This window comes from Streptomyces sp. NPDC059874, from assembly GCF_042731135.1.
GTDB lineage: Bacteria > Actinomycetota > Actinomycetes > Streptomycetales > Streptomycetaceae > Streptomyces.
Window position 1 is genome coordinate 111400 of sequence record NZ_JBHWJY010000002.1, and the last position, 47607, is coordinate 159006.

Below are 47607 nucleotides of genomic sequence, written 5' to 3' on the forward strand. Positions count from 1 at the left end.
CGTCAGTCGAAGTCGAAGCCCGCGACGACCGGGGCGTGGTCGGACTCGGGGTACTTGATGTCGGTGGCGAAGGCGATGGAGTCGTCGTGGAGGATCTCGTTGTGGATCTCCGAACCGCGGTAGTGGGCCAGGAGGTTGCGGGTGACGAGCATGTGGTCGATCATCTGGCCGCGGCCGTGGTGGAAGAGCGTGTAGCGGGCCTCTTTGGGGATGGTGTGCTCGATGGGGACCAGGACCCGGGTGGCCAGGTCCCCGTTGCTGGTGTCCTCGATGTTCCCGCAGATCGCCAGGACCGGGACTTCTTCGGGCTCGGCGTTGAAGTCGCCGGTGACGATGACGCGCGCGTCCGGATCGTCGTCGAGGATCTGGTCGATGAGGCGCCTGACTTCCAGTGCCTGACTCATGCGCTTCATGGACGACAGGAAGCTGCCTTCGGCCCAGCTGTCGGCGGTGAGCCAGATGTCGCCCTTCCGGGTGCTGATCACCTGGCCGGGGATGTCGCTGGGGATCTTGGATTTCAGGTGCACGTTGATGACGTGCAACAGGCGGCCGGGCGCCGCGTGGTCGATGTCGATCTGCGCGTGCAGGATCGGCCGCTCGATCCCGATCGGGACCGGCCCCGGGTCGGGAGGCTGGGCCGTGAGGCGCTGGTAGCGGGGCTCGGCGACCAGGTCGTTCTTCAGCTGCTGGTGCTTGAGGACCGGCAGGTGCGTGGCGATGACCAGGTTGCGGACGTCGAAGACCGCGTTGCCGGCGGGCTTGGTGCTGACCAGGGGCGCGCCGTCGAGGTTGGTGCCGGCGAGCAGCTCCTTGAGCGCGAGCAGGTCACGCGGCTGCCCGGGGCGCTCCTGTCCGTGGACTTCCTGGAAACAGGCGATGTCCGCCCGCAGCCGCGTGATCTGTGGCCTCATCAACGCGATGCGATCGCCCAGCGTCGGACGCTCGTTCGCGGCGGTCTCGTCGAAGTTCTCCAGGTTGAACGTGGCAATCCGGATCTGTGTCACAGGTGCCCCCAGGGCTCGCCAAGGCCGGGATGCCCGGCATGGCCGGAAGGTGCTGATCGTGGACCCGACCGAGCGCTCTACGAACCCTGAGGGTCGTTGCGGGGTCCCGTCGCGACCGCACCACTGATCTTCCACTCGCCCACGTCGTCGGCGTACCCGCTGTTCAGGGCGAACTGCACGGTGACCGGCTTGGAACGGTCCGGCAGTTGGAAGGTCAGGTAGCCCAGCGCGGTGTTGCCGGGCGTGATGGTCAGCGAAACGGGCAACCGCGGCCCGGCGGTGGTCTTCGCCACGACGTCGGCGTCGAACTGCTGCCCCTCGGTGTCGACGAGCGTGGCGCCGTTCACCGGGCTGTCCTTGTACGCGACCGTTCCGGTGTTCTTGAGCTGGAACTGGACCGAGATGTATCGGTTCCCCGGATCCGGCGTGAAGAACTCGTCGGCCGACGCCGCCGGGTCGACCACTTTCAGGGCGGTGACGTCGACCTTCTCACCGGATCTCTGACCCGTGAGGGTGACGGTCGTCCCCAGGGGGACAGCCACGGAGGGCGCGGCGGATGCCTGCGCGCCCAGTCCACCCGCGACAAGCGCGAGCGCTGCCAACAGCACGGCCGGTAGACGGCGCATGGCTCCTCCCGATGGGCTCGTCCCCGAGGGCGCGTGGCCGGAGCTGCCATCCACGATCCTCCCCGACGGCGCGCCCCGCCACCCGTGGGCCCCGGGGCCGCGGGCGGGTCGGGAGGGTTCATGCCCGGTGGACCGCGTACCCCAGATACGTCACCACCGGGCTGCCCTCCGGGGTGAGCACCATGTCGACCAGTTCCGGCAGCTGCTCGTCGGTCAACGTGCCTCGCCTGCGCCCGCGTGTCGCGCTCACCAGACTGCGTACGTCGCGCGGCTTGAACCCCGAGACGTCCCGCGTGGACAACCCGACCCGGTCCAAGGCCCGGGCGAGCTCGGCCGGGCGGCGCAGCCGGTGTGCGGCGTAGCGGCCGCGAGGCATGATCCGTGTGCCCGGGAAGGTCTGGAAGGCGCCCAGGTAGATGAGGCGGGACACGGGGGTGCGGTTCACGGTGTCGTAGACGAAGGCCCCGCCGGGGCGCAGCACGCGGGCCGCCTCCGCGAGGACCGCGTCCGGCCGTTCGGTGATCTCGAGGGTGTCGGCGCAGTACACCAGGTCGAATGAGCCGTCCGGCAGGTCGAGTTCCTCCGCGGGTGACGTCAGGTACGCGACGCCGAGACCGTCGTCCGCTTCCTGGGCGAGGGCCGTCGCCGCGGGGGACGGGTCGGCTGCGACGACCTCGAAACCGAGCCGGGCGAGCCCGCGGGCCAGGAGGCCGCGCCCGCTGCCGACGACGAGCGCCCGGCCGCCGGCTGCCGCGAGGCCCTGCTCCGAGAGCACCTGCCGCAGGTACTCCAGTCGTACGGATTGGAAGGTCAGGGCCCGGATGTGGCGGCCGTCGACGGCCGCGGGTCCGGTCGAGTCGAGTGCGATGCGCGGGACGGTGGTCATGGCAGGCTCCCTCGACGATGCGGGTCAGGTTCCCTTGGTAAACCTAGCATCGACAGGTTCCCTTAGGGAACCTGTCGGATAGGCTGGGAACGTGACCCGCACCCCGCTCTCCGACGTCGCGTGCTCGATCGCCCGGGCGACCGACCTGTTCGGCGACGCCTGGACGGCCCTGATCATGCGTGACGTCCTCGTCGGCATCCGACGCTTCGACGAGCTGGCGGAGGACCTCGGCCTGTCGCGCAAGACCCTTGCCGCGCGGCTGGCCCGGCTGGTCGAGGAGGGCGTGCTGACGCGCGAGCGGTACCAGGCCGCCCCGCCACGCGAGGAGTACGTGGCCACGGAGAAGGGGCGGGAGCTCTACCCCGTCCTGCTGGCGCTCATGGCCTGGGGTGACAAGTGGTACGCGGGACCCGCGGGGCCGCCCTCCCGGATCCGCCACGACGCCTGCGGGCACGTCGCCACGCCGGTCGTGGCGTGCGACGCCTGCCGGGAACCGCTCACAGTGGCCGACACCACGCAACTTCCCGGCCCCGGAGGACGGGTGGGGCCGGGCACGCGACTGCTGGGACCGCTGATCGCCGCGCGGGGAGAGGCGCCCCGGGACGCGGACTTCGAGGAGAGCGGAAAAGGTTCGGGCGGCGACGTCGAGAACCCGCGACCGGATCCGTCCCAGCGGTGAACGCGGCCGGAGCTGGACCAGGCGGGCTCGCCCACCCACCGTGTGGTGGAGCCGTACCGGGCGGTGAACTGGGGACAGCGCCGGTACTGCCTGGCGCTGTCACGCGCGGGTCGTCGTGCACGCCCCGGCGACGGCGGTGATCGAGCGGAGCCTCCGTCGCCTCGCCGACCGCTACGCCCGTTCCACACCGCCCACCGGCTGAGGCGGGACTCGAGCCGGCGTGTGCCCCGGGCCGGCGGCACGGCCATCCGGGTACGAGGCGGCCCCGGCGTCCGGTGCCGGAGCGGGATGGCTCTCTCGCCTGCCCACCATGAGCAGCATGCGTGCGAAACTCACGATCCCGTCCGGTCCGAGCCGCCTCCTGCGGGCCCTGCGCCGCACCCAGGGAGGTTTCGCCGCGCTGGCCGTGCTGGTGGGGGTGGGCGCGGGGCTGGGGGCGGTGGGGTTCCGGTTGCTCATCGAAGGCGTCACGCGGGTGCTGTCCGGCTATCCGGACTACTCGGACGTGGGACGTGAGCCCAACCCGCTGGTGCCCTGGCTGGGCCCGTACTTCGTGCTCCTCGCGCCCGTGGTGGCCGGCGCCCTGTACGGGCCCTGGTGTACCGGTACGCGCGGGAGGCGCGTGGTCACGGTGTCCCGGAGGTCATGTTCGCCGTCGCCCGGCAGGGCGGCCGGATCCCGCCGCGGGTCGCCGTGGTGAAGTCGATCGCGTCCGCGCTGTGCATCGGGGGCGGCGGTTCGGTGGGCCGGGAGGGGCCGATCGTCCAGATCGGATCGGCGCTCGGATCGAGCCTGGGCATGTGGGTACGGGTGGGCGAGGACCGCCTGCGGGTGCTGGTCGCCTGCGGCGCGGCGGGCGGCATCGCGGCGACGTTCAACGCACCGCTGGCAGGGGTCTTCTTCGCGATGGAGCTGATCCTGCGGGACTTCACCGCACCCCGCTTCGGCATGGTGGTGCTGTCGTCCGTGACCGCGAGCGTGATCGCGCGTTCCGTCATGGGCGACGAGACCTTCCTGCGGCTGCCGCAGATGGAGGTCGAACACCTCGCCTCGTACGTGCTCTTCGTCCTGCTGGGCGCGCTGGCAGGCGTGGTCGGGGTGGTGTTCACCAAGGTGCTGTATCTGGTGGAGGACGCGTGCGACGCGGTGTGGCGGGGCCCCGAGTGGCTGCGACCCGCGGTGGGCGGTGTGCTGCTCGGGGCGTTCCTGCTGGCTCTGCCGCAGATGTACGGGGTGGGCTATCCGGTCCTGGAGAAGGGCGTGGGCGGCGGATACGCGGTCGGTTTCCTGCTGGTGCTGTTGGTCGGGAAGATCCTGGCCTGCAGTCTCACGATCGGCATCGGCGGATCCGGTGGGGTGTTCGCGCCGAGCCTGTTCGTGGGCGCGATGCTGGGCAGTGCCGTCGGGCAGGGTCTCCACCACGTAGCACCGGGCGTGACCGGGTCGCCCACCGCGTACGCGATCATCGCCATGGGGTCCGTGTTCGCCGGCGCCGCGCGGGCCCCCATCACGGCGGTGCTCATCATGTACGAGCTCACCGGCGACTACGGGATCATCCTGCCGCTGATGGCGGCGATCGCCGTGGCCACCGGGGTCAGCCGGGCGCTGAGCGACGAGACGGTCTACACCGCCAAACTGCGGCGCAGAGGGGTGGACTTGGATGCCACCGGGCCGGCCGCGATCGCGGTCACGGCGGTGATGACGGCTCCCCCCGCCGTGCTGGCGCCCGGGACGGCGCTGCGGGAGGCGGCCGGTCTTCTGCTGCGGACGGGCAGCGGCTGCCTGCCGGTGGTGGACGCCACCGGCGGCTACCGGGGCACGGTGAGTTCGGTGGTGGCCACGGAGGCGCTCGGCGCGGGACTGCCCGCCGACGAGCGCGTGGCCATGGTGCTCGACATGCCGAAGGGGGTGCGCGAGGGGGAGAGCCTGCAGGAGGCGCTGGCCCAGTTCGCCGCTTCCGAGGGGGACGGAGTTCCCGTACTGGACGCGGAGGGGCGGCAGTTGGTCGGTTGGCTCTCGCACCGCACCGTACTCGCCGCGTTGAGCCCATCGGAGGGGTCCGGGCACGAGTCCGGCTCGTGACCCGTCCGGCGGCCGGCCGCCGCGTCGCCCAGGGCGGGTCGTCAGCCGACCCCGGGCGGGTCGTGAGCCGGCGGATCAGCCCAGGTGGTCGGCGACGAGTTCGGCGAACGCCTCCGGGGTGAGAACCGTGACGCCCAGCTCCTCCGCCTTGACGGCCTTGGAGCTCGGCTTGCCGCTCGCGGACGGCGCGCAGACCAGATAGGTGGTCTTGGAGTTGACGCTGCTGCCCGCCTTGCCGCCCGCCTTCTCGATCAGGGCGTTCATCTCGGAGCGCCCCAGGTTCTCCAGCGGGCCGCTCATCTTGCCGGTGACGACGACGATCGTGTCCGCCAGCGGGCCGCCGCCGGTCGTCTTCGGCTCCTGCGGCTCCTCCATGTTGACCCCGGCAGCGGCCAGCTTGTCGATGACCGGCGCCAGGAGGGCGACCTGCTCCACGATCACCGGGGCCTTCTCCTCGCCGATGCCTTCGACTTCCTTCATCGCCACGGCGTCGGCCCGTCGGATCGCGTCCATGGTCCCGAAGTGCGCGGCGATGCGACGGGACATGCTGCGCCCGGTGCCGAGGACGCCGAGGGCGCAGAACACGCGGCTGAGCGGGCGGGACTTGGCGGCCGCGATCTGCTCGGCCAGCTTCGCTCCCCGCTTGGCGCTGCCGGAGGCCGCGGTGAGCTGCTCCTCCGTGACGGTGAACAGGTCCGCGACGTCCGTGACCGCGCCGGCCGCGATGAGTGCGTTGACGTACGTCTTGCCCAGGCCGTCGATGTCGAGCATGTCGCGTCCGGCGGCGTACTCGATCAGTGCGGGCAGGGCGCAGGCGGTTCCCTTCGCGCAGCGCCACCGCTCCTGGCCCTTGTCGATCTCCCCTCCGCAGTTGGGGCAGGTCGTGGGCAGCGGCACTTCCCGCGCGGTGTCCGGGCGCAGTCCGACGACGGCGGCCTGGACGCGGGGAATGATGTCGCCCGCCTTGTAGACCGTCACCGTGTCCCCGAGGTGGAGGTCACGGCGGCGGATGTCGGCCGGGTTGTGGAGGGTGGCCCGGGTGACCGTGGAACCGTCGATGTCCACCGGTTCGAGGACGGCCGTCGGGGCGAGCACTCCGGTGCGCCCCACTTCCCAGATCACGTCCGTCAGAACGGTCTGGCGCTCTACGGCGGGGAGTTTGAAGGCGATCGCCCAGTACGGGAACCTGCTGCCGAACCCGACCGCGGTCTGCTCCCCCGCGTCGTTCGCCTTGATCACGACGCCGTCGATGCCGAAGGGCAGCTCGGGGCGGAGCGCGGCGATCTCGTCGACCTTGCGCTGCGCCTCGGCCAGGGTCGCGACCACGTGCAGTCCGGCGGGGGTGTCGGCCGTGGTCCGCACTCCCGCCTCGGCTATGGCGGAAAGGACCTCGGCGTGCGTGGCCCCGGAGGGCGCGAAGGCGACCCCGTCGAGCTCGACCGCTCCGTACGCCCAGAACGTCATCGCGAGCCGGTAGGGGCGGTCCTTCGCGCGCAGGGTGCCGGCCGTGCCGTTGCGCGGGTTGGCGAACACCTGCGCGCCGTGCGCGGCGCGGACCTCGTTCGCGGTCTCGAACTGCTGCCGGGTGAACAGGACCTCGCCGCGCACCTCGAACGTGGCCGGTACGGGCAGCTGCTCGGGCAGGCCCTCGATCGTGCCGATGACGTGGCTGACGTCCTCGCCGTGGGTGCCGTTGCCGCGGGTGACGATCTGCTCGAGCCGCCCGGCCCGGTAGCGGGCCGCGACGGCCGCGCCGTCCATCTTCGGCTCGACGGTGAAGCCGCCGACGGGTTCGTGTCCCAGACGGCGCTGGAGGGAGGCTCCCCAGGCGACGAGGCCCGCCGGGTCGAAGACGTTGTCGAGGCTGAGGAGTCGCGTGGTGTGCGCGACGTCCCCCACCGGGGCGGCTCCGTCCCCGACGAGCCCGGTGGGGGAATCCGCGGCGGCCTCGTCCGGGTGTGCCTGCTCCCAGGACAGCACGGCGAGCCGGAGCCGGTCGTACGTGGCGTCGTCGAGCGGGCTGTCACCATCGCCGTAGTACGCCAGGGAGACCTCGCGCAGGCGGGCGAGGGCGGCCTCGTAGTCGTCGCGGCCGGACATGACGGACAGCGCCTCATCGGCGTGGATGCTCTTCATGGGCACGATCCTTGCCCATGGGTCTGACAACGCGCCCCGGCAGGACGCCCGCGAGGGCTCAGCCGTGCCGGACGCGCACGAGCCGGAAGGCGGCGTAGAGGGCGATGGCGGCGAGCGCCAGCACGAGGGACGTTTCGATGAGCTGTGTCGGCCAGTAGTGCGAGACCGGGTGGAACTCCGTGTACCGGTCGGTGACGTTCATGTCGGCGGGGCAGACATCGAACTTCTCGGTCCGTTCGAAACAGGCGTCGCGGGGCAGGCGCTCGCCGGAGGCGGTGAGGAGTCCCGTGTCCATCCACAGGGCGGAGCGTGGCATCAGTTTCACCGGGTTCCCGGCGAGGGGCACGCTGTTGGTCTCCGTGGACAGGAGCGACCATCGCAGGGCTCCGAGGACCAGCAACGTCAGGCCGGTGAGGAGGCCGGTGACCGCCATGGCCACGAGGGTGCGCCGGACCAGCTGGCCGACGAGGGCGCCGAGGGCCACGCCGAGCAGGCAGTACGCGACGAGCACGGGGCCGGTGGCCTCGTACGTTCCGCGGTCGGCCCAGTGGAGCGCGTAGGTGCCGGTGACCCGGACCCAGCCGAGGCGGAAGACCCCGGCCAGGACGGCCGCGCCGGCCACTGACACGGCCGCGGCCACGAGGACCTTCGCGCCGAACCATGCCTTCGGGGTGGACGACTGGGTGAGGGCGAGCCGCCAGGTGCCGCTCTCCAGCTCACGGGCGATCATCGGGCCGGCCACGAAGGCTCCCACCAGGAGCGGAAGGAACAGCAGGCCCTTGCCCGCGTACTCCATGAAGAGGCGCAGCGCGCCGAACCCGTGGTCCGAGTACGGAATCCGGCCGGAGTGGGGATCGGCGGCCCACGAGCGCAGGGCGACCACCGCGACGAGGCCGGCGGCCGCGAGGGCGGGCACCGCCCACAGCGCGCGCCGGTGTTGGCGGACGGTGAGCCAGTACGGGCCCTTCAGCGTCAGCGTGCTCATGCCTGCACCCCCGAGGTGGCGAAGGAGCCCTCAGCGGCGAACGACGGGGCGTCGGGGGAACGCAGATGGGCGAGCAAGAGTTCCTCCAGCGACGGGTGTGTGGTCTGCCAGGTCCGGCTGTCGACGGAGTCCGAGCCCCGCAGCCGCACGAGTGCGGTGAGCTGGCGGCCCGTCGTACGGGTCTCGACGATGGTGTACGCGGCGAGTTCGGCGGAGGCCGTGACGGGGCCGGTGAGCAACAGGTGGGCCGCGCCGACCTCGTCAATGGGGCCGGAGAGGCGGATGCGGCCGCCGTCGACGAGCAGGAGGTGGTCGCAGGAGCCCTCCAGCTCGGTGAGGATGTGCGAGGACATCACCACGGAGGTGCCGTTCTCGGCCGCGTCGGCCATCAGCGTGCCCATGAGCTGGTGCCGGGCGAGCGGGTCGAGGTCGGCCATCGGCTCGTCGAGGAGGAGCAGGCCGGGGCGCTTGCCGAGGGCCAGGGCCAGGGCGACCCGGGTGCGCTGGCCGCCGGAGAGCGTACGGACCTTGGCGTGCGGGCCGAGTCCTCCGGCCTCCACGATCCGCTGCGCCGTCTTCGTGTCCCAGCGGGCCGGGTTGAGCTCGGCGCCCATGCGCAGGGTGTCGCCGACGGTGAGTTGCGGATAGAGGGGCTTGTCCTGGCCCACGTACGCCATGGTCTCGCGGGGCGCCGTGCGCAGGGTGCCCTCGGTGGGGCGTACGAGTCCGGCCGCGATGGCCAACAGGCTGGACTTTCCCGCCCCATTGGGGCCGACGAGTGCGCACACACGGCCTTCGGGCAGCCGGAAGGAGCAGTCGCGCAGCGCCCAGCCTCCCCGGCGTCCGTAGCGCAGGCCGAGGCCTTCCGCCTCGATCACGGTTTCCGTCATGCGTCGCCGTCCCCCTTGAAGTGTTGTTCCAGTACGGATGTGAAGAGCGCGGCCACGTCGTCCCGTTCCAGCCCGGCGGTACGGGCCCGCTGTGCCCAGTCGGCGAGTTCGTCGCGCAGTGGGGAGTCGACCGGGGCGCTGCCCAGGGACTTCCGGATGAAGGTGCCCAGCCCCCGCTTCGCCTCGACGAGCCCTTCGCGTTCCAGCTCGCGATAGGCCTTGAGGACGGTGTTCGGGTTGATGGCGGTGGCCTCCACGACCTCGCGCGCGGTGGGCAACTTGTCGCCGGGCTCCAACAACCCCAGGCGCAGGGCCTGTTTGGTCTGCTGGACGATCTGCAGATACGTGGCGATGCCGCTGCGCCGGTCGATGCGGTATTCCAGCACGCCAACACCACCCTTTCACTAGGTAAGTAGTGAAAGGGTGGTGCAGGGGTGGGGTTCCTGTCAACTGCCCCCGAACACAAGAAGCCTGGCGGTCACCCCCTGACCAGGCAGAAGGGATGCCCGGCCGGATCGGTGAAGACCCGCCAACCGCTGCCACCCGGCTGGTGATCCGGCTTGCCCGCGCCCAGTTCCAGAAGCCGGGCCTCGGCTTCGTCCAGGTCCTCGACCGCGAAACACAGGTGGAGCTGCTGGGGAACGGTCTGGTCCGGCCAGCTGGGGGGCCGGTGGTCATCGACCCGTTGGAAGCCGATGAAGAGTCCGTCCTCGCGGTTGAGACCCGCGAACTCCGCGTCGGACTTCGGGTGGGGTCCGAGGCCGGTGGCCTGCTGGTAGAAGGCCGCCAGGGCCTGCGGATCAGGGCAGTCGAGGGTGATCGCGGTCAACTTCATGTGCAGGGGCATGGCGCCTCCGGTGCGAGCGGTGGACTTCCGAACCGCGATTGTCAACCGGATCCGCTCCGGCCGGTCATCCGCCGGTTGCGCCGAGTACGTCCCGAGTGCTCCCGCTCGTGGCGATCAGGGCCTTACCATGCGCGTGCGAGGCGCGTGCAGCGCACAGCGGGGGCGTCAGGGGGAGGCGCGATGGCCGCACGACCGTACGACCGCACACCCGGACCGCGCGAGATACCCGAGGACCTGCCGGACCACGCCGGGCGCGGGCTGCCCGGCGGGGTGGAGCTCTACCGGCTCGGGCCGGACGGCGGCATCGTAGTGGCCGACCGGGAAGGGGCCCGGGAGCTCGGGCCGGAGCGGGACTTCCTGCGGTTCATCGACGACGGGCAGTTCGCGCACTATCTCGTGGGCGACGCCGGCACCTCGCCGGAGCGGCCCTCCAACGCCACCGTGAAGCTCGGGGTGGTGGGCCCGCGCAGTGCCTTCACCCCGCACGCCCACGGGGGCGAGCACTTCGTTCTCAGCCTCGGCCACGCCGCTTGTGGGCTCTACGACCCGGACCGCGGCCGCGTCGCCGAAGTCCGGCTCACGCCCGGCATGCTGATCCGCATCCCGGAGATGATGCCGCACTCCTTCGCGAACCGCGGTGACGTCCCGCTGACCATCCTCGCCGCCAACACGGGCTACGGGATCGACCACGAGGACTACGCGATCACGGCGGCGGAAGCCGAGCACCGGGCCTCCGCGAGCGCCGAGCGGTCCGGCGGCCCGGCCGGCCGCCCCACGCCGACGGTCGCCACCGCCCCCACCGCCACGACCGCCGCCGACTACCGGGTGCTGGCCGCCGCGCTGCGCGACATCGAGCGCGCCCAGCGGGTCCACGGCATCGCCGGCACCACCGTCCGCGAGCGGCTGGCCGCACGGCTGCGCCGGGTGGCGACGGCTCTGGAGGTCCGCCGGTGATCTGCCCGAACTGCGAACGCAGCCTGCTGCGCAAGGAACGCACCGGCAACATCTGCAGCCACTGCAAGCGCCGCTACGCGCTGGACCCCAAGACCAACTCCCTGCGCCTCAATGACCTCCGGGTGCGCCGGATCACGGCGACGCTGACGGACAACGGCCGGGTCCAAGTCGCCCCGGGCCAGCTGTGGTACGCGCTGTCGCGCAAGCGGATCAGGGAACACGAGTTCGCGCCGGGATGCGCGGGCGGGGCGTTCGCCGGCGCCGGGATCGTCAGCCTCTGGGCCATCTTCGGCGAGGCGTCGTTCATGCTGTACGTCTCCGGCATCCTGCTGGCCACCGCGATCGGCATCAGGATCGCCCGGCGGCTGGGAGCGGGCCGGGGCATCCCGCCCATGACCCGGGGCGATTTCCGTTCCTCGGCGCTCGCCGAGTGGCAGGAGGTGTACGGGAGCCTGCCGCCCGGCGTGATCGACGACAGCGGCCGCCCCTGGCCCCGGCGCCCGGCCGACGCGCCGCCGCCGAACGCCGTGCTGGTCTGCCCCGATCCTTCCATCGCCGCCTTCCTCGCAGCCGATGGACTGCCCGACCGGCACGGCATCGCCCTGGTCCAGGGCCCCGAGCACGTGCGGGCCCTGCTCCCCGCCCTGCCGCCGCGCGGCCCGGTCCTGGTGCTCCACGACGCGGACGCGCACGGTGAACTGCTCCTGCGGCAGCTCCGTGCGGACCTCTCCGGCCGCCCGGTGGTCGACGCGGGAGTGTCGCTGCGCACGATCCGCGGCCTGCCGAAGGCCGTTGCGTACCGGGACCCCACCCGCAAGCCCACGGCGGAGGAGATGGGCCGGCTCGCCGCGCTCGACGAGTTCACCGCGGAGGAACTGAAGTGGATCGGGCAGGGCTGGCGGTTCCCGCTCGTCGGCGTCCCTCCCGTCCGGCTGCTCGCCGTGCTCGACCGGCTCGCCAGGCAGATCGGCCGCAGGGTCGACGCCGAGCGGCGCCGCGCGGCGGAAGTCGGCTTCATGACCTGGCCCGGCGCGGCGAAGGACGGCCCGGATCCGGTGGGTGGACGGTGATCTGCCCGAACTGCTCGACCGAGCTGAAGCGCAGGGAGCGTACGGGCCAGGTGTGCTCGCACTGCCACCGGCGCTTCGCCCTGGATCCCTGGGTGCACGGCACCGGCATGCACGACGTGCGGATCCGCCGCTGCGTGGAGTCCCTCACCGACCACGGTCGGCTCAAGGTGACCGTCACGCAGCTCTGGTACCGCTCCCGTACGCACAGCAGCGCCTGGCGGGCGCGCGAGGCGCACGGGACCCGGCCCCTGGTCCGGCGGCTCGTCTCGCTGCCGCTCAGCGCCGGGTTCGTCGTGTGCTGGGCCCTCACCAGCGGATTGCCCGCCCTCCTGGCCGCGGCGGCCGCCGTCGCGGTCCTCGTCGCGGCGCCCAATCTCTTCCCGTACTACCCGGCTCGGCCCGCGGGTTCGTCCTTCAGCCCCAACGAGCGGCACTTCCGGCAGCTGATGACCGGCGAATGGCGAAGAACGTACGGTGAGTTGCCGCCCGGTGTGGTGGACGACGCGTGGCGCGCTCCGGGTCACTCCGCTCCCAAGCCGCGCCGGCCCAGGGCCGTGATCCTGTGCACCGACCACGCGGTCGCGGTGTTCCTCGAAGTCAACGACATGCCGGCGCGGCTGCGGGCGGTGCTGGTGGAGGCGGACCCGGCCGCCGCCCACGACGCCCTCGTGGACGTCCCGGGCCGGCTCCCGATCGTGGTGCTGCACGACGCGAGCGCACTGGGCGCGCTGTTGGCGCCGCTCCTGCGCATCGCCCATCCGGACCGGGCCGTGGTGGACGCCGGGCTGCCGGTGGCCGCGGTCAGGGGCCGGCGCGGCGCCGTCCACCGCGTCACGCCCGTCCCGGCCGGCTCACTCGCCCCGGCCGTCGACGCCGGGGAACTGCGAGCCGTGGCGGGGCTGTCCGAGGAGGACGCCGCCTGGGTGGCCGACGGGTTCTGGAGCCCGATCGCGGCCGTGTCGCCGACGCGGCTCGTCACCGTCGTCGAGGAGGCGGTCGAACGGGCCGTAGCCGCGTCCGCGACCGAGCCCGACTCCGGCCCGGCGTACGGCTTCCTGACCTGGCCGGACACCCCCGGGATGAAAGGCACGTCACCGCATGAGCACGAGTAGGAGTAGCAGTACGAGTACGCGTGTGCGTACAAGCCGGCCTCGCTCCCCGGCTGCCCGCAGCGCAATCCCCGCCCTCGGCGACCGCCTCCTCCACCTGGCGATCGGCGCGGCCGCCGCCCGCGCGGCCGACCCCGGCGGGCTCCGGTTCACGGAACGTCAGCTCTACTACGAGACCTGCCGCGTGCTCAGCCCGACCGCGCCGCTCCTGCGCCGCGTCCCCGGCACCCCGCCACCCGCGCTGCGCCTGCCCGCGTTCACCCGCGCTCTGGAAGTGCGCGGCCGGGAGACCGTACCCGGCCTGCTGCCGGCCGCGCCGGACCGGGCCGACACCACGGCCCCTCCGCGGTACCGGCCCGCCGAACGGGACCTGTACGACTACGGGCTCCCCCGCCTGCTGCTCTGCCAGGACCGCTCGATCGCCGCGATGCTGCTCGCCAACCACGTCCACCTGGAGGCGGCCTGCCCCGTCCTCGCGGCGCCCGACGCGCTGCCGCTGGACCCACGGCTCCTCGCGGCCCTGGAGCGGGCGGACGGCGCCACGGTGCACGTCCTGCACGACGCGAGCCCCGAGGGCGTGACGCTCCCGGCCCGGGTACGGGCGGCGCTCCGCCGCCCCCTTCCCGGGGTCCGGGTCAGCTCGCTGGGGCTCGTTCCGCGGCACGCCGCCGCCCTGCGGCTGCCTTCGGGACGCGGCCCGGCCACCGCCCCGGCGCCGGGCATCGACTGGCCGGCCGCGCTGCGGCCTCGCGAGGCAGCCTGGCTGGCACGGGGCCGGTTCGCCGAGGTGGCCGCCGTACCCCCGGCCAGGCTCGTACGGACCGTACTGCGTCTCGCTCGGGGTCCGCGGCCGCCCCGCGACTCCATGTGGGGCGAGCTGAGTGGTCTGCGCACCGCCGGATTCATGACCTGGCCCACCGCGTGAACGGCCCCCGCGACCCCTTCCAGACACCGGAGGTACGCACACGATGATCCGGCCCCGAGAGATCGGCTACGCGGACGAACTCCTCGCCGACGGCACCGTCCACCGCAGGTACGAGGGCGGCCTGGAGGAGTGGCGCAGCCGTACCCCCGGCCGCCCCCACGTGGTGAGCTGGCACGACAACCAGGGTGCTTCGGGGACCGATGAACTGCTCGGCAACCGCGTCATCAAACGCACCCTGGCCGACGGCACCGCCACCTACGCCCGGGACATCGGCTACGGCCGCACCGTGTGGCCGCGCGGCGAGCGGGTCACCGTCAACCGGAGCTCCTTCGGCGGCCGGATGGGGGTGCTGCTCGCCGGCCTGGGCGTGGCGACCCTCGCCATCACGGCCGCCCATCTGCCGCCGCTGAGCATGACCCTGGAGGAGGAAGAGGCCCTGCGCCGCCAACAGGAGCAGGCCCAGGCGTCGTCATCCTCCGGCGGCGACGGAGGCGGGGACGGCGGAGGCGGGGACTCCGGCGACGGGGATTCCGGCGACGGGGATTCCGGCGACGACAGTTGGGAAGCGGGCTGGGACAACGACGACGACGCTTGGAGCGACGACGACTTCGGCTGAGCACGAACGAACGGCACGGAGCAGCACGCGAGCGAGCGCTACACGAGCACGAAGGAAGGGATCCGTCCGTGGCACGCTTCTGCGCCTGCTTGGCCGACACCACCGGGCAGGCCCTTGCCCACCTGGACACGATGGGAGCCACGGGACCGGGCCGGGGCCCCGTGGACGTACCGGGCGCCGGGCTGAGCCTCATCGCCGGCGAACCCGGCTGCGCCACCGGCCCGTTCACCGCGCTCGGACGCACCGCGGTCGGGGAGGTCACCCTCCACAACCGCCCGGTGCTGCTCGCCGCGCTCAGGGCGCGGGCCGCCGCTGCGCCACCGCCGCCCGACTGCTCCGACGGCGAACTCCTCCTCCACTGCTGGGCACTGCTCGGTGACGCCGGAGTGGCGCTCGCCGAAGGGATGTTCGTGCTGGCCGTGCTCGACGGCCCCGACCTGGTCCTGATCCGCGACCACGTCGGCGCCCGCACCCTCTACTACGCGCGGGCCGGCGCCGCCTGGGCGGCCTCGACCTCACTTCGGGCGCTGCGTCGCTGGCCGGCGCTCGGCACGTCCATGAACCTGTCGGCGGTCCGCTCCTTCCTCACCTTCGCGTACCTGCCCGGGGAGGAGACCCTGCTCACCGGTGTCCACGAGGTGCTGCCGGGCCGTGTGCTGCGCCTCGCCCGGGACGGCCGAGTCACCGAGACGGTCCACTGGGAGCCCCACGAGTACGTCGAGGACCCCGTCCCCGCCGACCCGACCGGTCATGTCCTGGCCCTGCGCACCCTGTTGGAGCAGGCGACGGCGGCCCGGCTGCCCGTGGCGGAGCCCGCCGCGGTGCTCCTCTCGGGGGGCATCGACAGTTCCCTCGTCACGGCGCTGGCGGCGAAGCTGCACACCCACCCCGTCCACACGTACTCGATCAGCTTCGGCGACGACATGCCCAACGAGCTGGGCTACTCCGGCCTGGTGGCCTCCCACTGCCACACCCGGCACCGCGTCCTGAACGTGTCGGGGGCGGCCGTGGCGGCGCGGCTGGCCGAGGCCGCGGCGCTGCTGGACAGCCCGGTGGGTGATCCGCTGACGGTGCCGAACCTGATGCTGGCCGAGGCCGTGGCCGCGGACGGTGCCTCGGTGGTCCTCAACGGCGAGGGCGGCGACCCCGTCTTCGGCGGGCCCAAGAACCTTCCCATGCTGGTCCAGGAGATGCACCGGACGCCGGGCGCGCCGTGGGACGAGGACCGGGCGACCGCGTACCTGCGCTCGTACCGCAAGTGCTGGACGGACCTCCCGGTCCTGCTGACGGCGCCGGTCCTCGACGCCCTGCGGGACGCCCCGCGCCCGGAGCGGCACGTGGAGCCGTACCTGCTGGCCGAAGCCGGCGCCGCCGGTTCGTACGCGATGGAACACCTCCTCAACCGCCTCCTCCACTGCAATCTGCGGACCAAGGGGGCGCACCACATCCTGACGAAGGTGGAACGCCTGACCTCCTCCCAGGGTGTGGAGGGCCGCTCCCCGCTCTTCGACCGGTCGGTCATCGACCACGCCTTCGCCACTCCGCCCGGGTACAAACTCCGCGGCACGGCAGAGAAGTGGATCCTCAAGGAGGCCGTACGGGACCTGCTGCCGGGCACGGTGGTCGACCGCCCGAAGAGCGGGATGCGCGTCCCGGTCCAGCAGTGGCTGACCGGACCGCTGCGCGACCTCGGCCACGAACTCCTCCTCGGCCGCCGCTCCCGGCAGCGGGGCCTGTTCCGCCCGGAGACCATCCGCACCTGGCTGAAGGGCGAGGGCACGCTGCTGCCCCGCCAGGGCGGAAAGCTGTGGCTGGTGCTGACACTGGAGCTGTGGCTGAGGTCGTACGACGTATGAGTTCCACTCGAACCCGATGCGCGAAGGACGTCCCGAGGTGACCGAGTTGAGCGAGTTGATTGACCCCCGTACCGGGCGGGCGCGCGGTACGGCCCCGCTCTCGCGGGAGCGTGAGGTGACGGCCGCCGTGGCCGCGGCCCGCGCCGCCCTCCCCGGCTGGAGCGCCCTGACCCCGAAGGAGCGTGGCCGCCGGCTCGACCGCCTCGCCGCCCTGATCGAGGAGCACGCGGATCAGTACGCGTCCCGCGAGCAGGCCGGCACGGGCAAGCCCAGGGCGGAAACCGCGGGCGAGGTGGAGCAGGTGGTGGACCTGTTCCGGTTCTACGCGACGGCCGCGCGCACCCGGACCTCCCCCGCCTCGGGGCATCTGGTGGCGGGCCACGAGAGCTGGGTCCGCTGGGAGCCGATCGGCGCGGTCGGGGTGATCGTGCCGTGGAACTACCCGCTGCTGATGGCCGCTTGGCGCTGCGCGCCGGCTCTCGCGGCGGGCAACACGGTGGTGGCGAAGCCCGCCGAGACGACCCCGGACAGCCTGGAGTTGCTCGCCGAGCACGCGGAACGGGTGCTCGGCGAGGGCGTGTTCCGGTATCTGCCCGGCGACCGGCACACCGGCCGCTTGCTCGTGGAGTCCGCGGTGGACATGGTCGCGTTCACCGGCAGCGGGCGGGCCGGAGCCGATGTGACGGCGCGGGCGGGGACCCGCCGCGTCAGCCTGGAACTGGGCGGCAACGCACCGGCGATCGTCCTCCCGGACTCCCCCGCCGACACCTACGCCTGCCTCGCCGAGGCCGCCACGTACAACGCGGGCCAGAGCTGCGCCGCCCCGGCCCGGGTGATCACCCTCGCGGAGAACTACGAGGTCACCGTCGCCGGGCTGGCGGCGGCGCTGGGTTCGCGGCTGGCCGGCCGCGACTTCGGTCCGCTGAACAATGCGGACCAGGCCGCCCGTTACGACCGCCTGGTCGCCTCCTCCGCCGCCAAGCGGAACGTCGCGGCCGACATGGCCCCCGAAGCCGGCGGGGAACGGGGGCATTGGCGCCCGGCACGCCTGCTGGCGGATCTCCCGTACGACGATCCGGCGGTCACCGAGGAGGTGTTCGGGCCCCTCCTGACCGTCCAGCAGGCGCAGACCGCGGAGGCTGCCCTGGCCCTGGCGAACAGCGTCCCGCAGGCGCTCGGGGCGAGCGTGTGGACCACCGACCTGACCACCGGCCTCGACCTGGTCGCCCGGCTGAACGCGGGCGAGGCGTGGCTCAACTGCCATCTGGTGCAGACGGCCGAGCTCCCGCACGGGGGCCGGGGCACGTCCGGGCACGGCACCGACCTGAGCATCCTGGCGCTGCACGAGTACCAGCGGCCGAAGACGGTGACCGTACGGGTGACGCGTTGACGGCGGCCGTCCACGACGAGGGTCAGGTCGCGGTGGGGACGTAGCGCGCCGCCACGAGTTTGGCCGCCGTTCGGAGCCTCGTGAAGTAGGAGGCGCAGTACTCCGAGTTGATCAGGGGCGCGATCTTGTCGAGATCGGCGATGCACGCCCAGAGGATGGCGATGCCATCGCCGTCGAGCCCGCCGTTCAGCTCTCGCTGGAGGAGGCCCGCGACATCGGCGTCCAGGAGGATGAGTTCCACGCCCTCGATGTCCACACCGCGAAAACTGTCGGGGTACGGTGCGCGCCGGTGTTCCCCGTACAGCCGGGCGAGCCGGCCCTCGGCCTGTGCTCCGCTCATGTCGACGGCCGGCGCTCCTGCCGCGGGTGGTGGGCGAAGCAGCAGGCGGACAGCGTCGAAGACGGCACGCACCATGTCGACGGCCCTTTCCGGGCCGAGGGCGGCACTCGTCACGGCGCCCTGCGTGAGGCTGTCGCGCAGCAGTCGACCGCGGTCGAGTTCGGCGGCCAGTTCGGCCGAGATGAGCCCTGCGTCGGCGGCCCGCTCGATGAGCTCCTGGAGCGGCCTGTTGATGGCCAGACGCTCGGCAAGGACGCGCTCCAGGGCGAACAGGGAATGCGTGACGGCGACGGTGGCGAACTCGTACCGGTAGTAGGAGTGCCGGATGAGTTCGCGGGAGGTTTCCATCGCGCTCATGACGTACATCGACGCCTCGCCGGGCACAGCCAGCTCTGCGACCAGGGTGTGCATGCCCTCATGGTCGGGAACGAGATGGCGGGCGCGCGGGTCCGGTGCCGGCGCGGGGAGCGGGCCGGGCGACGGCGGCAGGGTGTTCACGGGGGCAGTCTTGTCATCCGGCGGCTGTCGGCGCCACCGAATTCGCTCCTCATGGACGCGTTCGCCCTACATCGACCGGGGCGGCCTTCGCCGTCGCCACCGCCCGGCGGGATCTGGACGTGGAGGCGCGTCGACGACCCACAGGGGCGCCGACGCGTCACGGGCGAAGTCAGCTCTGCTGCTCGCTGACGTTGACCATCCACGTGATGCCGAACTTGTCCGTGCACATGCCGAACACGTCGCCCCACATCTGCTTCTCCAGGGGGACGGACACGGTGCCGCCGCCGGACAGCTTGTCCCAGTAGCCGCGCAGTTCGTCCGCGTCGTCGCCACTCAGGCTCACCGCGATGTTGTTCCCGGGTTTGTGCTCCGTCCCGGGCGGATTGTCGGCTCCCATCAGCGTGAATCCCCTGGTGGTCTCCAGCATGCCGTGCATGATCTTGTCGGCGTATCCGGGCGGCGCCTCGGAGCCGAAGTCGCCATAGGTGTGGACGGCCAGGTCGCCGCCGAAGACCTCCTTGTAGAACTCCATGGCTTGCTTCGCGTCGCCGGCGAAGCTGATGTACGGATTGAGGCGAGAGGCCACATTCGCTCCTTTCATGACGAATAGTCAGTGTCGGCAGCCTACGCGTCTCGGAGGCGAACTCGGACGACCTGGAGTTCGTGGTCGACCTGGAGTTCGTGGTCACTCCCGCCGCACCGGCCACCGCTCCTCCGGGGGAGCCGCAGCCCTTCGGGGGCATCCGGAGACCGGCTGCCGCGCGGCGCGGGTGGTGTGGCACGGGTTCGGGCTATCTGTGGTCGCAGGTGGCGGTCGGCGGTGACCGCCCCGGTCCGGAAAGGCAGGAAAACCGGTGACTGTCCAGCCCATTCCCGAGGGATATCCGCGCGTCACCCCGTACCTCTGCATCGACGGGGCCTCGGCCGCGATCGAGTTCTACGTGACCGTGCTCGGCGCACGCGAGCGGATGAGGATGGCCGCACCCGACGGCAGGATCGGCCACGCCGAGCTGGAGCTCGGCAACTCGGTCATCATGCTCGCGGACGAGTACCCGGGCATGGGATTCCGCTCACCGAAGGCGATGGGCGGCACTCCCGTCACCCTTCACGTGTACGTCGAAGACGTCGACGCGGTCTTCGCCAAGGCCCTCACCAAGGGCGCCACCGAGGTGTCCGCGGTCAAGGACGAGTTCTACGGCGACCGCACCGGCCAGTTCGAGGACCCCTTCGGCCACCGATGGAACGTCGCCACGCACATCGAGGACGTTCCGCCGGCCGAGATGGAGAAGCGGTCCGAGGAAGCCATGCGGTCCATGGAATCCGGGCCGGACGGCGGCTGACCCCCGCTGCGACCGGTTGGCCGGCCGGGAGGGGCGGCCCGGGGAGCGGTTAGGGTTCTCGATCGTGCCCCACCTCGAGATATCCGACCTGATCACCGCCACGGACCCGCGCAGCGGCGCGCGCCTGCCCGTGCGCCGGGCCGAGGTCGTCCGCCGGCTCCACGAGGCCGGCGATGGGCGCGCTGCCCGCATCGTCGCGGCCCTGCCCGCCGACGGGCGGGGTGTGCTCGACCCGCAGGCCGTGGACCGTCTGATGATCGACGTCCACACCGAGCTGCAGCGGCTCAGCGAGGAACTGCGCATCGGCGAGCGGCTCGTGCACGTACTCGGCCCGCTCTTCGACGCCATCCGCGCGACGGCCCGACCCGAGGGCGCCCCGGGGCCGTTGCGGCTGGTCGATGTCGGTTCAGGGCTCGGATACGTCGTCCGCTGGCTCGCCGCCCACAGCGCACTCGGCCCGGACGTCGAGCTCGTCGGCGTCGACCTGGACTCCGCGCTCGTCGGCGAGGCCGACCGGCTGGCCCGCGCCGAGGGCCTGGACTGCCGGTTCGTCCACGGGAACGCCTTCGACCTTCCGGAAGCCGCCACCGTGTACGTGTCCACCGGGGTGCTGCACCATTTCCGGGGCCCTGACCTCGCCGATTTCTTCCGGGCCCAGGCCGCCTCGCCCGCGCTCGCGTTCTGCCATTTCGACATCGCCGCCACTCGGCTCGCGCCCATCGGAGCCTGGGTCTTCCACCGGGCGCGGATGCGCCATCCGCTCGGCCGCCACGACGGAGTCGCCTCGGCCCGGCGGGCCCACACCGACGAAACGCTGCTGCACGCGGCGGCCGCGCCGGGCATCCGGCCGCTGCTGTACGAGCCCCGGGGGTTGGCGAATCCGTTCTGCACCACTCTGCGGCCCGTCATCGGCGTCCGCCCCGAGTTGGAGGCACCCCTGCGCCGGGCGATGGGCCGCGCCTCGCGGCGGCTCGTGGGCCCCGAGCAGCTCGGTGGGGGGCCGCGATGACCCCGCTGGACGGGGCCCCGTCCGTGGCCTTGGCGCTCGCCGCGCTGGGGCTGGTGGACTCGGCGTTCAGCGGGTTCCGCGCGTACGCCGGACGGGACGCCCGGATCCGCAAGAGCCGCGCCGTCGTCCGCGCGTCCCTGCGGGGCCTGGCCGTGGGCGGCGCCCTGCTGCTCGCCCCGATGCTCACGGCCGGCGGCGTCCTGCTGGCCGCCGCGGACCGCGACCGCACGTACGCGGCCCTCGCCGACGGCGGCACCGGCTTCCTCGCGCCCCTCGCCTGCTACGCACTGGCGGTGCTGCTCACGCTCGCCGCGTACTTCGTCCTGCCGTTCCGGGCCAGCACCCTGGCCATGGTGGCGGGGCTCGGCCCCCTGACCCTGCTGCGACCGATCGTCGTGGCCGCCGCCTGCGTCGCCTCGTTCGTCCACGGGGGCGGTGTGCCGTCGCTCCTCGTGGGTGCGGTCGCGGGCGTCGCGGTGCTGTGCGTCGAGCCGCTCGTACACCGCCGCTGGTACGCCGCCGCCCTCAGGGACTGACCGACGGCCGCTGCGAGCCCGAACCGACCTCCAGGTCGGCCTGGCCGGGGCTACGGGCGGCCCGAGTCGATGATGTGTTCGGCGAGTTCTCGGGTCGCTTCGGCGGCCTGGATGTCGGGGCGGGTCACGCCGGCGGCGAGGAGGCCGTCGACGAGGATGAGCAGTTGGTCGGCGGCGAATCCGGGGCGCGCGTGGCCGACGGCCGCGAGTTCGTCCGTGAACAGGCCGTGGATGGTGCGCCGGTAGGCCCGGGTGACCTCGTGGCCGGGGTGGGCCGGGTCCGTGAGGGCGAGGTCGGCCGCCAGGTAGCGGCAGCCGTGGAAGTCGGGGTCGGAGGCGATGCGGCCGAGTCGGTCGACGACCGCGAGGAGCCTGGCCCGGGGGTCGGCTCCCGCGGCGGCCATCGTCGCCCGGTACTGCCCCTCGTCCTCCGCCGTGCTGCGGCGCAGCACTTCGGCGATGAGGCCGTCCTTGCCGCCGAAGTGCTCGTACAGCGAACGGCGGGCGACTCCGGCCGCCTTGAGGAGGGCGTCCACGCCGACCCCGACGCCCTGGGTGTACGTCAGTTCCTGGGCGGCGAGCAGCAGCCGTTCGCGGGGGCCCGGCTTGGCGGAGGTGGTCATGGCGTGATTCTGCCGGCACTTGACTCGGTAGATCAACCGGTCTATCTATATGAGTAGACCGAATGGTCTATCTCTTTCGAGGAGGCGCCATGCCCGTACGCAGCACCGCCGAGGTCATCGACCGTTTCAACCGCGCGTTCACCGAGCACGATGCGGCTCTCCTGCACGACTTGATCGCCGAGGACTGCGTCATGGAGAGCGTCCAGCCCGCGCCGGGCGGGGAGCGCGTCCTCGGCCGCGAAGCGTGTACGGCGTGGTGGGCGGCGCTCGCCGACGACCGCACCACGGGGTTCGCACCCCAGGAGGTGGTCGTGGCCGGCGACCGCGCCACGATCGTGTGGCACTACCGCTTCGGCGACGGCCCCGACCAGTGGGTGCGCGGGGTCAACGTCATGCGCGTCACGGACGGCCGCATCGTCGAGGCCCTCGGCTTCAGCAAGACGCGGGGAGAGGTCCCGCCGGCCTCCGAGTCCGACGCCGTATGACGCCCCGAAGCGGAGCCGCAGCCGGCGACCGGGCGGCAGGCGCACCCACCTCCCCCACAACCACACGAAGGGAATTACCCCGATGCTGAGCTACCACCTGTCACACAGCGGGGCCGGGCTGTCCGGCCTCACCCTCCGCGAGCACGAGACCCCCGAGCCCGGCCCCGGGCAGGTCCTGGTGGCGGTGCGCGCGACATCCCTCAGCTTCCGCGAACTCATGGTGCTCGACGGGACCTACGTACTGCCGGTCAAGCCCGACGTCGTCCCCGTCTCGGACGGCGCCGGCGAAGTCGTCGGACTCGGCCCCGGCGTCGACTCCGTGCGCGTCGGCGACCGCGTCGCGGCCACGCTCTTCCCCTCCTGGCAGGACGGCCCGTTCGCCGCCGAACACCTCCACCAGCGCGGGGGCTCGCTGGACGGCATGCTCACCGAGCTCGCCGTCATCGACGCCGACTCCCTCGTCCCCGTGCCCGCGCACCTCACGTACGAGGAAGCCGCCACGCTTCCCTGTGTCGCGGTCACCGCGTGGAACGCGCTCACCGGCGACGGAGCGGGCGTCCGCCCCGGCGACACGGTCGTCGTCCAAGGCTCCGGCGGGGTCTCCCTCTTCGCCCTCCGGTTCGCCAAGTCCCTCGGCGCCCGCGTGATCGCCACCACCGGCAGCTCGGCCAAGGCCCCACGACTGCGCGACCTCGGCGCCGATGACGTCATCGACTACACCACCACCCCCGACTGGGCCGGCGAGGTCCGTACCCTCACCGGCGGCCGCGGCGCCGACCGCATCATCGACGTCGCCGGACTCCTGGACGACTCCGTCCGCGCCATCGCCCTGGCCGGCACCATCGCCTGCGTCGGCTTCGTCGGCAAGACCGCCCCACTGCTCGACTCCCGCGCCCTGTTCGCCTCCGGCGCCACCATCCGCAGCATCGCGGTCGGCAGCCGCGCCCAGTTCACGGCGATGAACCGGCACATCGAGACCCACAGAATCCGGCCGCTCATCGACCGCGTCTTCCCCTTCCGCGAAGCCGCCGACGCCTACCGCCACTACGCCACGGACGGCGCTCTCGGAAAGACCGTCATCACCGTCGCCTGACGTGGGCCCGGCCTTCGCGTGGGCACGGCGGGGCCGGCACGACATGTGCCATCGGCTCCCGCTTGCCACAATGGCCACATGGCCGGTGCAGGGCCCCTGAGCGAGGGCCACTACGGTGAGCGCGTGTTCCGCCCCGAGGACCGGGGCGAGGACGAACGTATCGACCTCGGGGCCCTCACGTACGACGAGACGACCATGGCCCGGCTGCGGCAGCTGGGCGTGGGGCCCGGCTGGACCTGCCTGGAAGTGGGCGCGGGGACGGGCACGGTGGCGCGGCGGCTGCTCGGCGAGGCGGGAGTGGCACGGGTCCTCGCGGTGGACCGCGACGTACGGTTCCTCGCGGCGCACCCCGTACCGGGGCTGACCACGCTCCAGGCGGACATCACCTCCGAGGACTTCTCCCCCGGGCTGTTCCGGCTGGTCCACGCCCGGTTCGTGCTCATGCACCTGCCTTCCGCACACCGGATGGTCTCCAGGCTCGCCGGACTGCTCGCCCCCGGCGGGGTCCTGGTGATCAGCGACGCGGTCGACCTGACCACGGATTCCGCGCCCTTGACCCCGTACACGCGCGCCATGCGGGCCATGTGGCAGGGGCTGCGCGACAGCATCGGGACCGACGTCTCCCAAGTGCCGCACCGTGCCGAGCTGCTGCGGGCGGCCGGACTGGAACCGGTGGCCGCCGAGATCCACGTACCGCCGCTGCTTCCCGGGAGCGCGATCAGCCGGTTCTGGGCGGACACCTGGGACCGGGCGCGGGCGGCCATGGTGGCGACGGGGCTGGTCGACGACGCCCAACTCGACGAAGCCGTGCGTTACCTGGACTCGGACCAGTGCACGGGCATGTCGCCGGGGATGCTCACCGCCTGGGGGTGGCGGCCCCAAGGGGTGTGACATGCCGCTTTCGGTGTAATGGCGGCGTCGGACGGTCGGGGCGCTGCACTCTGTGGCCGAGGAAGCAGCGGCGTACGAGCGCGCGGATCCCGGAGCGAGCGCCGACGGGCGAGCACGGACGCCTCACCGAAAGGCGCGGATGACGGACCTCGCCGAAGCCCGAGCAGCACACGCGGGCCGAGCGTCCCGGGCCCGCCGGGCCCGGGACATCGTACGGACCGAAGGCCCTGCGGCGGCCCGCATCGTCGTCACCGTCGCGGTCGCCTGGCAGGTCGCGCTGTGGCTGGGAGCCGACCAGCCGCCGGTCTTCGCGGCGGTCGTCCCGCTGGTGGCCCTGCGCGGCGATCCGATGACGGCCCTGGGAACGTCGCTGCAGCGGGCGCTGGGCGTGGTGGCGGGGGTGCTGATCGGTCTGGCCGTCCTGAACGTGCTGCGTCCCTCGACCGCCACGCTGACGCTGGTGGTGGCCATCGGCTTGGGTATCGGCATGGTCCTGCGGGCCGGTGGCGGGCTGAACATCCAGGTCGCGGCGTCGTCGCTGCTCGTCTTCGCCAACACGTCGCCCGAGGCATACGGATTGGACCGCGTGTGGGAGACCGCCGAGGGGGCGGTGGTCACGATCCTGCTGGCCCCGCTGCTGTGGCCACCCGATCCGCACCGGGTCCTGGCGGCCATCGCCGAGGACTGCCGTGTGCGCCTGGTGCGGGCGCTGGGCGGCACCGCCGCCGCCCTGGGCACCGGTCCGGCCGCCGCCCGCGACAACCTCCCCTTGGTGAACGCCCACGCCGAAGCGGTCCGCGCGAACGCCGCCCGCGCCCGGGAAGCCGAACGCGCCATGAGGTTCAACCCCCTGCGCCGCCGTCACCGTGATGCCGTACGGATCCAGGCCCGGCACATCGCCACCTCCGGCGGACTCAGCGCGCACGTGGCGACCCTGGCCAGGGAGGTGGCCGCGCTCACCGGCCGGGAGGACCTCGCGCCAGACCTCGCCCGCGCCCGCCGTCGACTCCCGGAACTGGCGGCGCTGACCTCGCGTGCCATCGAGGAAACCCTGTCCGAAGGGGATCCCCGACCCGCCGTGACCGCCGCCCGGGACTTCCTGACCGCCTACGCACGCGAGGATTCCCGGCCCCTCGCGGTTGCCCTCCGCCGGCCCTTCCAGCAGATCCTCGACGACCTCGACCAGCCACCGCGCTGAGCGGATGGCCCCGGCGGCCTCACGGTCGGGGAATTCTGGCGGAACCGGAGGACGCGGGGGCACCCTGAAGGTATGGGCAGGGTCAATGACGAGGTCGAGGCGCTGCTGCAGGAGTACGCCGATCTGATCGCGATCAGTGGCGGGGACGCCTTCAAGGTTCGTGCCTACGAGAAGGCGGCCCGCTCCATCGGGGGCAGCCCGCTGGATGTCGCGAAGCTCGACGCGAAGGGGCTGAAGGAGATCCCGAACGTCGGGGCGTCGATCGCCCAGAAGGTACTGGACTACTTGCGCACCGGACACGTCCCGGCGATCGACGAGGTCAAGGCGGCCGTTCCGGCGGGGGTCCGGGAGTTGACCCGGATACCGGGGCTCGGGCCGAAGCGGGCCATGCTGCTCCACCAGCGGCTCGGGGTCGGCACGGTGGACCAGCTGCTCGACGCGATCCACGCGGAGCGACTGCGTGACCTGCGCGGTTTCGGTGAGAAGAGCGAGGAGAACATACTCGCCGGTATCGCGCTGATGCAGACAGCGGGCAGCCGGATCCTGATCAGTGCCGCGACCGAGATCGCCGAGCAGATCACCGCCGAGCTGTCCTCCGTGCCGGGCGTCCTCCGCTGCGCCTACGCCGGGTCGCTGCGGCGGATGCGCGAGACCATCGGCGACATCGACGTGCTGGTGGCGTCGGAGCGGCCGATCCCGGTCATGGAGGCGCTGGTCGGCCTGCCCCACACGGCCGAGGTCCTGGCGCACGGGGCGAAGAAGACCTCCATCCGTACGACCAAGGGCCTGCAAGTGGACCTGCGGGTGCTGCCGCCCGCGTCCTGGGGCGCGGGCATGCAGTACTTCACCGGCTCGAAGGCCCACAACGTACGCACGCGGGAGCTCGCGGTGCGCCGTGGGCTCAAGCTGTCCGAGTACGGACTCTTCGACGCGGACAGCGGTGAGCGGCGGGCCGGCGAGACGGAGGAGGAGATCTACGCCCGGCTCGGCCTGCCGTGGATCGCGCCGCCGCTGCGCGAGGACCGCGGGGAGATCGCGGCCGGGTTGCACGGCGAACTGCCGGAGCTGGTGACGGAGGACGATCTGCGGGGCGACCTGCACACGCACACCGACCTCACCGACGGTCTGGCGCCGCTGGAGGAGATGGTGGCGGCCGCGGCCGCGCGCGGGTACGCGTACTACGCGGTCACCGATCACGCCCCGAACCTGTACATGCAGCGGATGACCGACGAGAAGATCCTGGCCCAGCGGGAGCGGGTGCGCGCGCTGGACCGGGTGCACCACGGCATGCGGCTGCTGCACGGCACGGAGCTCAACATCGGGCCCGACGGGGAGCTGGACTGGCCCGACGAGTTCCTGGTCGGCTTCGACCTGTGCGTGGCCTCGGTGCACTCGCACTTCGGGCTGGACCGGCGGGCGCAGACCCGTCGCCTGGTACGGGCCTGCGAGAACCCGTACGTGCACGTCATCGGCCACCCCACCACGCGGCGGATCGGCCGCAGGCCGGGCATCGAGGCCGACTTCGACGAGGTGTTCCGGGCCTGCGCACGGACCGGAACGGCCCTGGAGGTGAACTCGCACCCGGAGCGGCTCGACCTGTGCGACGAGGACATCCTGCGGGCGAAACGGCTCGGCGTGCGCTTCGCCGTGGACTCCGACGCGCACTCCCCCACGCACCTGCCGTACGTGCGCTACGGCGTGGGCACCGCCCAGCGGGGCTGGCTGACGAAGGACGAGGTCATCAACGCGTGGCCGCTGACCCGGCTGCGCCGGTTCCTGCGGTCCTGAGTTCCTGCGTTCCTGAGCTCCTGCGTTTCTGGCCTCGTCCGACCGGCCGCCGTGATCAGTCGTCGATGCGGCCCAGCACCTTGCCGAGGTCGATGAACTTGAAGTTGGTGGCGGTGCGCTCGCCGTCGTGCGGGGCGTCGTGGCCGTCCTGGACGACGAGGAGGCCGTGCGGGAACTTGGGGCCGAGGGGCAGGTTCAGGGCGGCGGCGCCGTCGCATTCCTCGGAGCCGTCGAGCTCGCGGGATCGGGCCGTGATGCGCAGGCCGGCCTCGTACTCGTTGTCGTCCTCGAGTTCGCGGTCGTAGAAGGCGAAGGTGTTGTCGCCCTGGCTGGAGGCCATGAGGTAGCCGTCGCCGTCGGGCTGGGTGATCAGGGTCAGCCCTTCGACGTCGGCCGAGAGGCGGCGGCCGCCGTGGCCGGGGTCTGCGCCGGCCACGCACTCCTCGGTCTCCTCGTCGTAGGTGGCCGGTACGCCGTACTCCCGGACCTTGTCGACGAGTTCGGGGCGGCCGCTGAGGTCGGCGCGGATCCGCCAGATGCCGACGTCCTCCTGGCCCGCGTACAGCATGCCGTTGGCCGGGTCGACGACCATGCCCTCGACCTGGGGGCGTTCGCCCGGCTCGGCGCAGGGAGTCCAGGAGGCGCCGCCCGGCATGCGGAAGGAGGCCGGGAGGTCCAGGCTGCGGATCTTCCGGTATCCGACGGTGCCGCCGGGGGTGGCGACGAGTTCGAGCACGGCGACGGTCGTCTCGTGGCGGCGGCTGACCAGCGCGTACGAGCGGCCGGTGGCTGGGTCGGTCCAGGTGGCCAGACCGTAGGCGGTGCGCTGGTCGTTGATCTCCGCCTGGTCCGCGGAGAAGACCGGGCGGGCGGTGGGGTCGGTGATGTCGGTGAGCGGGCGGTCGGGCCGGCTCCGGTCGATCCGGTACACGCGGAGGCGGTCGTTGCCCCGGTCCGTGACGACCGCGATGTCCGCGCGGCCCGAGGTCAGGGCCATGCCGTGGACGAGGTCGACGTTGTTGAAGCGGCCGGGCGCGTCGTCCGGGCCCGGGCCGGCGGGTGCGGGAAGGGCCTGGACCTGGACCGCGTCGAGGTCGTAGACGCGCAGGCCGCCCTCCTTGGCGGTGGCGATGACCAGGCTGCGGGCCGGGTCGGCGGCGTTGCGCCAGATCGCGGGGTCGTCGGCGTTGGCGTTGCCGCCCTCCTCGTCGTCGAAGAGCGGTGCGGTTTCGGCGACGGGAGTCACGGCGGGGAGCGAGCCGGTGGCCGGCCGGGCGGTCGCGCCGTGGGCCGGCGCGGCGACGCCGGAGGCCAGCAGCAGGGCGGCCGCGCTCACCGCGAGGGCCGCCGGGCGGGTCTGACGTGGCAGGGTCACGAAGGGGACTCCAATGGCAGGTGCGTGATGAGGGGTTGGTCGCCGCTGAGCGTCGGGCCGCCGGATGGCCGCGGCCTGTTGGCCGGGCGGCCGGTGGATGTGCTCACGGTGAACTGAGGTCGGAGAGCCGGCGGTCCGCGCCCGGCGAGGGCGAGCAGAAGATGACCGGAGCGCCCGTGGCACGGTACTAAGTCCTCTGTGAAGGAAAAGATTCAGGCCGCGACCGTTCGGATATTCATCGCCGTCGCCCCGCCCGACGAAGCGAAGCGGGAGCTGGAGGGGGCATTGGGTCCCGCCTACGAGGCGTACCCGCGGATGCGGTGGAACCGGATCGAGGACTGGCACATCACGTTGGCGTTCCTCGGCGAGCTCCCGGTCGGGGCCGTTCCCCTGCTGCGGCCGCCGCTCGCGGACCTCGCGGCGACGCACCGGCCCCTGCGGCTGGCGCTGCGCGGCGGCGGCCACTTCGACGAGCGGGTGCTGTGGACCGGGATCGCCGGGGACGTCGAAGGGCTGCACCTCCTCGCCGACGACGTGCGCACCGTGGTCAAGGAGTGCGGCATTCCGTTCGAAGGCCGACCGTTGCGCCCGCATCTGACGCTGGCCCGGTCCCGCCGGAACGAACCGCCCCACGCGGTGGAGGCCGCCGCCGGCCTCGCCGCGTTCAGCGGCCGCCCCTGGCGGGCCGAACGGCTGCACCTGGTCGGCAGCAACATCGGCCGCGGCCCGGGACCCATCCACTACCGCGACATCGAAGCCTGGAACTTCGGCGGCGGGGACTGAAGAAGACCGACCACGCCGTCGGGCACCCGTTCACTGCCCGCGTCAGCGCGGTCGAGCTCATGACCCATGGCCGGGCGCGGTGTCGGGAGCGGGCCTCCTTCGCCCGGCGAGGCCGGTGGCGGCGGCGAGGAAGAGCAGCGCGCAGAGGGCGGGCGTCCACGGTGAGGTCTCGCCCTCCACCGACGGGTTCACCCGGCGGTCGGGGTCGTAGGAGACCCGGATCTCCGCGCCCACCGTGGCCTTGGGCCCGTCCTTGACCTCGGTCGGGTAACCGCCGGGACAGGTCAGCCCGAGACGGTACAAGGTCTTCGTGGCGCCACCCTCGCCGACGGACTGCTGGTCCTTGACCTGGACGTCCCGTACGACACAGCTGACGACCTCTCCGCGCGCCGTCGTCTGATCCGCGGTCGCCACCGTCGCCAGCAGCCCGAGGGCGAGGAACAGCGTGCCGAAGAAGCCGCCGCTGCCGCCGGCGCGCACGAAGTACAGCGCGCAGGCCGCCACGAGCAGGATCGCCACTCCCGTCACGGCAACGGTGATCGACGGCGCCGAGGAACCCGTGAAGCACCAGTACGTCCAGGCGAAGACGACCGCTGCCGTGACGCCCGGCAGGGCCGCGGTGAGCCCCCACTCGCGCGGTGCCGGCTCTGACATGAACACCACCCCCGCAGGGGGGACGCCCGACGCCCTCCGTCCGGTTTCAGCGCTGGGTCAGGTGGTCGGGGACAGCCGGGACGGTGCCCGCGGGTCGCCCGGCGCGGGGGCGCCGTAGGTGGTGGCCAGGGCGCTGCCCGCCCGCCAGGACGGCCAGTCCATGTTCCAGTCGCCGATGCCGTTGCCGAAGGGCTCCATGCGCGGGCCGCCGCTGTTGACGACCTCTACGATGTCCCCTTCGCGGACCGTCTCGAAGAACCAGGCCGCGTCCTCGGTGCTCATGCCCGTACAGCCGTGGCTGACGTTCTCCTGCCCCTGCGCGTCCACGGACCAGGGCGCGGCGTGCACGTACTCACCGCTCCACGTCACGCGGGTCGCGTAGAGGACGGGGAGGTCGTAGAACTCGCTCGTGCCGCGTTTGATCCCGACGGAGTCCCCGCGCATCCGCACCTTGGGTTCCTTGCGGAGGACGACCTTGACGCCGGCGCGGGTCCTGAATCCGGCCTTTCCGGTGGTGACCGGGATGGTCCTGATGACCCGTCCGTTGCGGCGTACCGTCATCGTGTGCGCGGCGGAGTCGGTGACCGCCTCGATCCGGTCCGCGACGGTGAACTCGACGCCGTCGGAGGGCCCGCCGTAGATGCCCTCGCCGATCTCGACCCCGTCGAGGCCGCTGCGCACGCTCACCTTCGAGTGGGCGGGCCAGTACGTGCGGGGGCGATAGTGCAGGGTCGATGCGTCGACCCAGTGCCAGGCGCCCTCCACCTGGGGGTGGGAGGTCACCTCCAGCGCCTGTTCCACGCGGGCCCGGGCCAGGCCGTCGTCGGCCGGCACCGGACGGCTCAGCTCCGCCGTCACGATCTCCCCGGCGCCGTAGGTGCCCGGGAGCGGTCCGAACTCCGCCGTCAACCGGCCCCCGTCCGCGGGCGACGCCGTCCCGAACACCAGGGTCGCGCCCACGGCGTTGCCCGCCGCGTCCTGCGCGCCGACCCGCACCGTGTATGACTCCCCCGCGCGCAGCGATTCGGCGTTCACCCAACGCCCGCCGCCGGCGCCGAGCGTGCCCGCCACATGGCGCCCGTGCCCGTCCGTGACCGACACGTCGGTCAGGGCTCCCTGCCCGGGCTCGGCCACGGAGATCTCCAGCGGCCCCCCGGCGTCCGTCGCCCGTGCGGCGCGGCGGGAGGCGCCGTCGAGGAGCGGCGCGGGGAGTACGACTCCCTGCCCGCCGGCGGTGGCCAGCACCCGTTCCTCCCGCCAGCCCTGGCACATGCCCAGCCGGAACACGTCCATCGCGCACTGTTCCCCGCCCGGCCGGACGTCCTCGCGCCCCTCGTCCAACACCCGGCCCACCAGCAGACCGACCGCCGGAACCGCCGGCACCTCGCGCGTCTCGTCCGCGGCCCCTCGGCCGGGGGCCGCCGCGCCCACCATCAGCAGGACACTCGCACCTGCGCCGGCAACCACCATCCGTGTCCGTCGCGCCCGCCGCATGACCACACAACCCTCCCTGAACCGCCTGAGCCCGGAGACGGCATCAAAACGGACAAGAGGTCAGAACGATGATCACCAACTCGGCTGTGCCGCCGAACGAGACCTCGACTCAACCCGCTCGGACCACGGCGTCGATCTCCACTTCCACGAGCCAGGCGGGATCGATGAAGCGGGACACCTCCACGAACGTGGTGACGGGCCGGATGGCAGCGAACCGCTCGCCGTGCGCCCGCGCGGACTCCTTCCACGTCGTCACGTCCGTCAGCATGATGCGCGTCCGCACCACGTCCTCCAATGAGGCCCCTGCTTCGCGCAGCGCCCGCTCGGCGATGTCCAGGCAGCGCACCGTCTGGGCGTAGACGTCGCCGGGGGCGGCGGCGGTCCCGTCGTCCGCGATGGGAGCCGTTCCGGCGACGGCCACGTGGTTGCCCGTGCGCACCGCGCGCGAGAAGCCGATCTGCGGTTCGAGGGGTGATCCTGAGCTGACGATCTGACGCGTGTTCTCCATCGGATCATGGTGCCGGCGACTCGACCGAGGCGTCGTGGGCGTCCGCACCTCGGTCCGGGGGTTGGGTCAGTGGTCGGACGGCCGGGTCGGCAACTACCAGCAGCTGGTCGACCGGTTGAACCCGTTGCCGGAGGCGATCTCGAAGAACGTCGGCGACTACGAGAGCGAGAACCGACCCGGCCGGACGGAGGGCCGACCGCGCCTCCCCGTGCCGGGCGGAGCCGGCCACGGGGGCTCGGAGGGTGGCGGTCACGCCTCGCTCGCGCCGGGGCCGCCCGCGGTCGCGGGGCGGATCGGCCGGGTTTAGGCTGGTGCCACTGCCTTGCCCTGGTACTCCGTACGACAGGAGGCACACCGTGAGGTCGACGCACACACGACTTCGCCGGGCCTGTGTGACGGCAGCCGCCGCGGGCCTGCTCGCCGTCCCGGTCACCACGGGATCCGCGTACGGAGCCCCCACACCCCCCGGTCCTTCCGTGACCGCCTCCCCCACGCCCACCGGCGACTCCGAGTTCCCGCAGCTCACCCCCGCCGTCGCGGCCCAACTGGACGCCGCGATACAGAAGGTGCTGCGGGAGACGCAGGTGCCGGGCGTCATCGTCGGCCTGTGGGCCCCCGGCAAGGGAAGCTACGTCAGGACCTTCGGCGTCGCGGACAAGACCACCGGCGCCCCCATGGAGACCGACTTCAACTTCCGCATCGGCAGCGAGACGAAGACGTTCACGGTCACCGCGCTGCTCGAACTGGTCGACCAGGGCAAGCTCGCGCTGGACGACCCGATCGGCAAGTACATCGAGGGCGTTCCGAACGGCGACCGCATCACCCTGCGCCTGCTGGCCGGCATGCGCAGCGGGCTGTTCAACTACAGCGAGGACCCGGACTTCGAGAAGCAGCTCACCACCAGCCCCGACAAGTACATCCCGCCACGGCAGTTGCTCGACTACTCCTTCAAGCACCCCGTGCAGTTCGCGCCCGGTGCGGAGTTCGACTACTCCAACACCAACCTGATCCTGCTCGGGCTCGTGGTGGAGAAGGTCGGAGGCAAGCCGCTCAACGAGTTCATCCGGCAGGAGGTGCTGGAGCCGGCCGGGCTGCGGCGCACGGTCTTCCCCGTCGACGCGAACTTCCCCGATCCCCACCCGCACGGCTACACCGACCAGTCAGCGACCGGGAAGGTCGTGGACGCGACCGACTGGAACCCCTCCTGGGCCTGGGCCGCGGGGGCGATGATCTCCGACATGACGGACCTGCGCAGCTGGGCTCGCACGCTCGCCACCGGCACCCTGCTGACGCCCGAGACCCAGGCCGAGCGGCTGAAGACCACCCCGATGGACATTCCCGGTGCCGGATACGGGCTGGGCATCTTCAACGTCCAGGGCTGGATCGGCCACAACGGCTCGCTGCCCGGATACGAGGTGCTGCCGGTCTACCTGCCGCAGGCGCAGGCGACGATGGTCGTCCTCCTCAACACCGACATCACGACCAAGGGTCAGGAGCCGAGCACCCTGTTCGGCGAGGCGATCACCAGCATCGTCACCCCCGACCACGTGTACCCCGGCCACAAGCCGACGGTGCCCAAGGCCGGTTGACCTCAGGCCGGTTGACCTCAGGCCGGTTGACCTCAGGCCGCCGACGCGGTGGTGACCACCAGGGGTGGCCTCCCCCGCTCGGCGGCCCACTCGCGGCCGCCCACGTGATCCGGGTCGGCGACCTCCAGGGCCTCCTCGACCGTGGGGCGCCGCTGGACGACGTCTCGGAACCGGGCGCTCGCCAGGAGGGCCGGGTACAGGTCGACCGGCCACGCGTGGTTGCGTACCTCCTGCCAGGATCCGTCCGTTCGCCGCAGACCCACGGTCAGTGGCTCGCCCGGCGCGTACACGGCGCCCGCGTCGCCGATCCGCAGGGAGGCGTACTCGGTGCCGGCGCACGCGGGGTCGGTGGTCAGCAGTACGAACGGGGCCCCGGGGCGCAGGAGTCGGCGGATCTCCGTGAACACCGCGAGCAGCGCCTCCTGGGTCGGCAGCGAGGCGAGCACGTGGTTGCACATCACCGCGTCCGCGCAGCCGTCCGCCAGGCCGGTCACCCGCCCGTCCTCGACCAGGTGGTACTCGGCCACCGCGGTCCCCGACGCGCGGGCCAGCTCCAGCATCTCCGGGGAGGTGTCGACGCCCACGACACGTGCGCCCAGTCGGCGGGCCGCCTCGGCGGCCACCTTGCCCGGTCCGCACCCGTAGTCCACGAGGACGTCGCCGGGGGCGAGCCGGCGGGAGAGGGCCTGGAAGACGAACGGATATCCGAGCAGCCAGTCCGTGGCCGCCTCCACGGCCGCGAAGGCGCGTGCCCCCGCAGGCCCCGACCAGTCGGTTCCCGGTGCCGCGCCGTCCTGTCCCGGTCCCTGCGAGGAGTCGCTCACAGGGCCCACTATCGACCCGCCGCCGCGGCCGCGCGCGGTACGACACGACGTGTCGGGCGTGGGGGACGGATCACGTAGTCTCGGCGGATGGCGAAGTATTTCGACGTGCACCCTGAGAATCCTCAGCAGCGCACCATCAGCAACGTGGTAGACAGCATCCGCTCCGGCGCGCTCATCGCGTACCCGACGGACTCCTGTTTCGCTCTGGGATGCCGGCTCGGCAACCGCGAGGGCGTGTCCCGGATCCGTTCGATCCGCAACCTCGACGACAAGCACCACTTCACCTTGGTGTGCCAGAACTTCGCTCAGCTGGGCCAGTTCGTACAGATCGACAACGACGTGTTCCGCGCGATCAAGGCGGCGACGCCCGGCCCCTACACCTTCATCCTCCCGGCCACGTCGGAGGTGCCGCGTCAGCTGCTGCACCCGAAGAAGAAGACCGTCGGGGTCCGCATCCCCGATCACGGCGTCACGCAGGCCCTGCTCGTGGAGCTCGGCGAGCCGCTGCTGTCCAGCACCCTGCTGCTGCCCGACGAGGACGAGCCGATGACGCAGGGCTGGGAGATCAAGGAGCGGCTCGACCACGTGGTGGACGCGGTGGTCGACTCGGGTGACTGCGGCACCAGGCCGACCACGGTCATCGACTTCTCCAGCGGCGAGGCCGAGATCGTACGCCGAGGGGCGGGCGACACGGCCCGGTTCGAGGCCGAATAATCGCTCCGGCCGCGCGGTGGCGCTGTTTGTGATCACCGCGTGACGCAGACCTCGACCAGCACCGCCCTGGTCCTCGTGGACCTCATGCCGCGCATCATCGCCCTTCCGGTGGCTCCGCATTCCGGCGAGGAGGTCGCGGCCCGGTGTGCGCGGCCGGCCGAGGCGTTCCGCGCCGCGGGGCGACCTGTGGTCCTGGTGCGCGTCGAGCGGCCGAACGTGGCCGAGCAGCCGCCCGGCAGCGGTCTGGTGGAGGGCCTCGCACGCGCCGGGGACATCGAGATCGTCAAGCGGACGGTCGGCACCTTCCACGGCACGGGCCTGGACGAGAGGCTCCGGGAGCGCGGCGTCGACCGACTGGTGCCGGCCGGCTTGGTGACGACGATGGGAGTCGAGTCCACCGCTCGCGCGGCGAGCGACCACGGCTACGAGGTCGAGTTCGTCGAGGACGCCATGTCCGCATTCGCGGCGGACGAAGGCGAGTTCGCGGTGCGCAGGATCTTCCCCCGGTTCGGCGAGGTGCGGGACACGGCCTCGTACACCGGTGGGGGCGACGGCGGGCGAGCCGCCTGACTCGGCCGCCCGCTCGCCCCCTGCCTCGCTACAGCGGCGTGCCGGACTTGTTCGCACGTTCCACCGCGGCCAGCCCCTCGGGCGTCCAGCCGCCGTCACGCGCGATGTAGCCCGCGTCGAGCCAGCGCTTGAACTGCTGGAGGGCGATGACCGCGTCGTCCGCGTACTCGATCTTGTTCGGGTTGAACCAGCCTGCCTTCCGGAGCCGGACCAGTTCGTTGCTCGCCGCGACCGGGTCCTCGGTGAGCGTGACCTGCGGCCTGTCACCCGTGGGGGTGGCCGCCGTGGGGGTGGCCGCCGTGGGGGGCGGAGCCGAGGGGGTGGCCGGGGCCGGGGAGGTGGCCGGGGAGGTGGCGGCGGACGGCGTGCCGAGGCCGGGAGCGGCGGGCTGGGCGCCCTCGCCGTTCTTCCCGCACGCTGCCATGGCGAGGGCGCCGAGGCCTACGGCCGCGGTGACGAGCACCGCCTTGAGCTTCAGGTTACGCATCGTCATGTCTTCCCCTGATGGGTACGGATGGCCGGCGCCGAACGGAACGGCACTGAACGGAACGGACCTTACTGTCTGCGCTCCCGTCAGCCGTCCAGGACGCTCAGGTCGATGTGCGCCAGGCGCTCCGGATCGGTGAGGATGTCCAGCGCGGTGATCCTGCCGCCACGGATGCTGAACGCCATGACCGACAGCGGGCTGCCGTCCTGCGAGAACGAGACGACACCGGGCGTGGCGTTGACGAGTGCAGGGCGCGCGACCTCCGCGAACCGGGCGAACATGATCGCCTGCGAGGCGACTTCGGCCGCGCCGTGGCGGAGCAGGCCGGGGCGCAGCGTGCCGCCGTCGGAGCGGGCCACGACTTCGGGGTCGAGGATCGCGACGAGGGCGTCGAAGTCCCCGCCGCGCGAGGCCGCCAGGAAGGCCTCGACGATCTGCCGCCGTTCGTTCAGGTCGGCGTCCGGCGCGGGCGCCGCGCCCTGGACGCGGCGGCGGGCTCGGCTGGCGAGCTGCCGGGTGGTGGCGGCCGTACGTCCGAGGACGGGCGCGATCTCGTCGAAGGGCACGGCGAACATGTCGTGCAGGACGAAGGCGAGGCGCTCGGCGGGGCCGAGGGTGTCGAGGACGACGAGCAGGGCGATGCCGACCGAGTCGGCCAACAGGATCTCCTGTTCGGGGTCGAGGCCGTCCGCGTTGGCGACGATCGGATCCGGGAGGCGGATCTGCCCGTCCTGGTCGTGCAGCGGGTCCTCGCGCCGGGTGCTGCGCGTGCGCAACATGTCCAGGCAGACCCGGCCGACGACCGTGGTCAACCAGCCGCCCAGGTTCTCCACTGCCGCGACGTCGGAGCGGCTCAGCTTGAGCCAGGCCTCCTGTACGGCGTCGTCCGCCTCGCTGAGTGAACCCAGCATCCGGTAGGCCACCGCTCGCAGATGTGAGCGCTGCTCTTCGAAGCGCCGCGCCAGAAGTTCCGTCTCGCTCATGGGTCACATCCCCCGTACAACCATGTGATCACTGCCGTGGTGGACCCTAACCCGTCCGGCGCGGCGGTCCGAGGTCGCGGGGCGATGCGCGGGGTCGCAGCATGGAAGGAGGCCCGGGCCCGTCCGGGCTGCCCGGCATGTGCGGGTGAGGAGGCCGCTGATGGCCGCTGACCAGTCCCTTCCGTCGACCCCGGACTCCGGGGCGGGGGAAGTGGCGCTCGCGGCCGGCGGCCTGCTCGACGTGCTCGGCGTGGCGGCGGTGGTTCTGGACGGTGAGGGACGGATCACGCTGTGGAGCCCGCAAGCCGAACATTTGTTCGGCTACACGGCGAAGGAGGCCTGGGGTCAGTACGCCGCGCAGCTGCTGGTCGAGGAGCGGCACCGGGACGTGGTGCTGGGTCTTTTCGGCCAGGTGATGGCCGGCGACGGTGCGTGGGCCGGGGCCTTCCCCGTCCGGCGGCGGGACGGGTCGACGGTCCTGGTGGAGTTCCGCAACATGCGGCTGGAGGCGGACAGCGGCAGTGCCTTCGCGCTGGGCCTCGCCTCCGACCGGGCCACGCTGCGCCGGGTCGAGCGGGATCTGGCGCTCTCGCTGCGACTGGTCGACCAGTCGCCGATCGGGCTGGCGGTCCTGGACACGGACCTGCGGTACGTGCTGGTCAACCCCGCCCTGGAACGCATCAACGGGGTGCCGGCCGCCCAGCACCTGGGGCGGCGGATCACCGAGGTCCTGCCGTTCCTGGACGGGGCGAGCATCGAGGCACGGATGCGCGAGGTCATGGAGAGCGGCGTACCCCTGCTCGACGATTTCACCACCGGGCGGATCTCCCCGGAAGCGGAGAGTGATCACGCCTGGTTGTCCTCGGTGTACCGGCTGGAGGACCAGGCGTCCCACGTGATCGGGGTGGCCGTGTCGGTCGTGGACGTGACGGAGCAGCACCTGGCGGCCGTGTCGGCCGCCCATGCCCGCCGCCGCCTGTCCTTGATCGCGGACGCGTCGGTCCGTATCGGCACCACCCTCGACCTGGACGTCACCGCCCGGGAGCTCGCGGACGTGGCGGTCCCCGAGGTCGCCGACATCGCCGCCGTGGACGTCCTCGACACCGTCCTCGCGGGTCCCCGGCCCGGCGAGGGCGCGGACGGCGAGGCCGTGCGGTTCCGGGCGCTGGCGGTGAAATCGGCGTACCGCACCCCGGCGGAGGAGGCAGCCGATCCGGTCGGGGACGTGGCGCTGTACGGTCCCACCCGGCTGGTGTCGCGCTGTGCGAGCACCGGCCGTCCGGTGCTGCTCCCGCACGTACGGCCGGAGGACCTGCCGCGCATCGCGCGTGATGAGGGCGCTGCGCGGCTCCTGGCCGAGGCGGGGGTCCACTCCTACCTGGCGGTGCCGCTCATCGCGCGCGGCCAGGTGCTCGGCGCCCTGGACCTCAAACGCGCCCGCAATCCCGAGCCGTTCGGCCCGGACGACGTGTTGCTGGCCTCGGAACTCGCCGCGCGCGCCGCCGTTTCCGTGGACAACGCCCGCTGGTACCAGCATCAGCGCCACACCGCGCTCGCACTCCAGCGCCACCTCCTGCCGCAGCACCCCCCTACGGCCGTCGGGTTGGACATCGCCTACCGCTACCAGCCGGCCGGCGCGGCGGACGAGACCGGCGGCGACTGGTTCGACGTCGTCCCGCTCGCCGCGGAGCGCACCGCGCTGGTCGTCGGGGACGTGATGGGCAGCGGCATCAACGCCGCCGCCACCATGGGCCAGTTGCGCACGGCCGCCCGGACCCTGGCGCGGCTCGGGCTGGAGCCGGCCACCGTACTGAGCCACCTCGACGAGGCCGCCGCCGACCTGGGCGAGGCCATGGCCACCTGCATCTACGCCGTCTACGATCCGCACACCCGGCTGTGCCACATCTCCACCGCCGGGCACCTGCCGCCGATCCACCTCCGGTCGGGGCGGCAGCCGCAGCTCGTGGGGCTGGCGACGGCGGTGCCGCTGGGCGTGGGCGGCATCCCGTTCAGCACCACCACCATCGAGTTGGGCCCCGGCGACGAACTCGTCCTGTACACGGACGGGCTCGTCGAGACCCGCGATCAGGACATCGACGCCCGCATCCAGACCCTGACGGATCTCCTCGCGGGCCCCCACCGCCCGATCGAGGAGACCTGCGACCTCCTCCTCGCGGCCCTGCGCCGCCCGGACACCCACGACGACGTGGCTCTGCTCATCGCCCGCACGCACGGGGCGGAGGGCGCGTGAGAACGGACCGGCCTACCCGGTGGTCCTCGGGTGGTAGGCGAGCTGACGCTCGACGGGAGCGGAGGCGAAGTCTCCCGATCCGTTGACCACGTCGCCCGTCCCGAGTCGGGTTCCCCGGGCGAGGCCGAAGCCCTTGAGGACCGCTCCTCGGGCATCCGGGTCGGGTCCCTGGAAGTCGTCGCCCGCGGCGAGGTGGACGCCCTGGGCCGCCACGGCTCCGATGATCTGGGAGCCCGTGCCGAGCGTGGTGGAACCGACGACCTCGGCTCCGTTGAGGACGCGCACCCGGTCTCCGACGCTCAGTTCGATACCGGGCCGGTTGGCCTTGAACTGCACTCCACCCGGCCCGAAGGTGCACCCGTCGCCGATCCGGATCCGGCCGCCGGCCTCCGCGATGAGGATGGTGGACGGGTAGAAGGTGTTGTCGCGTCCGATGACGCACTCGCCGCCGTCGCAGCGCACGACGACCCCGGGGTAGAAGGTGTTGCCCGGCCCGATCTCGGCGGCCTTCGCTATCAGGGTCGACCCGAGGTCGAAGACGGTGTTGGTCCGGGCGAGCTCCGCCATCTCGGCGAGCGTGCGGAATCCGTGGTTTCGGCGGTGGACGTCGACCAGGTCCGCGCCGTCTCCCGCGGCATGCCAGGGGAAGGGCCCCAGGTCGGGCTCGGTCCACTCGGTCTTGGCCCGGGGTGTGGCCAGTGTCCCGGGGCGGTAGAAGCGGTCCAGCAGGTGCTTGTCGAGGAGGTCGGGGTGACCCTCCGCGAAGGCGGTGAAGGCTTTGAAGTCGGCGGCGTCGATGGAGTCGTCCGCGCCGCTCCGGTGGGTGTGGTGCGCGACCAGTTCCACCCAGGCCCGGGTGACGGTGGCGTGGTACTTCTCCGGCACACCCGCCTCGCGGGCCGTGCGCCGGATGCCCTCGTCGAGCAGGCGCAGCGCCTCGGGCATGCCGAAGCGTCGTACCGCGAGCCAGGTGAGGTGGACGTGTTCGCGGTGGCCGAAGCGTCCGGCCGACGCGGTCACCTCGGCCATCAGCGTGTCGAACGGGGCGGTCTCGGGATCGGGCGTCTCGGGTGTCTCGGGCGTCTCGGCGATCATGCGGACACCTCCGTCAGGGCCTGTAGGGCGGCGCGCAGGCCGACGAGCGCCTCGGGCGGCAGGGCGTCCAGTGCGCGGTGTTCCAGGGCCGTGATGGTCTCCCGGATGGTGGTGGCGGCGGCCCGCCCGGAGGGGGTGAGCTCGATGAGCACGGCGCGGCGGTCCCCCGGGCGGGTGCCGCGGGTGATGTGACCGCGCCGTTCCAGACGGTCGAGGATGCTGGTCAGCGTGGTGGGGCGGGTGCCGACGGCCGCGCCGAGTTCGGATACGGTCCGGCCTCGGCCGTCCGCCAGGTTGGCCAGCGCGTTGATCTCGGACGCGGTCAGGTCGAGGTCGACGAGCTCCGCGGCGAGCACCTGCAGGGTGGCGTGGGTGGCCCTCTGCAGGGCGAGGAGGGCCGACCAGGCGGATGGCACGAATTCGGAATGCATAATTTCGGACTATACGATTTCGTACCATCTGCTGCAAGCGAGCATCGGTGCGCCGGTATGTGCTCCCGCGCGAGCGGGGCATGACACAGGGGCATGACACAGGCGTCAACAGCGGGGAAAGGAACGCCTTGGCCACTCAGCTTCTCGCTCGGCTCGTCCGACAGCTCGGTGGACGCACCGGCAGGGGTCGTGGCGCCGTGGTGTTCACCGCCGACTTCGCCTCACCCACCCAGTGGGTCGCCGGCCGCTCCTGGGCCTATCCGGACGGAGGGCCCACCAACCCCGGGGACAACAAGCTCGACCACTTGGTGGAGGACCCCTCCTACAGTCGGACCGGCACCTTCCTCGCCACCCGCCGGACGGACGGCGACTGGGACACCGGCCTGCTGACCACCGAGGGCAGCGACGAAGGGTTCATGGTCCGGGCCGGGGACGTACTGGAGACCCGGGTGCGGCTCCCCACCGAGGTCGGGGCCTGGCCGGCGGTCTGGACCTGGCGGGACGGCGGCAACGAGGTCGACGTCTTCGAGTACCACCCGGACAACCCCGACCTGCTGGAACTCTCCAACCACGTCAGAGGGGGACAGCGCTACCACCGGGACCCCTCCGTCACCCCCGGTGGCTGGGTGGACCTGGAGGTCGAGTTCGGGGCGCGCTCAGTGGTGTGGTGGGTCGACGGAACTCGGGTCTTCGCCGACCGCCGGGGCGTGGGGCGGGGCTGGCGGGCGTACCTGATCGTCAACCTGTCCGTGTGCGCCGGGCGTTACCACCCGGCGCCCGACGCGGACGTGTCGCGGATGTCCTTCGAGGTGGCGCACCTGCGCGTCCGCCGGCTGTAGCGGACACGGCCTCGGGAAGGGCTACGGGGCCTCGGACGCGGCGGTGGCGCAGGCCTCGTGGCCCCAGCGGCTGCCGTTCTTGGCGATCATGTCGCCGGCGGCGTAGGGCTTCCCACAGGGGCAGCTGCCGGGGAACTTGGCCTTGATGGCCCGGGACGCGCGACCCGTCGTCGCGCCTTCGGACGTACGCTTCTTCGGCGCGGCGGCCTTGCGGCGCGCGGGTGCGACCGGCGCGGGGACCGGCATGTCCGCGTGCCCGAGGGCAGTGCCGGCGGCCTGCTGCGTCAGCGCCGCGTCGCTGGCGGCCTGGTCGGCGATCGCGTTCAGGTGGTCGCCGTCCTCGCGGTGGGCGGGCACGTAGAGGAACGTCACATCGCGGTCGGCCAGCAGTTCGTCGATGCGCTCGACCAGTTCCCGGTTGGCCACGGGTTGGCCCGAGGAGGTCTTCCAGCCGTTGCGCTTCCAGCCCGGGAGCCACTGCGTCACGGCCTTCATCGCGTACTGCGAGTCCATCCGCACCTGCATCGACGTCCCGGGAGCGACCGCCTCCAGCACGCGCTGGAGGGCGGTCAGCTCCCCGATGTTGTTGGTGGCCCGGCCCAGCGGGCCGGCCTCCCAGCGCTCGGGACGGCCCTGGGGGTCGGCGATGACCCATCCCCATCCGGCGGGGCCGGGATTACCTTTCGCCGCTCCGTCACAGGCGGCAATGATGCGTTCGGACATCCCCCGATCATGCCCCATCCGGACGGGTCGTGGCTTTCCCGTCCGGGTGGGGCCTACTTCAGGTACGGCCCGGCGTCGCCGATCCGGCCGGGGCCGTTCAGGACGTAGACCCGCAGGTTGCCCTTGCCGGGGGCGGCCACGGTGAGGTTGCCGTCGGTGACGACGCGGGTGTCTCCGGTGACGGCGTCCCGGTAGGTGCCGTTCGGGATGCCCGTGTACGTCGCTCCACCGGTGACGGTGACCAGCGCGAAGCTGTCCGTGCCGCCGCTCGTGTAGCGGCGCTTGAAGGCCATCTGTCCCGAGATGCCCTGGGTCGAGTACTGGCCCATCTGCAGGGCGGGCACGGCTCGGCGGATCGCGTTCAGGCGCTGGAGGTGCCGGACGAGCGGCATGGCGAGGGTGTCGGCGACCTGTCCGGTGGCCGAGTCGGCCTTGCCGAACTCCGAAGCCCGTACGTCCCCGGCGAGGTGGTCCCCGTAGTAGGCGCGGCCGGTGCTCGCCAGGGGGCAGGTGGGCCCGCAGTCGATCTTCTTGCCCTTCTGGAACTCGATCTCCGATCCGTAATAGAGGGTGGGGATGCCGCGGAAGGTCCACATCAGGGACATGTTCTCGGCCCAGGCGTCGGTGCCGCCCGCGTAGCGTTCGGAGCTCTTGTTGGGCCCGAAGTCATGGCTGTCGACGTAGACGACGTTGTACGTGGCGTCGTTGGTGGAGTCGTCGGAGTCCTTGCCGTTGGCGAAGGCGTTGGACGCGTCGCCGAAGTTCATGTGCATCCGCATGTCGATGACGTTCATGCCGGAGAACCTGCTGTGGTCGGGCGCGTGGTAGCTGTTGCCGTCGAGGAAGGCGTTCGTCGAGGTCGGCTGATCGGCCACGCCCGCGCCGTTCTCGTACGCGTACATCTCCAGGGCGGCCGTCGCGTCGTCCGCGCTGTACTCCTTGCGCTCCTTCCACGTGAAGAACTGCGCGGAGTGGTTGACGGAGCCGCGGTTCCACTTGTCGTTGACGAAGGCCCCCACCTCGCCGAAGACCAGGAAGTTCTTCGCGGCCTCGGCGCCGAAGCGCCGGGTGACGCGTTCCTGGATGGCGGGCAGGAAGCGACGGTTCCAGGTGGTGCGCGGAACGTGCACGGCGGTGTCCACACGGAAGCCGTCGACGCCCATGTCGATGTATTTGTCGTAGGCGCCGATGAGGTGGTTCTGGACGGCCGCCGACTCGGTGTTGAAGTCCGCGAGGTCCTCGTGCAGCCAGCAGGAGCGCGAGTCCTCGCCCTCCCAGTTCCCGATCCAGCAGGTGTGGAAGTACTGCTTGGGGAACATGCCGGAAGTGGGGCTCGGCCACTGGCAGTTGTAGATGCGGTAGCCCTCGGGCGAGGTGTACTGGGTGGCCTTGCCCCAGTCGACGCAGGTGTTGCCGGACGGCTGTTGCGTGGACCAGAGGTCGCCGTTGTAGTACGACTTGCCGCTCTTCGGGTCGACGGTCAGGCCGTCGTACTCGAAGCCCTCGTTCTTCTCGTCGTAGTACCAGGACCAGCTCGCGTCCCGGACGCCGAAGACGGTCGGAGTGAACAGGCCCTTGGCGCCCCAGCGCGAGGAGTGGTTGTAGACGACGTCCTGGTAGATCTTCATGCCCTTGGCGTGGGCGGCGTTGATCAGGTCCTGGTAGGAGGCGCCGGCGGACTCCAGGCGGGGGTCGACCTTGTAGAAGTCGTAGCCGTGGTAACCGTGGTAGTCGTAGTCGGACCGGTTGAGGACGACCGGGGTGATCCAGACGGCGGACATGCCGAGGCTCTTGATGTAGTCGAGCTTCTCGACCAGGCCTTTGAAGTCGCCGCGGAACATGGGGTCGTTGTTCGCGGCGTTGCCCGATTTCACGTGCTGACCGCCACCCCGGTTGTTGCTCGCGTCGCCGTCGTTGAAGCGGGCGGTGAGCACGAAGTAGATGGGGTCCTTGCGGGGATCGGTACCCAGCGGGGTGCCGGCGGGCGCGGCCGGCGGTTCGACGCCGGTGGTCGCGGTGGCCGGGGCCGAGGCGGCGGAGGTGTTTCCGGCGGCGTCCACCGCCTTGACGGTGTAGGAGTAGGCGGTGTTCGCCTCCAGGTTCGGTTCGCTCAGCACCGTGGAGGTCACGTCGGTGACGACGGTTCCCTTGGTGCCTCCGGTGCGGGTGACCTGGTACTTGGTGACGGCCTTGTCGTCGGTGGAGGGCACCCAGGTCAGGACGACGGCCACACCGTCGGCTTTGGCGGTGACCTGGGTGGGGGCGGTCGGCGCCGTGGTGTCGGGGGGCTCGGCGGCGCAGGGGTCGGCGGCGTTCGGGACGAGCGCGCGGTCCTTGAGGGTGCTCCGGCCGGTGGGGATCGTGTAGTCGGCGCCGTTGTTGTTGTCCCAGACGCCGTTGCCGTTGTTGAAGGCGGCCCGCAGCGTCGTGGCGGCGCCGAGGTCGACCGTCTTCTTGACCCAGCCCGTGCAGGCGGGCTCCATGCCCACGCCGGGGACGGTCGTCCAGGCGCCGCCGTCGGGCTTGTAGTGCAGGTTCGTCGTGGTCCAACCGACGGTCGCGGTCGAGTAGTAGACGGATGCGGTGTTCGTGCCGGTCCCGGTGCCGCTGCCCGCGCACGGGTCGCTGTGGGCCACGACTCCGTCCTTGACGGTGATGACCCCGGTGCCGAGGGCGTAATTGCGGCCCGCGTTGTTGTCCCAGACGCCGTTGCCGTTGTTGAAGGTGGCCTGGAGCCCGGCCGCGGTCCCCAGGGGGACGGTCTTCTTGACCCAGTCGGCGCAGGCGGCCTCCATCGGCACGCCGGGTACGGAGGTCCAGGACCCGCCGTCCGGCGCGAAGTGGAGGTTGTGGGCGGACCAGTTCTTGGTCTTCGTGTAGTAGAAGACGGTGGCCGAGGTCTCGGTGGTCTCGGCGTGCGCCGCGGCGGCGCCGGCGCCGGGGAGTGCCGTGAGGAGGCCGAGCAGTCCGGTCGCGGCGGTGGCCGCCGCGAGGGCCCGTCTCATCGGCCTGGTGGGGGTGCGGTGGGGGGTGCGCTGCATTCGAGTCTCCAGGGCTTTCCGCCCGGCCCCTGACACGCCTCAAGGGCCGGGCGGACGGGGATGGTTGGAGTGAAAAGCCAGCCGGAATTTTTCTGCAAGTTCTTGCGGCATGGAAGTTACCGGCGCATGACAACCCCGTAAAGGGCTCAGGAGAGAGCGGATCGGATCTCGTCCGCCACGAGGCGGGCCGTGGCGGCCGCCGTGCCCGCGACCAGGCGGGTCCGGGTGAACCCGAACGACAGGCCGCGCTCGCGGTCGGCGAAGGCGATGCTGCCGCCGCTGCCGTGATGACCGAAGGCGGCGAGCTCGCCGGCCATCTCGGGCAGGCCGAGGAAATAGCCCAGCCCCTTGGAGTACCGACCCAGGAGCATCCGGTCCTTGCCGTCGACCGCGACCTCCGTGGCGAGCGCCACCCGCTCCGGGGACAGCAGCCGCACTCCGTCCACCTCGCCGAGCAGCGCCGCGTACATCCGGGCGGCGGCGCGTGCGGTGGTGGTACCGCAGGCCGGCAGATCGGAGAGGAGGTACGCGCGGCGGTTGGCGAGTTCGGCCGTGGTCCACACCTCGCGGTTCGGGACGACGAGGCGCCTGAACGGCGCGTCGGGCGGGAGGGTCTCCAGCCAGGCCGCCCAGCTCCCCTCCACGAGGGGCGCCACACGCGCGAGTTCGCCCTCGGGGAGGCCGAAGTAGAGCTCGTCGCTCACTCCGAGGGGTTCACTGATGTACGTGCGCAGGGCCTCGGCCGGGGTCAGGCCGGTGATCCGGCGCACGGTCTCGCCGAGGATCCAGCCGAAGGTCCAACCGTGGTACCCGCTCGCGGAACCCGGCTCCCACAGCGGCCGCGCCGCCGCGACGACGGCGCACATGGCGTCCCAGTCGCACAGCTCGGCCGCGGTGACGGTGGGAGGCAGCTGCGGGATGCCGAGGGTGTGCGTCAGGGCGTGGCGTACGGTGGCCCGCGCCTTGCCGTGCGACCCGAACTCCGGCCAGTAGTGGGCGATCGGGGTGTCGTAGTCGATCAGTCCGCGCTCGGCGAGGACGTGTACGAGGGTCGAGGTGAAGCCCTTGCCGGTCGAGAAGCTGTGGATCGGCGTGTCGGGACCGAGGCGGCGACTCGCGCTCCGGTCGGCCCAGCCCGCGTGGGCGTCGACGACGAGCTCGCCGTCGAGATAGGCCGCGACCTGGAGGCCGCTCTCCGCTCCGGATTCCACGAGGCCCGCGAGGATGTCGTCGATTCGCGCCTGTACGTCCGCGTTCGCCCTGTGATGCACCTACGCATCATGGCACCAGGGCCGTGGGGCGGTCGCCGCACCCCCCAGGTGTGGGGTGCGACACCCCCCTAAACGCCACGGCGGGGTAAAGGATAAGACCCCGGCGAAGACCGGCGGCG

48 protein-coding genes are annotated in these 47607 nt (G+C 72.1%); 25 read left to right on the forward strand and 23 right to left on the reverse strand.

Annotated elements, in window-relative coordinates:
• Nucleotides 1-2: 2 nt before the first annotated feature.
• The 3 genes from ACFV9H_RS01705 to ACFV9H_RS01715 all read right to left on the reverse strand — a co-directional run bounded on the left by ACFV9H_RS01705 (nucleotide 3) and on the right by ACFV9H_RS01715 (nucleotide 2516).
• Complete coding sequence (locus ACFV9H_RS01705; RefSeq protein WP_385391798.1) at nucleotides 3-1004, reverse strand: endonuclease/exonuclease/phosphatase family protein; 1002 nt, start codon at nucleotides 1002-1004, stop codon at nucleotides 3-5.
• A 77-nt stretch (nucleotides 1005-1081) separates the two neighbouring features.
• Nucleotides 1082-1630 (reverse strand): DUF4352 domain-containing protein, encoded by a 549-nt coding sequence (locus ACFV9H_RS01710; protein ID WP_385391801.1) that lies wholly within the window; start codon nucleotides 1628-1630, stop codon nucleotides 1082-1084.
• Nucleotides 1631-1748: 118 nt separating this feature from the next.
• Nucleotides 1749-2516 carry a class I SAM-dependent methyltransferase gene (locus ACFV9H_RS01715; protein WP_385391803.1) on the reverse strand — a complete coding sequence of 256 codons (768 nt, stop codon included), beginning with the start codon at nucleotides 2514-2516 and terminating at the stop codon, nucleotides 1749-1751.
• A gap of 91 nt (nucleotides 2517-2607) precedes the next feature.
• Between ACFV9H_RS01715 and ACFV9H_RS01720 the strand changes: the two genes are divergently transcribed.
• The 3 genes from ACFV9H_RS01720 (at nucleotide 2608) to ACFV9H_RS01730 (ending at nucleotide 5277) form a co-directional block, all read left to right on the forward strand.
• Complete coding sequence (locus tag ACFV9H_RS01720; RefSeq protein ID WP_385391806.1) at nucleotides 2608-3195, forward strand: winged helix-turn-helix transcriptional regulator; 588 nt, start codon at nucleotides 2608-2610, stop codon at nucleotides 3193-3195.
• A gap of 310 nt (nucleotides 3196-3505) precedes the next feature.
• A complete protein-coding gene (locus tag ACFV9H_RS01725) occupies nucleotides 3506-3895 on the forward strand; it encodes a hypothetical protein (RefSeq protein WP_385391808.1) in 390 nt (129 codons plus the stop codon).
• A complete protein-coding gene (locus tag ACFV9H_RS01730) occupies nucleotides 3841-5277 on the forward strand; it encodes a chloride channel protein (RefSeq protein ID WP_385391811.1) in 1437 nt (478 codons plus the stop codon). Before ACFV9H_RS01725 ends, ACFV9H_RS01730 begins: the two co-directional genes overlap by 55 nt.
• 75 nt (nucleotides 5278-5352) lie before the next feature.
• On the opposite strand, the gene ligA is transcribed toward ACFV9H_RS01730, so the two are convergent.
• The 5 genes from ligA to ACFV9H_RS01755 form a co-directional block, all read right to left on the reverse strand.
• Nucleotides 5353-7413 carry an NAD-dependent DNA ligase LigA gene (gene ligA, locus ACFV9H_RS01735; RefSeq protein ID WP_385391814.1) on the reverse strand — a complete coding sequence of 687 codons (2061 nt, stop codon included), beginning with the start codon at nucleotides 7411-7413 and terminating at the stop codon, nucleotides 5353-5355.
• Nucleotides 7414-7471: 58 nt separating this feature from the next.
• Nucleotides 7472-8398: an ABC transporter permease gene (locus ACFV9H_RS01740; RefSeq protein ID WP_385391816.1), complete on the reverse strand. Its 927-nt coding sequence runs from the start codon at nucleotides 8396-8398 to the stop codon at nucleotides 7472-7474.
• Complete coding sequence (locus ACFV9H_RS01745; RefSeq protein WP_385391818.1) at nucleotides 8395-9288, reverse strand: ABC transporter ATP-binding protein; 894 nt, start codon at nucleotides 9286-9288, stop codon at nucleotides 8395-8397. Before ACFV9H_RS01745 ends, ACFV9H_RS01740 begins: the two co-directional genes overlap by 4 nt.
• A complete protein-coding gene (locus tag ACFV9H_RS01750; protein WP_385391820.1) occupies nucleotides 9285-9674 on the reverse strand; it encodes a GntR family transcriptional regulator in 390 nt (129 codons plus the stop codon). Before ACFV9H_RS01750 ends, ACFV9H_RS01745 begins: the two co-directional genes overlap by 4 nt.
• Nucleotides 9675-9766: 92 nt before the next feature.
• Nucleotides 9767-10135, reverse strand: a complete 369-nt coding sequence (locus ACFV9H_RS01755; RefSeq protein ID WP_385391823.1) for a VOC family protein — start codon at nucleotides 10133-10135, stop codon at nucleotides 9767-9769.
• Nucleotides 10136-10315: 180 nt separating this feature from the next.
• On the opposite strand from ACFV9H_RS01755, the gene ACFV9H_RS01760 reads away from it, so the two are divergent.
• The 7 genes from ACFV9H_RS01760 (at nucleotide 10316) to ACFV9H_RS01790 (ending at nucleotide 18055) form a co-directional block, all read left to right on the forward strand.
• The gene (locus tag ACFV9H_RS01760) at nucleotides 10316-11089 is read left to right on the forward strand and encodes a cupin domain-containing protein (protein ID WP_385391825.1); all 774 of its coding nucleotides are present in this window, start codon (nucleotides 10316-10318) and stop codon (nucleotides 11087-11089) included.
• The gene (locus ACFV9H_RS01765) at nucleotides 11086-12159 is read left to right on the forward strand and encodes a hypothetical protein (protein ID WP_385391827.1); all 1074 of its coding nucleotides are present in this window, start codon (nucleotides 11086-11088) and stop codon (nucleotides 12157-12159) included. Before ACFV9H_RS01760 ends, ACFV9H_RS01765 begins: the two co-directional genes overlap by 4 nt.
• Nucleotides 12156-13271, forward strand: coding sequence for a hypothetical protein (locus ACFV9H_RS01770; protein ID WP_385391830.1), 1116 nt, complete (start codon nucleotides 12156-12158; stop codon nucleotides 13269-13271). The genes ACFV9H_RS01765 and ACFV9H_RS01770 overlap by 4 nt, the downstream gene beginning before the upstream one ends.
• Before the next feature lie 22 nt (nucleotides 13272-13293).
• Nucleotides 13294-14193 (forward strand): hypothetical protein, encoded by a 900-nt coding sequence (locus tag ACFV9H_RS01775; RefSeq protein ID WP_385391832.1) that lies wholly within the window; start codon nucleotides 13294-13296, stop codon nucleotides 14191-14193.
• Between the two features lie 43 nt (nucleotides 14194-14236).
• Nucleotides 14237-14809: a hypothetical protein gene (locus ACFV9H_RS01780; RefSeq protein ID WP_385391834.1), complete on the forward strand. Its 573-nt coding sequence runs from the start codon at nucleotides 14237-14239 to the stop codon at nucleotides 14807-14809.
• Nucleotides 14810-14877: 68 nt separating this feature from the next.
• Complete coding sequence (locus ACFV9H_RS01785) at nucleotides 14878-16665, forward strand: asparagine synthetase B family protein (RefSeq protein ID WP_385391837.1); 1788 nt, start codon at nucleotides 14878-14880, stop codon at nucleotides 16663-16665.
• Between the two features lie 37 nt (nucleotides 16666-16702).
• Nucleotides 16703-18055, forward strand: a complete 1353-nt coding sequence (locus tag ACFV9H_RS01790; protein WP_385391839.1) for an aldehyde dehydrogenase family protein — start codon at nucleotides 16703-16705, stop codon at nucleotides 18053-18055.
• A gap of 22 nt (nucleotides 18056-18077) precedes the next feature.
• On the opposite strand, the gene ACFV9H_RS01795 is transcribed toward ACFV9H_RS01790, so the two are convergent.
• Together ACFV9H_RS01795 and ACFV9H_RS01800 are read right to left on the reverse strand one after the other, a co-directional pair.
• Complete coding sequence (locus ACFV9H_RS01795; RefSeq protein WP_385391842.1) at nucleotides 18078-18893, reverse strand: hypothetical protein; 816 nt, start codon at nucleotides 18891-18893, stop codon at nucleotides 18078-18080.
• 169 nt (nucleotides 18894-19062) lie between these two features.
• Nucleotides 19063-19479: a VOC family protein gene (locus tag ACFV9H_RS01800; protein ID WP_385391844.1), complete on the reverse strand. Its 417-nt coding sequence runs from the start codon at nucleotides 19477-19479 to the stop codon at nucleotides 19063-19065.
• Nucleotides 19480-19747: 268 nt separating this feature from the next.
• Here ACFV9H_RS01800 and ACFV9H_RS01805 point away from each other — a divergent pair, with 268 nt between their 5' ends.
• The 3 genes from ACFV9H_RS01805 to ACFV9H_RS01815 all read left to right on the forward strand — a co-directional run bounded on the left by ACFV9H_RS01805 (nucleotide 19748) and on the right by ACFV9H_RS01815 (nucleotide 21778).
• A complete protein-coding gene (locus ACFV9H_RS01805; RefSeq protein WP_385391846.1) occupies nucleotides 19748-20233 on the forward strand; it encodes a VOC family protein in 486 nt (161 codons plus the stop codon).
• Nucleotides 20234-20297: 64 nt separating this feature from the next.
• Nucleotides 20298-21242 (forward strand): class I SAM-dependent methyltransferase, encoded by a 945-nt coding sequence (locus tag ACFV9H_RS01810; RefSeq protein WP_385391848.1) that lies wholly within the window; start codon nucleotides 20298-20300, stop codon nucleotides 21240-21242.
• The gene (locus tag ACFV9H_RS01815) at nucleotides 21239-21778 is read left to right on the forward strand and encodes a hypothetical protein (RefSeq protein ID WP_385391851.1); all 540 of its coding nucleotides are present in this window, start codon (nucleotides 21239-21241) and stop codon (nucleotides 21776-21778) included. Before ACFV9H_RS01810 ends, ACFV9H_RS01815 begins: the two co-directional genes overlap by 4 nt.
• A gap of 50 nt (nucleotides 21779-21828) precedes the next feature.
• Here ACFV9H_RS01815 and ACFV9H_RS01820 read toward each other — a convergent pair whose 3' ends face one another.
• A complete protein-coding gene (locus tag ACFV9H_RS01820) occupies nucleotides 21829-22401 on the reverse strand; it encodes a TetR/AcrR family transcriptional regulator (RefSeq protein ID WP_385391853.1) in 573 nt (190 codons plus the stop codon).
• Nucleotides 22402-22490: 89 nt separating this feature from the next.
• Between ACFV9H_RS01820 and ACFV9H_RS01825 the strand changes: the two genes are divergently transcribed.
• The 5 genes from ACFV9H_RS01825 to polX all read left to right on the forward strand — a co-directional run bounded on the left by ACFV9H_RS01825 (nucleotide 22491) and on the right by polX (nucleotide 27856).
• Nucleotides 22491-22886, forward strand: a complete 396-nt coding sequence (locus ACFV9H_RS01825) for a nuclear transport factor 2 family protein (protein ID WP_385391856.1) — start codon at nucleotides 22491-22493, stop codon at nucleotides 22884-22886.
• 82 nt (nucleotides 22887-22968) lie between these two features.
• Nucleotides 22969-23979, forward strand: a complete 1011-nt coding sequence (locus ACFV9H_RS01830; RefSeq protein ID WP_385391858.1) for an NAD(P)-dependent alcohol dehydrogenase — start codon at nucleotides 22969-22971, stop codon at nucleotides 23977-23979.
• A gap of 78 nt (nucleotides 23980-24057) precedes the next feature.
• A complete protein-coding gene (locus ACFV9H_RS01835; protein ID WP_385391861.1) occupies nucleotides 24058-24870 on the forward strand; it encodes a class I SAM-dependent methyltransferase in 813 nt (270 codons plus the stop codon).
• A 139-nt stretch (nucleotides 24871-25009) separates the two neighbouring features.
• Nucleotides 25010-26068 carry an aromatic acid exporter family protein gene (locus ACFV9H_RS01840; protein WP_385391863.1) on the forward strand — a complete coding sequence of 353 codons (1059 nt, stop codon included), beginning with the start codon at nucleotides 25010-25012 and terminating at the stop codon, nucleotides 26066-26068.
• A 72-nt stretch (nucleotides 26069-26140) separates the two neighbouring features.
• Nucleotides 26141-27856: a DNA polymerase/3'-5' exonuclease PolX gene (polX, locus tag ACFV9H_RS01845; protein WP_385391866.1), complete on the forward strand. Its 1716-nt coding sequence runs from the start codon at nucleotides 26141-26143 to the stop codon at nucleotides 27854-27856.
• 55 nt (nucleotides 27857-27911) lie between these two features.
• Here the strand turns inward: polX and ACFV9H_RS01850 are convergent, their stop codons facing one another.
• Nucleotides 27912-29231 carry a phytase gene (locus tag ACFV9H_RS01850; protein WP_385391868.1) on the reverse strand — a complete coding sequence of 440 codons (1320 nt, stop codon included), beginning with the start codon at nucleotides 29229-29231 and terminating at the stop codon, nucleotides 27912-27914.
• Between the two features lie 198 nt (nucleotides 29232-29429).
• Here ACFV9H_RS01850 and thpR point away from each other — a divergent pair, with 198 nt between their 5' ends.
• Nucleotides 29430-30014, forward strand: coding sequence for an RNA 2',3'-cyclic phosphodiesterase (thpR, locus tag ACFV9H_RS01855; protein WP_385391871.1), 585 nt, complete (start codon nucleotides 29430-29432; stop codon nucleotides 30012-30014).
• Nucleotides 30015-30071: 57 nt separating this feature from the next.
• Here the strand turns inward: thpR and ACFV9H_RS01860 are convergent, their stop codons facing one another.
• The 3 genes from ACFV9H_RS01860 to ACFV9H_RS01870 form a co-directional block, all read right to left on the reverse strand.
• Nucleotides 30072-30668, reverse strand: coding sequence for a hypothetical protein (locus ACFV9H_RS01860; protein ID WP_385391874.1), 597 nt, complete (start codon nucleotides 30666-30668; stop codon nucleotides 30072-30074).
• Between the two features lie 57 nt (nucleotides 30669-30725).
• A complete protein-coding gene (locus ACFV9H_RS01865) occupies nucleotides 30726-32138 on the reverse strand; it encodes an Ig-like domain-containing protein (RefSeq protein ID WP_385391877.1) in 1413 nt (470 codons plus the stop codon).
• 133 nt (nucleotides 32139-32271) lie between these two features.
• The gene (locus ACFV9H_RS01870; RefSeq protein ID WP_385391880.1) at nucleotides 32272-32670 is read right to left on the reverse strand and encodes a RidA family protein; all 399 of its coding nucleotides are present in this window, start codon (nucleotides 32668-32670) and stop codon (nucleotides 32272-32274) included.
• Here ACFV9H_RS01870 and ACFV9H_RS01875 point away from each other — a divergent pair.
• Complete coding sequence (locus ACFV9H_RS01875) at nucleotides 32660-32977, forward strand: hypothetical protein (protein ID WP_385391883.1); 318 nt, start codon at nucleotides 32660-32662, stop codon at nucleotides 32975-32977. The two genes, ACFV9H_RS01870 and ACFV9H_RS01875, sit on opposite strands and share 11 nt — an antisense overlap.
• A 49-nt stretch (nucleotides 32978-33026) precedes the next feature.
• Nucleotides 33027-34259, forward strand: a complete 1233-nt coding sequence (locus ACFV9H_RS01880; RefSeq protein WP_385391885.1) for a serine hydrolase — start codon at nucleotides 33027-33029, stop codon at nucleotides 34257-34259.
• Between the two features lie 32 nt (nucleotides 34260-34291).
• On the opposite strand, the gene ACFV9H_RS01885 is transcribed toward ACFV9H_RS01880, so the two are convergent.
• Nucleotides 34292-35083 (reverse strand): class I SAM-dependent methyltransferase, encoded by a 792-nt coding sequence (locus ACFV9H_RS01885; RefSeq protein ID WP_385391888.1) that lies wholly within the window; start codon nucleotides 35081-35083, stop codon nucleotides 34292-34294.
• 87 nt (nucleotides 35084-35170) lie between these two features.
• Between ACFV9H_RS01885 and ACFV9H_RS01890 the strand changes: the two genes are divergently transcribed.
• Together ACFV9H_RS01890 and ACFV9H_RS01895 are read left to right on the forward strand one after the other, a co-directional pair.
• The gene (locus ACFV9H_RS01890; protein ID WP_385391891.1) at nucleotides 35171-35797 is read left to right on the forward strand and encodes an L-threonylcarbamoyladenylate synthase; all 627 of its coding nucleotides are present in this window, start codon (nucleotides 35171-35173) and stop codon (nucleotides 35795-35797) included.
• Nucleotides 35798-35836: 39 nt separating this feature from the next.
• Complete coding sequence (locus ACFV9H_RS01895) at nucleotides 35837-36367, forward strand: isochorismatase family protein (protein ID WP_385391893.1); 531 nt, start codon at nucleotides 35837-35839, stop codon at nucleotides 36365-36367.
• 28 nt (nucleotides 36368-36395) lie between these two features.
• Here the strand turns inward: ACFV9H_RS01895 and ACFV9H_RS01900 are convergent, their stop codons facing one another.
• Nucleotides 36396-36860 carry a hypothetical protein gene (locus tag ACFV9H_RS01900; RefSeq protein WP_385391895.1) on the reverse strand — a complete coding sequence of 155 codons (465 nt, stop codon included), beginning with the start codon at nucleotides 36858-36860 and terminating at the stop codon, nucleotides 36396-36398.
• An 80-nt stretch (nucleotides 36861-36940) separates the two neighbouring features.
• Nucleotides 36941-37837, reverse strand: coding sequence for a sigma-70 family RNA polymerase sigma factor (locus ACFV9H_RS01905; RefSeq protein ID WP_385391897.1), 897 nt, complete (start codon nucleotides 37835-37837; stop codon nucleotides 36941-36943).
• Between the two features lie 160 nt (nucleotides 37838-37997).
• Here ACFV9H_RS01905 and ACFV9H_RS01910 point away from each other — a divergent pair, with 160 nt between their 5' ends.
• Entirely contained in the window at nucleotides 37998-40088 is a 2091-nt protein-coding gene (locus ACFV9H_RS01910) for a SpoIIE family protein phosphatase (protein WP_385391900.1), read from the forward strand.
• A gap of 12 nt (nucleotides 40089-40100) precedes the next feature.
• Here ACFV9H_RS01910 and ACFV9H_RS01915 read toward each other — a convergent pair whose 3' ends face one another.
• A complete protein-coding gene (locus ACFV9H_RS01915; protein WP_385391902.1) occupies nucleotides 40101-41183 on the reverse strand; it encodes a hypothetical protein in 1083 nt (360 codons plus the stop codon).
• Complete coding sequence (locus ACFV9H_RS01920; protein WP_385391905.1) at nucleotides 41180-41614, reverse strand: MarR family winged helix-turn-helix transcriptional regulator; 435 nt, start codon at nucleotides 41612-41614, stop codon at nucleotides 41180-41182. The genes ACFV9H_RS01915 and ACFV9H_RS01920 overlap by 4 nt, the downstream gene beginning before the upstream one ends.
• 197 nt (nucleotides 41615-41811) lie before the next feature.
• Between ACFV9H_RS01920 and ACFV9H_RS01925 the strand changes: the two genes are divergently transcribed.
• Nucleotides 41812-42453 (forward strand): beta-glucanase, encoded by a 642-nt coding sequence (locus ACFV9H_RS01925; protein ID WP_385392117.1) that lies wholly within the window; start codon nucleotides 41812-41814, stop codon nucleotides 42451-42453.
• Nucleotides 42454-42474: 21 nt separating this feature from the next.
• Here the strand turns inward: ACFV9H_RS01925 and ACFV9H_RS01930 are convergent, their stop codons facing one another.
• The 3 genes from ACFV9H_RS01930 to ACFV9H_RS01940 all read right to left on the reverse strand — a co-directional run bounded on the left by ACFV9H_RS01930 (nucleotide 42475) and on the right by ACFV9H_RS01940 (nucleotide 47488).
• Nucleotides 42475-43176, reverse strand: coding sequence for a ribonuclease H (locus tag ACFV9H_RS01930; protein ID WP_385391907.1), 702 nt, complete (start codon nucleotides 43174-43176; stop codon nucleotides 42475-42477).
• A gap of 53 nt (nucleotides 43177-43229) precedes the next feature.
• Nucleotides 43230-46217: a carbohydrate binding domain-containing protein gene (locus ACFV9H_RS01935; RefSeq protein WP_385391910.1), complete on the reverse strand. Its 2988-nt coding sequence runs from the start codon at nucleotides 46215-46217 to the stop codon at nucleotides 43230-43232.
• Between the two features lie 146 nt (nucleotides 46218-46363).
• A complete protein-coding gene (locus ACFV9H_RS01940; protein WP_385391912.1) occupies nucleotides 46364-47488 on the reverse strand; it encodes a serine hydrolase domain-containing protein in 1125 nt (374 codons plus the stop codon).
• Nucleotides 47489-47607: the final 119 nt, after the last annotated feature.

Bases quoted from the DNA above. Each gene is read 5' to 3' on its own strand.
- ACFV9H_RS01825 (WP_385391856.1), top strand. From the start codon at position 22,491: ATGCCCGTACGCAGCACCGCCGAGGTCATCGACCGTTTCAACCGCGCG.
- ACFV9H_RS01930 (WP_385391907.1), bottom strand. From the start codon at position 43,176: ATGTCCGAACGCATCATTGCCGCCTGTGACGGAGCGGCGAAAGGTAAT.
- ACFV9H_RS01780 (WP_385391834.1), top strand. From the start codon at position 14,237: ATGATCCGGCCCCGAGAGATCGGCTACGCGGACGAACTCCTCGCCGAC.
- ACFV9H_RS01830 (WP_385391858.1), top strand. From the start codon at position 22,969: ATGCTGAGCTACCACCTGTCACACAGCGGGGCCGGGCTGTCCGGCCTC.
- ACFV9H_RS01820 (WP_385391853.1), bottom strand. From the start codon at position 22,401: ATGACCACCTCCGCCAAGCCGGGCCCCCGCGAACGGCTGCTGCTCGCC.
- ACFV9H_RS01755 (WP_385391823.1), bottom strand. From the start codon at position 10,135: ATGCCCCTGCACATGAAGTTGACCGCGATCACCCTCGACTGCCCTGAT.
- ACFV9H_RS01840 (WP_385391863.1), top strand. From the start codon at position 25,010: ATGACGGACCTCGCCGAAGCCCGAGCAGCACACGCGGGCCGAGCGTCC.
- ACFV9H_RS01715 (WP_385391803.1), bottom strand. From the start codon at position 2,516: ATGACCACCGTCCCGCGCATCGCACTCGACTCGACCGGACCCGCGGCC.
- ACFV9H_RS01910 (WP_385391900.1), top strand. From the start codon at position 37,998: ATGGCCGCTGACCAGTCCCTTCCGTCGACCCCGGACTCCGGGGCGGGG.
- ACFV9H_RS01905 (WP_385391897.1), bottom strand. From the start codon at position 37,837: ATGAGCGAGACGGAACTTCTGGCGCGGCGCTTCGAAGAGCAGCGCTCA.
- ACFV9H_RS01915 (WP_385391902.1), bottom strand. From the start codon at position 41,183: ATGATCGCCGAGACGCCCGAGACACCCGAGACGCCCGATCCCGAGACC.
- ACFV9H_RS01745 (WP_385391818.1), bottom strand. From the start codon at position 9,288: ATGACGGAAACCGTGATCGAGGCGGAAGGCCTCGGCCTGCGCTACGGA.
- ACFV9H_RS01740 (WP_385391816.1), bottom strand. From the start codon at position 8,398: ATGAGCACGCTGACGCTGAAGGGCCCGTACTGGCTCACCGTCCGCCAA.
- ACFV9H_RS01890 (WP_385391891.1), top strand. From the start codon at position 35,171: ATGGCGAAGTATTTCGACGTGCACCCTGAGAATCCTCAGCAGCGCACC.
- ligA (WP_385391814.1), bottom strand. From the start codon at position 7,413: ATGAAGAGCATCCACGCCGATGAGGCGCTGTCCGTCATGTCCGGCCGC.
- ACFV9H_RS01920 (WP_385391905.1), bottom strand. From the start codon at position 41,614: ATGCATTCCGAATTCGTGCCATCCGCCTGGTCGGCCCTCCTCGCCCTG.
- ACFV9H_RS01835 (WP_385391861.1), top strand. From the start codon at position 24,058: ATGGCCGGTGCAGGGCCCCTGAGCGAGGGCCACTACGGTGAGCGCGTG.
- ACFV9H_RS01760 (WP_385391825.1), top strand. From the start codon at position 10,316: ATGGCCGCACGACCGTACGACCGCACACCCGGACCGCGCGAGATACCC.
- ACFV9H_RS01865 (WP_385391877.1), bottom strand. From the start codon at position 32,138: ATGGTGGTTGCCGGCGCAGGTGCGAGTGTCCTGCTGATGGTGGGCGCG.
- ACFV9H_RS01870 (WP_385391880.1), bottom strand. From the start codon at position 32,670: ATGGAGAACACGCGTCAGATCGTCAGCTCAGGATCACCCCTCGAACCG.
- ACFV9H_RS01725 (WP_385391808.1), top strand. From the start codon at position 3,506: ATGAGCAGCATGCGTGCGAAACTCACGATCCCGTCCGGTCCGAGCCGC.
- polX (WP_385391866.1), top strand. From the start codon at position 26,141: ATGGGCAGGGTCAATGACGAGGTCGAGGCGCTGCTGCAGGAGTACGCC.
- ACFV9H_RS01815 (WP_385391851.1), top strand. From the start codon at position 21,239: ATGACCCCGCTGGACGGGGCCCCGTCCGTGGCCTTGGCGCTCGCCGCG.
- ACFV9H_RS01860 (WP_385391874.1), bottom strand. From the start codon at position 30,668: ATGTCAGAGCCGGCACCGCGCGAGTGGGGGCTCACCGCGGCCCTGCCG.
- ACFV9H_RS01900 (WP_385391895.1), bottom strand. From the start codon at position 36,860: ATGACGATGCGTAACCTGAAGCTCAAGGCGGTGCTCGTCACCGCGGCC.
- ACFV9H_RS01935 (WP_385391910.1), bottom strand. From the start codon at position 46,217: ATGCAGCGCACCCCCCACCGCACCCCCACCAGGCCGATGAGACGGGCC.
- ACFV9H_RS01730 (WP_385391811.1), top strand. From the start codon at position 3,841: ATGTTCGCCGTCGCCCGGCAGGGCGGCCGGATCCCGCCGCGGGTCGCC.
- ACFV9H_RS01710 (WP_385391801.1), bottom strand. From the start codon at position 1,630: ATGCGCCGTCTACCGGCCGTGCTGTTGGCAGCGCTCGCGCTTGTCGCG.